The following is a 56029-nucleotide window of genomic DNA, read 5'->3' as shown; positions in this document are numbered from 1 at the left end:
ACCTCTTCAGTCAGCGTTCCTTTAAACATGGTCGCCATATCTCCCATGCCGCNAGGGTGACGGTGAGTGATGCCATTACTGATAATTTTGCGCCAAGGCTCCAGCGGCGCAATGAAAAAAGGATCATGGTTTAGCCTGTTGATGTATAAGGGGGTTACAACGGTTAACGGCAAACCTTAATCAATATTTAATATTTATTATTTAAGGGTATGAGCAGGCATACTGACTGAATCACTTTCTTCTCACCGCGACGCCAGGGGCGTTTTGCGCCTGTGGAGCCGTCTTAAGGTAACGGGATAGCTTATGATTGAACTCAGTACTGACACCTTCGCCGGCATCGACTGCCTGCATGCGACCCCCTCAGGCCAGCAGAAGCAGCCGTTACCCACCGTGATTTTTTATCATGGCTTTACCTCTTCTAAAGAGGTGTACGCGTACTTTGCCGTCGCGCTGGCGCAGGCGGGTTTTCGCGTAGTGATGCCCGATGCCTGTCAACACGGCGCGCGTTATGATGGCGACGCGCAGGCGCGGCTGGGCCATTTTTGGGATATTTTGAAAACGAACATTGATGAACTGCCCGCGCTGGAAACGGCGCTGCGCGAACAGGGGCTGATTGAAAAAGATCGCTTTGCCGTGGCGGGAGCGTCAATGGGCGGAATGACGGCGATCGGAGCCATGACGCGCTACCCGCATCTCTCCTGCGTCGCCTGCCTGATGGGGTCGGGCTATTTTATGTCACTGTCTCACCATCTGTTTCCCCCGCTGGTGGCCGATACCGAGTGGCAGAAAAGCGAAGTTGAGGCGCGAATGGCCCCGCTGGCCGCCTGTGATGTCAGCCACCAGTTAGAAAAAGTCGCCGACAGACCGCTGCTGGTATGGCACGGTGATGCTGACGATCTGGTGCCTGTTGCTGAAAGCGTCAGGCTGGCCAGCGCGCTGCGCGAAGCAAAAACAGACTGTCATCTGACATTTATTATTGAGCAGGGCGTCGGTCATCGCATCACGCCACTGGCGCTGACGGAGACGGTGGCATTTTTCCGTAGTCATTTGTAAGTTACACGGGGTTGCCGCATCCACGGAGGGGGGCATTCGCCGGCGACCGAGGCCTTTTTTATCGCCTCACCGCAGGTAATTTAACCGCTGCTGGCCTTTATCCTACGAAAACTCCCCCGCCCCTGAAAATAAGTGGCGTCCGCAGCGACTTTGCCTTGAGTTTTTCGCGGGCCGCCAGTATGATTACGCGTCAATTTTTCGGCCGCACACACATACACGTTCCTTGCTTCCATGGGCCGCGGCTGACCCTGACAGGAGGCTGAATAATCCGTAAGGAGCAAATTCGATGCGTCATTACGAAATCGTATTTATGGTTCACCCTGACCAAAGCGAACAGGTTCCTGGCATGATCGAGCGTTACACCGGTGCTATCACTGGTGCAGAAGGCACGATCCACCGTCTGGAAGACTGGGGCCGTCGTCAGCTGGCTTATCCGATCAACAAACTGCATAAAGCTCACTACGTTCTGCTGAACGTGGAAGCGCCGCAGGAAGCGATCGATGAGCTGGAAACTAACTTCCGCTTCAACGACGCCGTTATCCGCAGCATGGTTATGCGCGTTAAGCACGCGGTAACTGAAGCTTCTCCGATGGTTAAAGCGAAAGACGAGCGCCGCGAGCGTCGTGAAGATTTTGCTAACGAAACCTCTGATGATGCTGATGCTGGGGATTCTGAAGAGTAATCAACCATGACGGCTAATCAGCTGACGCTGTCTGGCACCGTGTGCAAGACGCCGATGCGAAAAGTCAGCCCGTCAGGTATTCCACACTGCCAGTTCGTGCTTGAGCACCGTTCAGAGCAGGTGGAAGCCGGTTTTACCCGGCAAGCCTGGTGTCGTATGCCGGTGGTAATCAGCGGCAAAGCCCATCAGGCCATTACTCAAAGTATAACGGTCGGTACGCATATCACCGTTTCAGGTTTCATTAGCTGCCATCAAGGGCGTAATGGACTGAACAAAACGGTGCTGCATGCCGAGCAGATTGAATTGATAGATTCTGGAGACTAGCCTAATGGCACGTTATTTCCGTCGTCGCAAGTTCTGCCGTTTCACCGCGGAAGGCGTTGTAGAGATTGATTACAAAGATATCGCTACGCTGAAAAACTACATTACCGAAAGTGGTAAAATTGTCCCGAGCCGTATCACCGGTACTCGCGCAAAATACCAGCGTCAGCTGGCTCGCTGCATCAAGCGTGCTCGCTACCTGTCCCTGTTGCCATATACCGATCGTCATCAGTAATCGGCAATCGTCTATAACGACTTTAAGAGGATAAGGTAATGCAAGTTATTCTGCTTGATAAAGTAGCAAACCTGGGCACCCTGGGCGATCAGGTTAATGTTAAAGCGGGCTACGCTCGTAACTTCCTGGTTCCACAGGGCAAAGCTGTTCCTGCGACTAAGAAAAACGTAGAGTTTTTCGAAGCTCGCCGCGCAGAACTGGAAGCCAAAATGGCTGACGTTCTGACCGCAGCTAATGCACGCGCTGAGAAAATCAACGCACTGGGCACCGTTACCCTCGCGTCTAAAGCAGGCGACGAAGGTAAACTGTTTGGTTCTGTGGGTGCTCGCGACATCGCTGACGCTGTTACTGCAGCTGGCGTTGAAGTGAACAAGAGCGAAGTTCGCCTGCCGAACGGCGTTCTGCGTACCACTGGCGACCACGAAGTGCATTTCGCTGTTCACAGCGAAGTTGTCGCTAAACTGGTTGTTAACATCGTTGCTCAAGCCTGATTGGTTTAAGTAGCGAATAAAAACGCCGGCCCTGTGCCGGCGTTTTTTTTGCCTTTTATTCAGCCGACCAGACTACTGTGCGCGCAGAAATGTGCCGTCCGGCTGGCGGGTAAACAGCACCTGTCCGCTGCTGCCGTCGACGGTCAGCCCGGTGATCACGCCCTGCGTATTCAGCCGAATCTTCACCGTTTGCCCTGTCTGTAGGTTACTCAGCGGCTTATCGTTTCCTTCCACCTGCGCCATCGCGAATACGTCGTTAACCGGCAGATTATTATCGCGGAAAAGCTGCGCCAGCGTCTGGCCTGAAGCAATCTGATAGTTGCGCCACTGCCCCTGTGAGTCTGGCGAGGCGACCGGTTGCTGGGCAGCAGGGGAGCTTTGGGCTGGCCTGTCTGTGATTTCTGCCTGTAGCGGCAGATCGGTGCCGCCTGTACTGCCGGTATTAACCGGACGCTGCTGTGGCTCCGGCGTGGGGGATGGCCAAAGAAACGCCAGCAGCACCACCGCGATGACAACAATAATGCCGCGGCGATGGAAGGGAGGGAGCGGATCCATCCAGCGTACGGAATCCGGCAGATGCCACAGCTGGCTGAAAAAATGGGGTAATCGTGTTCCTGAAGACGCTTTCGGCATGGCGTCGGCCTCCTGGCGCGAATGTCGCGCAAATAGTGAGCTTCTGGCTATCCGGTTGACAAGACCGTTTAGTGAAAGCGGCTGGCTTTTCCCTTGCCTGCGGGCAGAATAACCCATGTTAACCTCGACTCAAATATAGCTGATAACGCGTTGTGCGTGCGGAGTTTATTCCGTCATTGGGATCAAAGCATTGTTTCCTTTTCAACGGCAAAAGTCACCTTAAGAAGATGGGGTTTTACGGCGGTAGTACTGGCTGTTATGCTTCGTCTTCTGTTTTATCAATGATGAAAGGAAATTCCATGACAACCCCTTCTTTTGACAGCGTAGAAGCGCAAGCAAGCTACGGTATTGGTTTACAGGTTGGCCAGCAGCTGCTGGAGTCCGGACTACAGGGCCTGCAGCCAGAAGCCCTGCTGGCTGGTCTGCGCGACGCGCTGGAAGGGAATGCCCCGGCTGTACCTGTTGATGTTGTTCATCGTGCGCTACGTGAAGTTCATGAACGTGCCGATGCCGTTCGGACTGAACGTCAGCAGGCGATGGCGGCTGAGGGGCAAAAATTCCTCGAAGAAAATGCTCAGCGTGAAGGGGTAAGTACCACCGAATCTGGCCTGCAATTCAGCGTGCTGACCCAGGGTGAAGGCGCGATCCCTTCCCGTCAGGATCGCGTCCGCGTGCACTACACCGGTAAGCTGATTGACGGCACCGTATTTGACAGCTCCGTACAGCGCGGCGAGCCGGCTGAGTTCCCGGTCAGCGGCGTTATTCCCGGCTGGATCGAAGCACTTACGCTGATGCCGGTTGGTTCTAAATGGCAGCTGGTTATCCCACAGAACCTGGCCTACGGCGAACGCGGCGCGGGTGCAACCATCCCGCCACTCAGTACGCTGGTGTTTGAAGTGGAACTGTTAGAAATTCTGTAATCCACGTATTTTGTCCAGTCGATAATAGAAAAAGAGAGAATGATCACCTCATCCTCTCTTTTTTATCGCCTTAAAATGGGTTTACTCTGGCCATTTTCTTTAGATAATATTCTATTTACCATCAAGCGTACTCCTTGTCGCTTATATACGATTGACTCATTAACGTTGCTGTAGTTATTATCCCTCCTGCCCCAATGGTTGGGGATTATAAATATTATGGAAGATAAATAATGCGTGAACTAAATAAAAATGAAGTCTCTGCCGTATCCGGTGGTCTGATCTTTGATCGTGTTGGCGAAGCGCTGGGTAAAGCTATTGGCTCCGCAGTCAGTTCAGCTGTGACCGATGCCGCAGGTATGCTGGGTAAGGGTATTGGCTATATTTTTGAGCTGAATGTGGTCGGTGCGGTAAAAAATATGAGTCAGGGTATTCGCGGTATCGTAGACTGGGCTAAGGGGAAAACCACAAACTAAGTTAATTACTGCCCAAATAAAAGCCAGCCCTTATAGATTAATTGGGGCTGGCTTTCATTTATCTATTTACTCTCCCGTACAGGACGTTTCATTTTATCGGAATTATTCGATACCCCGCACTATTTTTGCAAATTTATTTGATAGATAGCAAAGCCAGTTTCGTCCGTTCCTTTTAACTCAACAGGATACTGGGCATGCCGCTGAATAAACTGCCCGGCCTTTTCATCCGGTGATGTCTCAAAGCGAATATCTAAGGGCGTTGGGCTCTTAATTGCGGCCAGCTTCCAGTTATTATCTGCCTGGGGTTTGACTTCCCCCTGCGCGTTAGTCTGTGCGCGGATCCAGGCGGCGAGCACGCTACGGTTTTCATCCGGTGATGCAAAGGCGATATGTGACTCACCCGTACCGGCAAATTTCCCGCTGTAGGCCCGATAGTTATTGGTCGCCACCAGGAAAGTGGCCTTAGGATCGACAGGCTTGCCCTGCCAGGTCAGATGCTGAATGCGCGAGGCTTTATCATTAATCAGCTGGCAATCGGTGTCATAACGGGCAGGCTGGGTAACGTCGATGCGGTAGTCCACTCCGTCAATCACATCAAAATTATAGGTGCGGAAATTCCAGTTGATCAGCGACTGTGGCTGGCTGCTGTGTATGTCAATCTGGTTAAACTGGCCTGCTGAGCACTCCAGCCACTCTTTTACCTCTGCGCCACTCACTTTCATTACTACCAGCGTATTGGGGTAAAGATAGAGATCGGCGGCGTTACGAAAGGTCAGTTCACCCTTCTCTACGGTGACATAGCTGCTGGGATCGTTTTTACGCCCACCCGCTTTAAAGGGGGCTGCTGCCGACAGCACCGGCAGGTTGGCCAGATCCGGGTCGCCCTGGATAAAGTGCTGCACATAATCGCGCTGAGCGTTATTAACTATCTGGACGGTCGGGTCATCCTGCACCAGCGACAGGTAGCTGTACATCACATCGGCTGATTTACCCACCGGTTTGCCAACGAAAGCGCGGGTGGCCTTATGATCCTCCTCCAGCACCTTCACCAGCGACGTATCTTCAGCCGCCAGGGATGTCTTTGAGGCATTGTCATATACCGGGCGTGCTTCAGCTTTTGCTTCGCTAACCTGCCAGCGGCCCGCATCGTTGTTTAACACCAGATCCACGACGCCGAGATGATCGCCCCACATGCCGGGCATCACGGCCGGAATACCATTCAGCGTACCTTTGCTGATATCAGCCCCCGTGATGGTCGCGAAATCTTTTCCGGGGAAGACGGCGTGAGCGTGTCCAAAAAGGATGGCATTAATACCGGGCACCTGGCTCAAATAGTAGGCGGAGTTTTCTGCCATTGCTTTGTAAGGATCGCCGGACAGGCCGGAGTGAGGGATGGCGACAATGATATCAGCGCCCTGCGCACGCATGATGGGCACCCATTTCCTGGCCGTTTCGGTAATATCATCCACTTTAACTTTGCCGCTAAGATTGGTTTTATCCCACACCATAATCTGTGGCGGGACAAAGCCAATGTAGCCGACTTTCAACGGGTGGGATTTCCCTTCCCGATCGGTCACCTGTATCTCTTTGATAAGCCAGGGCGTGAACAGGGGCTTACCGGTTTTGAGATCGATAATATTGGCGTTGATATAGGGGAACCGGGCGCCGTCGATCGCTTTATGAAGATAATCGAGTCCATAGTTAAATTCATGGTTACCCAGGTTACCCACGGTATAATCCAGCTGGTTCATCGCTTTATATACCGGGTGCACCTCCCCCTGTTTTAGCCCTCTGGCGGCAATATAGTCGCCCAGCGGGCTACCCTGGATAATGTCACCGTTATCAACCAGTACGCTATTGGTCGCCTCTTTTCGGGCGGCCTCAATGAGCGTCGCGGTACGGACCAGGCCAAATTTTTCAGTTGGCGTATCTTTGTAGTAATCAAAATCCATCATATTGCTGTGCAGATCGGTCGTCTCCAGCAGGCGGAAATCTACCGTTGCCGCATGGATAGTGGTGCTGACCAGCAGTGCTGCCAGCGTCAGGCAGGGTTTTATCATCGTTCTCTCCTTGTTTATCGCCGATACCCTCTGTTTTTCGGCTATCAACATCTCAGCTTTTAAAAGGAATGTTACCTGGTGTCTCACAGATATGTGATCTCACACAAATATTTACGTCTTATGACAGTGCGGTAATCGGATTTTATTTGTCTTAAGGGAGGGAACGACCACAAACCGCAGGTTCTGAGATGAATAATAAAGTATGCTTTTGATACCGGAAATAAGACGCAAATCAAGAGGTGAAGCATGTTAGAGAAAATTTGCCAGCTGTCGCGGGAAGCGGGAGACGCCATTATGCGGGTCTATGATGGGCAGGCACCGCTTGATATTTCTCATAAGCAGGACGACTCGCCGGTGACGGCTGCGGATATCGCCGCACACCGGGTGATCCTCGCCGGGCTTTCAGCATTATCACCGGAGATCCCGGTACTCTCTGAGGAAGATCCTCCAGCCTGGGATGTCCGCCAGGCCTGGCAGCGCTACTGGCTGGTTGATCCGCTGGATGGGACGAAAGAGTTCATCAAGCGCAACGGCGAGTTCACCGTAAACATCGCCCTTATTGAGAACGGCAGGCCGGTTATGGGCGTGGTGTATGCGCCAGTGCTGGGCGTGATGTACTCGGCAGCAGAGGGGAAAGCCTGGAAGGAAGAGGGCGGTCACCGGGAGCAGATTCAGGTGCGCGAGGCGCGGCCGCCGCTGGTCGTTGTCAGCCGTTCGCACAGCGATACCGAACTTGAGGACTATTTGAGCCAGCTGGGCGAGCACCAGACCATCGCCATTGGCTCGTCGCTTAAGTTTTGCCTGGTGGCAGAAGGGAAAGCACAGCTTTACCCCCGCTTTGGGCCGACGAATATCTGGGATACGGGGGCGGGGCATGCCGTCGCGGTAGCTGCCGGGGCGCATGTCCATGACTGGCAGGGCCGTACGCTGGATTATGCCCCACGCGAATCTTTTCTCAATCCCGGCTTTCGCGTATCAATATTCTGACCGCCTGCGCGGGGCGGCTTGCCTGTTGTCCGGACTGGCAAGCCGCGACGCTTCACTTGCCCGACTGTTCGGATAGCTGGCCCTCTGGCTATCCGACTAAACGACGCACCAGCGCGAGCACCTGTTTCACCTCATCCTGAGTCAGTGCGCCATCCTTTGCAAAGCGCACTTTCCCCTCTTTATCCAGCACGATAATGGCTGACCCCCCATCCTGCAGCTGCCAGGCTTTTTTTGCCACGCCCTGGTCGTCAACGATGAACTGCGACCAGGGATACTGTTTTTTATTGTTTTCGATGCTGCTGCTGACGAACATGCCGGTACCGGGAATAGCATCATCAGTATTGACCAGGGTGGTGGTCTGGTAGCGATCGTGCGGCAGTCCTGCGGCCTTCACCGCTTCTATCAGTGCCGCATTCTTTTCTTTGGCAGATGAACGCCCTGCAATGTGCTGAATGATGCGCACTTTCCCCACCAGGTGGGCGCTGTTCCATTTCGCGTAGCTAAATCTGTTCTGCTGGTAGACAAGTTCACCCTTATCCGCAATACCGATGGGTGATACGCGCTCTCCCAGGACAAAATCATGCGCGCCTGCCTGCACGGCGAACAGTAAAGCAACGGGAATCAAAAACGCGCGAATGGGCGACATAGAGGCTCCTGGGATCTGATCCGACCAGATGGTCATGTTATTGCAATAGTAAACGGAGATGATGCTTATGTCGCATTGGTATAACATCTTTGCAACACACTGCACAAATCCGTGCGCTTTGAAGGTTTATACTCTTTGCCCGCGTTGATATGACAGAGCGTACTGTCAGGATATGTAATAACAGTAAGAAAGTTTGATTTTAGGAATTCAGGAAGGCGATCCTGGTCTATAGTAAATCCACTTTTCGCTGCAAAGCTTCGTACCAAGCCTGGACACGACGCAGCGAGCATCATTTTCAGGAGTTGAACCACAATGAAGATCTTTCAGCGATATAACCCGCTGCAGGTTGCTAAATACGTTAAAATTCTCTTTCGTGGCAGGCTGTATATAAAAGACGTAGGCGCTTTCGAGTTCGATAAGGGGAAAATTCTTCTCCCGCGTATCAAAGACAAACAGCACTACAGCGTGATGTCAGAAGTGAACCGTCAGGTCCTGCGTATGCAGACAGAATTTAACTAATCCTCCATCCGCCTGCGCGGGGGGAAAAAGTAAGGCGCGAATTTCGCGCCTTACTTGTTTCTGCCAGACCTGAATTTCCAACAGACTGATTATTCTTCGACAGCGTCAGGCAGTACCGGAGCCGTCGGTGGGCGCGCAACGATGCGCGTAACCAGCAGCTGATCGATGCGATAGCTGTCGATATCGACCACTTCAAACTTGTAGCCGTGAAACTTAACGAAATCGGTGCGCTTGGGGATTTTACGCAGCATAAACATCATAAAGCCGCCGATGGTTTCATAGTTGCCAGACTGAGGAAACTCATCAATATCCAGTACGCGCATGACGTCATCTATCGGCGTACCGCCCTCGACCAGCCATGAGTTTTCATCGCGGGCAACAATTTGCTCTTCCATTCCCTGACCGACCAGATCGCCCATCAGCGTGGTCATCACGTCATTAAGGGTAATGATCCCCACCACCAGCGCATACTCATTCATGATCACCGCAAAGTCTTCTCCGGCGGTTTTAAAACTTTCCAGCGCTTCCGATAGCGTCAGGGTATCCGGCACGATGAGCGCAGAGCGGATCTGTACGCCGCTGTTAAGCGCCATGCTCTGGTGCCCCAGTACGCGCAGCAGCAGCTCTTTAGAGTCCACATAGCCTACGATATGGTCGATATCCTGATTACATACGAGGAACTTGGAGTGGGGATGGTTGGCGATTTTTTTCTTCAGGCTCTCTTCGTCTTCGTGCAGATCAAACCACACCACATTTTCACGCGAGGTCATCGACGAGGGAACGGTGCGTGACTCCAGTTCGAACACGTTTTCAATCAGTTCATGTTCCTGCTTACGCAGCACGCCCGCCAGCGCACCGGCTTCCACCACCGCGTAAATATCGTCAGAGGTGATGTCGTCTTTACGCACCAGCGGGATTTTAAACAGGCGAAAAATAATGTTGGCTCCGCCGTTAAAAAACCACACCAGCGGGCGGAAAATAAACAGGCACAGCCGCATTGGGTTGATGATTTTGAGGGCAATGACCTCGGGGGCAATCATGCCCAAACGCTTAGGGAACAGATCGGCAAACAGAATAAACAGGCTGGTCACCAGGGTGAAGGAGCACACAAAGCTCAGCTGCTCGGCGCGCTCGGGGCTGACAATGCGCAGAAAAAGCGAGCGAAAGGCCGGAGAAAAGGCCGAGTCACCGACGATACCGCCGAGGATAGCAACCGCATTCAACCCAATCTGCACCACGGTAAAGAACATCCCCGGGGTTTCCTGCATTTTTAGCACATGCTGGGCATTCACATTGCCGTCGTTAGCCAGCAGTTTCAGTTTGATTTTGCGTGCCGCCGCCAGCGAGATTTCTGAAAGAGAGAAAAATGAACTGACCGCAATCAGCAGTAAGATGACAAGCAAGCTGTCTAACATAGAACATCCATAATATGGCACGATTCAGTAGCAATCAGAGTGAAGCGCCTGAAACCTGGCCTTGGGTTAATCACCTGTCATTTTTGGCCTGGGCAGCGCATAAGGATCTGCGAACGTGAGATCCCGTTCAGTCAGGGTCGGCTGTCCGTGCCAAAAATGTCTGCACCGGGTAATAACGCCGGGGCAGAATTGTATCGACGGTCCGCATTGCGGTCCGTGCTGGGGATTATAGCCGTGGTGGCGAGTGCTTACAATTGCGGCGCTCGACAGACCCGCTTTCGTCCCTGCCGCGATCGCGTACGGCGAGCTTTACGAAGTGAGCGCTTCTTTGGTGAGCATCTCCCTTCCATAGCCGTCCGATTTACATTCAATCACGATCATATGTTGTATCATGTCAATTCTTTACGCACAATAAGTCAAAATTTTAGCTTTATCGGTTAAATAAGGGTGAAATCAGGCAAAACTTTGCCATGATTAACACCACCCTGAACATCAGGACGAGTTACCAGAAGACGTCATGCCCATCTGGACCAGGGGACGGCTATAAAACCAGGAGTAAGCGTGCCACGAATTCATCTTTACTGCATGATCTGTCTGATCGCTGCCGCACCCGCTGTAGAGGCAGCGACCGTGCGATTGCAGGTGACAGGGTTATCCGGGGAATTACAGAAAAACGTGCGGGCGAGGCTTTCGACCATCTCCAGCGATGAAATCTCCGCCGATGGGCGTTTTCGCGCGCGCGTAAGCGAGGCGGTCAAAGAGGGCCTGAAGGCGCTGGGCTACTATGAGCCTACCATCGAGTTTAGCCTGCTCCCGCCGCCGGCAGGCGGTAAAAGACCGCTGCTGGTGGCCAACGTCAAGCCGGGTAAGCCCGTTAAGCTGGCGGGCGAAACGGTCATTATTCGCGGTGAAGGCCGCACCGACGCTGACTATCAGGCTCTGGTGCAGGGCGGCAAAAGCAAAATTGGCAGCGTGCTCAATCACGGTGAATACGACAAATTCAAAAGCTCGCTCAGCAATATGGCCCTGCGCAAAGGGTACTTCGACGGCGACTTTACCAAAAGCCAGCTTGGCGTGTCGGTCGATCGTCACGAGGCGTTCTGGGATATTGATTATGACAGCGGCCAGCGGTATCGCTTTGGCAGCGTCAGCTTTGAAGGCTCACAGATCCGGGAAGAGTACCTGCAGAATCTGGTGCCCTTTAAGAAAGGCGACTACTACAGCTCGCGCGATCTGGCCGAACTGAACCGCAGACTTTCTGCTACCGGCTGGTTTAACTCGGTCGTGGTAGCACCTGAATTCGACAAATCCCGTAAGACCAAAGTACTGCCGCTGCAGGGCGTGGTCACCCCGCGGACCGAAAATACCATTGAAACCGGCGTGGGCTATTCTACCGACGTGGGCCCGCGCGTTAAGGCGACGTGGAAAAGGCCCTGGGTTAACTCTTACGGCCATAGCTTTACCACCAGCGCAAACATCTCCGCACCCGAACAGCAGCTGGATTTCAGCTACAAGATCCCGCTGCTGAAAAGCCCGATCGAACAGTATTACCTGTTGCAGGGCGGACTCAAGCGTACCGATCTGAATGACACCAAAGCAGACTCCTCGACCCTTGCGGCATCGCGCTACTGGGAGTCTTCCTCCGGCTGGCAGCGGGCCATAAACCTGCGCTGGAGCCTGGATCACTTTACCCAGGGTAACGTCACCAATACCACCATGCTTATCTACCCCGGCGTGAGCATCAACCGTACCCGTTCGCGCGGCGGGCTGATGCCGGTCTGGGGCGATTCCCAGCGCTACTCCCTGGACGTCTCCGATACCACATGGGGTTCGGATGTTGATTTCGCCGTGGTGCAGGCGCAGAACGTCTGGATCCGTACCCTGGGAGAAAAAAACCGCTTTGTCGTGCGTGGCAACCTTGGCTGGATTGAAACCAGCGATTTTGAGCGTGTTCCGCCCGATCTGCGCTTTTTTGCCGGGGGCGATCGCAGCATCCGTGGATACAAATACAAAGGCATCTCCCCGCGCGATGACGACGGTAAGCTAACCGGTGCCTCAAAGCTGGCAACCGGATCGCTGGAGTATCAGTACAACGTCACCGGCAAGTGGTGGGGCGCGGTGTTTATTGATTCCGGTGAAGCGGTAAACGACATCAAACAGAGTAACGTGAAAACGGGCGCGGGCTTTGGCGTGCGCTGGCAGTCACCGGTGGGGCCAATCAAGCTGGATATCGCCCGCCCGGTGGGTGATGACGAAGATCGTGACATACAGTTTTATATCGGACTGGGGCCTGAACTATGAGTCGCTGGAAAAAGGTCCTGATCGGCATTCTGATTTTCATTATGCTGCTGCTGGGCACAATCGCCTTCCTGGTGGGCACTACAACCGGCCTGCATCTGGTGCTGAACGGCGCATCGCGCTGGGTGCCGGGATTGCAGATTAAACAGATCGACGGCGGCTGGCGAAACCTGACCCTCAAAGGCGTGCAGTATCAGATGCCGGGCGTGACGGTTAACGCCGGGGAAGTTCACCTGGCCTTGCAGCTGGGCTGTCTGAGGCACAGCGCATTCTGCGTTAACGACTTCTCCCTGAAAGACGTTAACGTGGCGGTTGATAGCAAAAAAATGACGCCCGCAGCAGAGACGCAGGATAAAGATACGTCGACGGGCGATCTGAGTACGCCTTACCCGATTACGCTTCGCCGCCTGGCGCTGCACAATATCACCGTTAAGGTGGATGATACGGCAATTTCGCTGGCCGACTTCACCTCGGGTATGCACTGGCAGCAGCGGGCACTGACCCTGATGCCGACCCATATTCAGGGGCTGCTGATTGCGCTGCCTAAGGCCGCGCAGGTGGCCGATAAGCAGGTGGTTCAGCCAAAGGTACAGCAGCCGAAAGCGGATGAGCAGCCGCTGGGTGAGACGCTAAAGGCGATGTTTGCTAAGCCTCTGCTGCCGGAGTTGCCCGACTTCAAAATGCCGCTGGACGTCGACGTACAGCAGCTGCTGGGCGAACAGCTGCGTATTACTGGCGATACCGACATTGCCATTAACCGCCTGCTGGTGAAGGCCAAAACCCAGGATCGCCAGCTACAGCTGGAGACGCTGGCGGTGGATTCGCCTCAGGGACGCCTCAACGCACAGGGAGAGGCTACGCTGGCGGGTAACTGGCCGGTCAGCTTCACGCTCAACAGCGCGCTGAATTTTGATCCGGTCAAAGGTGAGAAGATCAAAATGACCGTCAGCGGCGGCCTGCGCGAGCAGCTAAACCTGGCGCTCAACCTTTCCGGCCCGCTGCGGGCGCAGCTGGATGCCGGTGCCAGGCTGGCCGAGGCCGGGCTGCCTCTGTCGCTTGCGCTACAAAGCGCGCAGCTGCGCTGGCCGCTGAACGGGGAAACCCAGTACCAGGCGGATAACCTGAACTTCAGCTTTAAGGGTAAGGCGACGGATTACGTGATGTCGCTCAGGACCGCCCTGAAAGGGCAGGGCATTCCCCCCGCGACGCTCACCCTGAACGGCAAAGGCGACGTTGAACACTTCTCGCTGGACAAACTCAGGCTGGCGGCGCTGGAGGGTAATACCGATCTGACGGCGCTGGTGGACTGGAGCAAAGCTATCAGCTGGCGCAGTGAGCTGACGCTCTCCGGGATTAATACTGCGAAGCAGTATCCGGACTGGCCGGCGAAGCTGGAAGGGAAAATCACCACCCGTGGCAGCCTCTATGGCGGCAGCTGGCAGGTGCGCGTGCCGGAGCTGAAGCTGCGCGGCAACGTGAAGCAGAATGCGGTGACCGCCGACGGCTCCCTGTATGGCAACAGCTACAACCAGTGGGATATACCCGGCCTGAAGCTGGTGTTGGGGCGTAATAATCTTGATGTTAAGGGTTCCCTCGGCGACAAGCTGGCGCTGGATGCCAATATAGATGCCGCACACCTCGATAACGCGCTTCCCGGTCTGGGCGGCGTGGTGAAAGGGACGATTAAAGCGCGTGGCGATCTGAAGGCGCCGCAGCTGCTGGCCGACGTGACTGGCGCCGGGCTGCGCTGGCAGGCGCTGAGTATTGCCCGGGCGACGCTAAAAGGCGACGTTAGCTCAGGGGATGAGATTAAAGGTAAGCTGGCGCTGCGCGTCGAGCGGATCAAACAGGATGCGCTCAACCTCTCTCTGGTTACGCTGGATGCCAGCGGCGATGAGAAGCAGCATCAGCTGAAGCTTAATATCAGCGGGCAGCCGGTTTCCGGACAGCTGGCGCTAAACGGCAGTTTTGATCGTCAGGCACAGCGCTGGACCGGGACGCTGAACAATACGCGCTTCGATACGCCGGTAGGGGAATGGCGCCTGACCCGCGCCATCGCACTGGATTATCTGAACGCGAAGCAGACGGTGAGCATTGGGCCGCACTGCTGGCAAAATCCGAATGCGCAGATCTGCGTCCCGCAAACCATTGAGGCAGGTCCATCCGGCCATGCCAAAGTGGTGCTGAACCGCTTCGATCTGGCGATGGCGAAACCCTTCCTCGGCGAAGAGACCGCACTCAGCGGCGTATTCACCGGTGATGCCGACGTCACCTGGAAAGCTGACGGCGGTCTGCCACAGGGGCGCGTGACGCTGAAAGGTAACGGGGTGAAGGTGGTGCAGGACGTGCAGGGCAATAAACTGCCCATTGCGTTCGACCAGCTAAACCTTAACGCCGGGCTGCACGACGGTCGTGCTCAGCTCGACTGGCTGATCCGCATCGCGAACAACGGCCAGCTTAACGGCAACGTGCAGATTGCCGACCCGCAGGGTAAGCGCACCCTCTCCGGCAACGTTAATATTGCCAGCCTGTCGCTGGCGATGCTGAATCCGGCACTGATGAAGGGTGAGAAGATCGCGGGCCTGCTTAACAGCAACCTGCGACTGGGCGGAAACCTGCAACAGCCCCAGGTATTTGGTCAGCTGGGCTTGAAGGACGTTGATGTACAGGGCAGCTTTATGCCGGTCGAACTGACCTCAGCCAGCCTGAACATGGTCTTTAACGGCATGAGCTCAACGCTGGAAGGGCTGATTAAGACCTCCCACGGACAGATTGCGCTTAACGGTGATGCCGACTGGCAGCAGCTGGACGCCTGGCGTGCACGCGTGGCGGCGAAGGGCGAAAAGGTCCGGGTTACCGTGCCGCCGATGGTGCGGATGGATGTCTCTCCGGATCTGGTATTTGAAGCGACGCCGCAGATGTTCAATCTTGACGGGCGCGTGGATATTCCCTGGGCGCGTATCACCGTGCAGGAGGTTCCCGAAAGTGCGGTAGGCGTATCATCAGACGAAGTGCTGCTGGATAAAGACCTGAAGCCGGTGGCCCCGAAAACCGCGGCGATCCCGATTAACAGTAATCTGGTTATTCACGTCGGAGATGACGTGCGGCTCAGCGCATTCGGCCTGAAGGCCAGCCTGAACGGTGACCTGAAGCTGGTGCAGGATAAGCGCGGTCTGGGGTTGAACGGTCAGATCAATATTCCATCTGGCCGTTTTCACGCCTATGGACAGGATCTTATCGTGCGTAAGGGCGAGCTACAGTTTGCCGGACCGCCGGATCAGCCTTATCTGAACATCGAGGCAATCCGTAATCCGGAGGCCACGGAAGACGACGTGACCGCAGGCGTTCGCGTAACCGGGCTGGCAGATGAGCCGAAGGCCGAAGTCTTCGCTGACCCCACCATGTCACAGCAGGAAGCGCTCTCTTATCTGCTTCGCGGACAGGGACTGGATGCGAGCGGTAGCGATAGCAGTGCAATAACCTCAGCGCTGGTAGGATTGGGGCTTGCACAAAGTGGTCAGGTTGTGGGTAAAATCGGGGAGACCTTCGGCGTGAGTAATCTGGCGCTGGATACGGCTGGCGTCGGTGACAGTCAGCAGGTCCAGGTTAGCGGCTATGTACTGCCGGGTCTGCAGGTAAAATACGGTGTTGGCATATTTGATTCACTGGCGACGCTAACCCTGCGTTATCGCCTGATGCCTAAACTCTATTTGGAAGCGGTGTCTGGTATCGATCAGGCGCTGGATTTACTTTATCAGTTTGAGTTTTAGCAATGCGAATAATTGTCTACGGCAGCTTAAGACGTAAGCAAGGTAACAGTCACTGGATGACTAACGGCCAGTGGCTGGGCGATCACCAGATTAGCGGCTATGCGCTATACAATCTTGGGCACTACCCCGGCGTAGTGGTGGGAGAGGGTCAGGTGTACTGCGAAGTCTACCGCATTGATGCCTCCACGCTGGGCGAGCTGGATGCGCTACGCACCCAGGGGGGAGAGTATAAGCGGGCGCTGGTGCAGACGCCTTACGGCAGCGCCTGGCTGTACGTCTATCAGCGATCGGTGATGGGAAAACAGCGTATCGACAGCGGCGACTGGCTGCTGCGCGATGCGCAAGGGCAGGCCTGATGGGCTGATAAACAAAAACACCGCTCAGTGAGCGGTGTTTTTTTTGCCCTGAAGAGGATTACTTCTTCGCGGCGCGTTCGAAAGAGGTGATGATTTCAGCTTTTGCTGCTGCTGCATTATCCCAGCCTTCAACTTTAACCCACTTGCCTTTTTCCAGCGCTTTATACTGCTCGAAGAAGTGGGTGATCTGCGCACGCAGCAGCTCAGGAAGGTCGTTCACATCTTTGATGTGATCGTACTCTTTGGTCAGCTTGGTGTGCGGGACAGCAACCACTTTGGCATCTTCGCCAGACTCGTCGGTCATTTTCAGGACGCCCACCGGACGGCAGCGGATCACTGAGCCAGGCTGCAATGGATGCGGCGTTGGCACCAGCACGTCAACCGGGTCGCCGTCCAGAGACAGGGTGTGGTTGATGTAGCCGTAGTTGCACGGGTAGAACATGGCGGTAGACATGAAGCGGTCAACAAACAGCGCGCCGGAGTCTTTATCAACTTCGTATTTGATTGGATCGGCGTTCGCCGGGATCTCAATAACCACATAAATATCTTCTGGCAGATCTTTACCTGCTGGAACCAGGTTCAAACTCATGGTCAATTCCTTCATTCAGTCTTAAATCATGTGTCGCTCATTATAGCCAACTGAATATGAAAGTATCCCCCCTTTTTGGCCTTTCAGAATGCTCCAGTTATGGCGTGATACGTTGGCAGACGTCAGGCAAAAGGTGGGCCAGTAAAGGGCTGCCTGAATGGCTGCCGGGTCAGGTGATAACGCCGCATGCAAATCGCGAGCGCTAAGTGTTGCCGCAGCGCCAGATGCGGCATATAGCCTGTGCCGACCTCACTCCTCTTTGTCTGAACGAAAGAGTGCGTGATTTTGCTTAAAATCAAAGTTCATTTTTACTGTTATATAGGCGGATTTTTGGTGGGATTAACTGCTTAACAGGCTTAGTTCTGTATGAAATCACTGTGAAATTGCGTCAGGAGTGAAGATTTATTCCGCTATCGGCATGTACGGCATTCTGCGCTTACGCGCCGTCATCACCGTTGAAAATCCCTGAATCCCCTGTTAATTAACTACTTATAACGAATGGATGCCTCCTCTCTCTTCAGCGGGGGAAAAAGTGATCCCTGTCAAAGCTGACGCTCTGTTTACGTCTCCTTTCATCATCTTTTCTAAAGAATGCCCCCCCGGCTGCCGATACCTTAATCTCTTTTTGGCTTTCAGGCATACCGTCTAATTAAAGGTCATTCAAACCATGCTAAGAAAAATTTCAATACGCACCGGCCTGATCGTGCTTCTCGCCCTGATGACGCTAATGCTGCTTAGCGTTAGCGTGATGGGTATTTTTGCCATTAATAAAGGGAATCGTTCGCTTGATGTGGTTAACCGCATTCAGGGAGTGGAACTTAACAGCCTGTTTCTGGCTAATAACAGCCTGCTGCGCGCCAGAGCGAGTGCCGCGCTGGCGACCCGGAAAATGGAAATCGGTATGTTAGACGAATCCAGTGCCATCACCCTGCTGGTAAAAAATAATGTTGCTAACTCGCACGTTGAAATAAAGCGTTTCGTCGACGCCGGGACCGTCACCACTCACGGTAAGGCGCTGGCGGACGCCCTGATTGCCCGCTATAACCAGTATCTGAGCGAAGGGATCGTCCCGATGCAGCAAGCCCTGGAGAAACAGGATCCTGACGGCTATTACACCCTGCTTGAGGAGAAGCTGGGCTCGCTAAATATTGCCTTTGCTAAAGCGGTGGACGATTTCAGTCTCTATGCCAACCAGGTCACCCAGGCTCAGCTGATGGAGGCGAAAAAAAATGAACGCATCCTCACCGTGCTGATCCTGTTCTGCGGCGTATTGACGATCATTCTGCTGGCGGCGGCCTGGATGCTGCTACGCGCTATCCTGCTCAGACCGCTGAATACCGCCATTGCGCATCTTGAGTTTGTGGCTGCGGGTGACCTGACCCGCAGGCTACCTGAAAGCGGGGAGAATGAGTTGGGACGTCTGAATGCGGCCCTGACGGCGATGCAGTCTTCGCTCCAGCTTTCGGTCAGCCGCGTACGGGATGCCAGCCTGCAAATTGACGTGGGCAGCCGCGAACTGGCCTCTGGGAACCTGAATCTCTCACAGCGTACCGAAGAGTCTGCCGCATCGCTGGAGCAGACCGCCGCCAGCATGGAGCAGCTGACCGCCACGGTGAAGCTCAATGCCGACAATGCCAGCCAGGCGCATCAGCTGGCACGCTCAGTCTCAGACAGCGCCGATCGCGGTAGCGAGGTCGTTAGCTACGTGATGGAGAAGATGCAGCAGATTACCCACAGTTCAAAGCGTATCGGCGATATTCTTGGGGTGATCGACGATATCGCCTTCCAGACGAATATTCTGGCGCTGAATGCGGCCGTAGAGGCGGCGCGGGCTGGCGAGCAGGGGCGGGGGTTTGCGGTGGTAGCCGGAGAAGTTCGCAACCTGGCGCAGCGCAGCGCGACCTCCGCCACGGAGATCCGCTCGCTGATTACTGAATCTCAGAGCCGCGTCAGTGAAGGGGCGCAGATGGCGACCAGAGCGGGGGAAACCATGGACGAGATAGCCACAGAGGTGATGCGCGTCACGGAGCTGATGAAAGAGATCTCCAGCGCGTCGCAGGAGCAGAGTCGGGGAATTGAACAGGTTAATCTGGCAGTGACGCAGATGGATGAAGTCGCCCAGCAGAACGCGGCTCTGGTAGAGCAGGCGACGGCGGCAACGCAGTCACTCGAAGAGCAGTCACAGCAGCTGGTTCAGTCGATGGCGGCATTCCGGGTGAGTCCGGCCTGATGTTACCCCGTTATCCTCTTTAGCCACGGTGGTAAAATCCCGCCAGCGGACAGCGGCGGGCGATAACCACGGAATAAAAAAACAGGGCGATCGTAAGATCGCCCTGTTTTTGACAGCTTTCGGCTGCAATGGCCAGGTTTACTGACGCATTCTCATCTGGCTTCTGTCACCAGGTTTACTGACGCATTATCCGCTGGCTTCTGTCACCAGGTTTGCTGACGCATTATCCGCTGGCTTCTGTCACCAGGCTAGCTGAGGCATTATCCGCTGACTGCAACCGCCGGAATTGCTGGCGTTAGGCCAGGTGCTCAGGCGTCAGGATACTCGCGCAGGAAGCGTTCGGTGTCTTCAACCATATCGGTATTGCCGACAAAGAACGGCGAGCGCTGGTGCAGGGTTTCCGGCACCAGGTCCAGAATACGCTGTGCGCCATCGCTGGCTTTACCACCGGCCTGCTCGGCAAGGAACGCCATCGGATTACACTCATACAGCAGCCGCAGTTTACCTTTCGGGTGGCTGGCGGTGCTCGGATAGAGGTAAATACCGCCTTTCAGCAGGTTACGATGGAAGTCTGCAACCAGTGATCCAATATAGCGGGAGGTATACGGACGATGGGTGGGCTGATCTTCTTCCTGACAGAACTTCAGGTATTTTTTCACGCCTTTCGGGAAACGAATATAGTTTCCTTCATTGATCGAATAGGTATAACCCTTTTCCGGGAACGCCATTTTTTCCGCACTGAGGCAGAACACACCCAGTGAGGGATCGTAGGTAAAGGCATGTACGCCACAGCCGGTGGTGTAGACCAGCATGGTAGAAGAACCATACACCACGTAGCCAGCCGCAACCTGCTGACTACCGGGCTGCAGGAAGTCCTCTTCCGTCACCGGCGTACCTGGCGGGGTAATGCGGCGATAGATTGAGAAAATCGTACCGACCGAAACGTTAACGTCAATATTCGACGAGCCGTCCAGCGGGTCCATCAGAACGACGTATTTACCGTTCTCGACGCCTTCAAAGATGACAATCTCGTCTTCTTCTTCCGAAGCAATACCGGCCACAATGCCGCGCGCCTTCAGGGCCGCTTTGAGTTTTTCATTAGCAAACAGATCGAGCTTCATCTGCTGTTCGCCCTGAATATTTTCGGCACCGCTGGCGCCCAGAATATCGACCAGTCCGGCTTTATTGATATCGCGGTGAATGATTTTTGCGCCCAGCTTGATGGCGGAAATCAGTGCCGTCAGTTCACCTGTGGCGTGAGGAAAGTCGTGTTGCTTCTCGACGATGAATTCGCCTAACGTTTTCATAACACAATCCCTGAATCTGCGGTTGAGCAGCAGCCTGATTTACAAACTGCCAACGTATGCGTACGCAGTTTAGCCGAATGAAGACGAAAGAACATAGGGCAAATCCGTTTATTCCGTACGGTGAGGGCGTTACACTGTGCGCCGAACTTTCCTGTAAACGGACCTGTTATGCGCATTCATATCCTCGGTATCTGTGGCACTTTCATGGGGGGCCTGGCGACGCTTGCCCGGGCGCTCGGGCATGAAGTGACGGGCTCAGATGCCAACGTCTATCCGCCAATGAGCACGCTTTTAGAAAAGCAAGGCATTGATTTAATTCAGGGTTATGATGTTTCCCAGCTCGATCCCGCTCCCGACCTGGTAATTATTGGCAACGCCATGACGCGGGGCAATGCCTGCGTGGAGGCGGTGCTGGAACGCAATATTCCTTACCTCTCAGGCCCGCAGTGGCTGCATGATTTTGTCCTGCGCGATCGCTGGGTGATTGCGGTGGCCGGAACGCACGGTAAAACCACCACGGCAGGCATGGCAGCGTGGATTTTACAGGCCTGCGGGCTGGAACCGGGCTTTGTTATCGGCGGCGTACCCGGAAATTTCGATGTATCCGCCACTTTAGGAAAAAGCCCATTCTTCGTCATTGAAGCGGATGAGTACGATTGCGCTTTCTTTGATAAGCGCTCTAAGTTTGTTCACTACTGTCCACGCACGCTGATTCTCAACAATCTTGAGTTCGATCACGCCGATATTTTTGACGATCTGCGCGCTATTCAGCGTCAGTTCCATCATCTGGTGCGCATCGTGCCGGGCCAGGGAAAAATCCTGCTGCCAGAGCAGGACCACAACCTGAAACAGGTAATCGCCATGGGCTGCTGGAGCGAGCAGGAGAGCCTGGGCGATGGCGGGCGCTGGCAGGCTAAAAAGCGCGTGCCTGATGCCTCCCAGTGGGAAATCTGGCTGGATGGCGAATGTGTGGGGGAGGTTAACTGGGCGCTGGTCGGCGAGCATAATATGCATAATGGGCTGATGGCGGTCGCCGCCGCGCGTCACGTTGGCATCAGGCCGGAGGATGCCGGACGGGCGCTGAATGACTTTATCAATGCGCGTCGACGCCTTGAACTGCGCGGTGAAGCGAATGGCATTAAGGTCTACGATGATTTTGCTCATCACCCAACGGCCATTCTCGCGACGCTGACCGCGCTGCGCAGCAAGGTCGGCGGTACGGCGCGTATTCTGGCCGTACTGGAACCCCGCTCCAACACCATGAAAATGGGGGTCAGTAAGGACGACCTGGCTCCGGCGCTGGCCCGTGCTGATGAAGTCTTCCTGCTGCAGCCGCACCATATTCCCTGGCAGGTTTCAGACGTTGCTGAGGCGTGCGTGCAGCCGGCGCACTGGAGTGCGGAGGTGGATACGCTGGTGGAAATGATCGTTAAAACTGCGCAGCCCGGCGATACCATCCTGGTGATGAGTAATGGGGGATTTGGCGGGATTCATCAGAAGCTGCTGGAAAAGCTGGCGCGCTGAATCAGCGGGCTGAACCGGAGCGACCTTTCCGGTGGGCAAAGCAGTTAAAGGGCGGAGGCGACTCCGCCCTTTTTGTATTGGCGAGCGGGCTGGTTAGCGGGACTCGGCAAGCTCGCGCAGATACTGGAAGATCTGGCGGCTGGACTTTGGCGGCTTCTCAGACGCTTTCTCTTTCTGCGCGTTGCGGATCATTGAGCGCAGCTGCTGGCGATCGGCATGCGGGTAAAGCGTCAGCACGTCCGGGATCGCTTCGTCACCCTGTTCAATCAGGCGGTCACGCAGCATCTCCAGCTTGTGGAAAAGCGCAACCTGCTGGTTGTGGCGATTCTTCAGCTTATCCAGCGCCAGGCGGATCGGCTCTTCGTCGCGCGAACGCAGCATCTTGCCAATCAGCTGGATCTGGCGGCGGTAGCCCTCTTTTTTGATCTTCTTCGCCAGCTCAATGGCCGCACGAAGATCTTCATCCAGCGGGATCTTATCCAGCGAGTTTTTACTTAACTCGACCAGCTCTGAGCCCAGGCGCTTTAGCTCCTCGGCGTCACGTTTAATTTCACTTTTACTGACCCAGATAATCTCGTCGTCTTCTTCTTCTTCATTATCCGGTACATCATCGAGCCAGTCGTCGGGCTGTTTAGTCATGGGAGGCTCCCTAAAAAAGAGGCTAATGCTATCAGGTTAAGCGGCTACTGCGAAATTGTTCTCCGAGTCTGTTAGACTGAAATGAACCTTAATCACCAAAGAGTCTGGAAATCTGGCGCTTTTACGCGGTCAGAAAGCCCTCTGTTAATTATATGGTAGGTCGATGAAATTACTCTCCCAAGTTGCAGAACAGCGTAAAACCCTCGAACAGGCGGTAGCGACAGCACTCGAACTGGCGAAGGCCAGCACCGATGGGGCGGAAGTCGCCGTGACCAAAACCACCGGTATTGGCGTCAGTACGCGCTACGGTGAGGTGGAAAATGTAGAATTTAACAGCGATGGCGCCCTGGGTATCACCGTCTATCATCAGAACCGTAAAGGCAGCGCGTCATCGACCGATCTTAGCCCGGACGCGATCAAACGCACCGTGCAGGCAGCCATCGATATTGCCCGCTACACCTCGCCGGATCCTTACGCGGGCCCAGCCGATCGCGAGCTGCTAGCCTTTGATGCACCGGATCTCGATCTTTTTCACCCTTCCGATCTCGATCCGGACCGGGCGATCGAACTGGCTGCCCGCGCTGAGCAGGCGGCGCTAAAAAGCGATACGCGCATCACCAATACCGAGGGTGGCAGTTTTAACAGCCATGTCGGCATGAAGGTGTTTGGCAACAGTCACGGTATGATCCAGGGTTACAGCTCCAGCCGCCACTCGATCTCCTGTAGCGTGATAGCAGGCGCGGGCAGCGATATGGAGCGTGACTACGCCTACACCATCGGCCGCGCGATGGAGGATTTACAGTCGCCGGAGTGGGTGGGCGAAGAGTGCGCCCGTCGCACCCTGTCGCGTCTTTCACCGCGTAAGCTGTCGACCATGAAAGCCCCGGTCATTTTTGCCGCCGAAGTGGCGACCGGCCTGTTTGGCCACCTGGTGGGGGCCATCAGCGGTGGAAGCGTTTACCGTAAATCCACCTTCCTGCTGGATTCGATGGGCCAGCAGATCCTGCCTGAGTGGCTGACCATTCAGGAGCGGCCACACCTGTTGAAAGGTCTGGCTTCCACGCCGTTTGACAGTGAAGGCGTGCAGACCCGCGATCGCGACATTATTAAGGATGGCGTTCTCCAGACCTGGCTGATGACCAACTATTCGGCCCGCAAACTTGGCCTTAAGAGCACCGGCCACGCGGGCGGTATTCATAACTGGCGTATTAACGGCCAGGGCGACAGCTTCGATCAGCTGCTGAAGAAGATGGGCACTGGCCTGGTGGTCACCGAATTGATGGGACAGGGCGTCAGCGGTATTACCGGCGACTATTCGCGCGGTGCGGCGGGATTCTGGGTGGAAAACGGTGAAATTCAGTATCCGGTCAGTGAAGTGACCATCGCCGGAAACCTGAAGGATATGTGGCGTAATATGGTCACCGTCGGTAGCGATATCGAAACTCGCAGCAATATTCAGTGTGGTTCCGTGCTGCTGCCAGAAATGAAAATAGCCGGGCAGTAATTTCCGGCTGCGGCAATTTCTCAGTTATTGCGTACTATTATCAGGGTGGCCTTAGGGTCACCCTTTTTGCTGTTCTCTTTAAATAAAAATAAGGAATTGAGCAATGCGTAAAAGTTTACTGGCCCTGTTAACCGTGACCCTGATGGGTTCCAGCCTCTCTGCTCTGGCGAGTCTGGAAGAGGATATGGATACGCTGAATGCGGGTCTGCGCACCGTGACCAAAACGGACGACGCGACGGAAATGAAACAGGCGCTGACCAAAATGCGGGCGGCGGCCGGTGATGCCAAAACCCAGACGCCTGATAAACTCAAAGGCCAGTCCGCCGATAGCGCACAAATGAAGGATTTCCGTGCCGGGCTGGAGACGCTAACCCGCCAGATTGATAGCAGCATTAAACTTGTTGATGCGGGCGACCTGGCGGGTGCTAAGGCGGAGGCCAAAAAATTTGCCGTCACCCGTGATGCCAATCACAAAAAATTTCGCTAAAACGGCAAGGCTCTGCGGAGCCTTTTTTAGTGGCTGTTAAAAGGGATGCTTTTTTTCGGGCCATAATTATTAATTAAATAACGCTTCTATTTTTTATTTAACCTGGCACTAAAAATAAAATTCTAAAAAATAACATTATCTCAATGGCGGAAAATGGCCTTATATTTTATATTATGGTCATTACCCCTTATCATCGTTAGCGCCTATTATTTCCATAAAAGCATCCATAATTCGAGAACGATAAGTTTTTCCTCTGGATACATGCGCACCCTTTGCGCTTAACATCCTGTTTTGAATGATAATTAACGATTTTAGAAAAATTTCGAGCAGACTGTGATATTCCTCCGGCTGTTTCCACCGATCGTGCACGAATTAGCGCTTTTGCGTACTCGATCGTATTTCGGCAGCGTATTTCCACTTTGAAACGGAAAAAGTCGTTCTACACACCAGCAGGCAAGGGCGCTATTTTACGGACATCACAAATTCACCAAATTTCCTGGCCGGGAAGAAACGGAAAAAGAGGGACGTAAATTGGACAATGCAGCGGTATCGATTAATACGGCTAATGAAGATCGGGCTATTCAGGCGCTGGCGGAGAAGGTCATGGCGCAGATAGCAGATATTTTTACCGCCAAAAATATATATCCCAACCCGGTTCAGCAGCAAATGTTGACCTCACACGTGCGGGCAATGGCATTGCGTTCGATTACCGGTGAGCCGCTGCCTGAAGTAGAAGCCGATCTGTTTGAAGATATCTCCGCTACATCAATGGCACTGGCACAGCAGGTTGTTGATCTGTTCGGTAACCTGCCCGTGGAGGAAGCCTGGATGCTGTCGGTCCATTTTGAAGTGGCGAAAGAGAATACGGGTCCGGAGTGAAACTGGGGGATGACGGCGTCTTGATGGACGCCCAAACCGCTGCGTGGTCGCCACCCCGTCACGCATTTTGTAATTGATAACGACATCATTCATTGAATCAAGGAGCAGGCATGTCACAGGTAATCGTGGTCATTGGTGACCGTTTAGGTAAAGGCCAGAAAGTTGCGGCAGGCGTTGAGAAAGCGGGGGGGAAAGCTATCGTCATCCCCGGTGTCGCGGCCGATATGAAGCTGGGCGACGTAATGAAAGCGGAAGGGGCGTCCTTTGGCATCTCGTTCTGCGGCAGCGGCGGCGCAGGGTCGATCACCGCACAGAATAAACACGGCTATAAGGCAAAGTACGGGATGCGTTCCGTCGATGAAGGCGTTACCGCTATCAACGAAGGCGCCGTCGCGCTGGGTTTTGGCTTTATGGATAAAGAAGAATTGGGCGAACGTCTGGTTCAGGCATGGACAAAAAAACACGGTGGCTGACCGATGAAGGAGCAATTCACCACGACGGTAAACGTAAGCGGCAAAGGGGACAGCAAGTCCCGCGCCTTTGCTGACGCGTTAAGCCGGGTACAGAACACGCTACTTAAATCGACCAGCAAGGTACTGCTGCGTATTGAACCCCAGGATGTCAGGGTGGTCCGTGCACAGCAGAGCGTCAGAAAGGAGAAATTTTTGTTTTTCTTTCTGGCGAGAGAACGACGGAGTTACAGCGTTGAGCTGGATATTACCGTTAGCGTGACCGTCATCGACGCCGATAAGGTCGATTTCGTCACGAAATAAAGCACTGCCCCTGAGGCAGCAATAATCATGATTTAAAAACGTTGGCGCAAGCCTGAAAGGAAAGACTGATGTTTTTAATAATCTTATTTAAGTCACTCATCATCGGCGGTCTGGTTGGTGTCGGCGTAGGCGCAGGTGCTGCGCGTATGTTCCACGCCCCCACCACGCAGGGAATGGGTGCATTTCGTACACTGGGTGAACTTAACTCCTGTGAAGGCGATCCGGCCTCTCACTTCTCTTTTGGTCTGGGTTTTTTCTTTAATGCCTGGGCCTCTTCCGTGGCGGCCGGTTCCTTCACTCAGGATGTCGATCACCGCATTATTCCCCACTGGGGTGCCGCTGCGCTGATGGTGAAAAACCGTAACGTCGCTGAAACCCTCCACGATCCGAAAAAAATGGCGATTGCCTGCGGCATCATCGGCATGATCGTGGTTGCCTTCCTTAATTCAACCGCCTCCGCCGTTCCGGCTGCGCTACAGGTCACCGCCGTTAAGGTACTGGTGCCTGCTGCGAATCTGCTGGTGAATACCGTGATGCCGGTGATCTTCTGGCTGGCTGCGATTGATGCCGGTAAGAAGTCAGGATTCTGGGCCACGATTTTCGGCGGTCTTGCGCAACTGATGATGGGGAATGCCGTACCGGGTCTGGTGCTGGGCATCCTGATTGGTAAAGGCGTTGAAGAGAGCGGCTGGAATAAAGTCACTAAGGTGATGATGGCTGCCATCGTTCTGCTTTTCGTGCTCAGCGGCTTCTTCCGCGGTTTTGACATGAAAATGCTGCAATCCTTCCAGCTGGGCGTGCCGGGCTGGCTGGAAATGATCCATAACGCCATGAGCGGTAAATAAGAGGACGATGACGATGGAAGAGTCAAAAAACGGTTTCTGGTATGCAGACTGGTCCTTTCCGATTTTTGTCGGCCTGCTGTCTGCCGGAGTATTCGCCGGGACGCACATGTACTACGTCTACGGGCTCGGCGCATTCAATGAAGTCGCCTTTGTCTCCATGCTGCGGTCGGGAATGGAAACCGGCGTCTACGGCGCGGTTGCAGCCTTTGGCGCCAGCTTTCTGTTTGCCCGCATCATTGAAGGCTCACTGGTCGGTATCCTGGATATTGGCGGCGCGATTCAGACCGGTATCGGGCTGGGCGTACCGGCGCTGCTGCTGGGGGCCGGAATTATCTACCCGGTGGCGAACTTTGCGGCCTCGCTGGTGACCGGACTGGTGCTGGGGGTTGCGGTGGGTTACGTGATTATTCTGGCGCGCAGGTTCACCATCAATAACAGCGACTCCACCTACGGTGCAGACGTGATGATGGGGGCAGGGAACACATCTGGTCGCTTTCTGGGGCCGTTGATTATTCTCTCTGCGATGACGGCTTCAATACCGATTGGCTTAGGCTCGCTGCTGGGGTCGCTGCTGTTCTATATGTGGAATAAGCCCATTACCGGCGGAGCCATTCTGGGGGCGATGTTACTGGGGGCGATTTTCCCGGTAGCCCTCTGATGTCACGACGGTTTGCCTGGAATGGGCAAACCGCGTTGTGGATGCTGCGGCATCCGGTATTAAAGGAGTCAGTCATGTTTGATCTTGTTATCCGCCGTGCGCGTCTGCCTGATGGCAGCCTGACCGACATCGCCATAAGCGACGGTAAAATTGCTGCACTCGGCGAAGTGCGCGGGGAAGCGGCCACTGAGAAGGATCTTGCCGGGCAGTGCTGGCTTAGCGCGGGCTGGATCGATTCGCACGTCCATTGCTACCCCAAATCGCCCATCTATCATGATGAGGCCGATCGTATCGGCGTGGCAACGGGCGTCACCACCGTCGTGGATGCAGGCAGTACCGGCGCGGACGATATCGACGATTTTTATCAGATCACCCGCGAGGCAGATACGCGGGTTCATGCTCTGCTCAATATTGCCCGCACCGGCATCGTGACGCAAAACGAGCTGGCGGATATGAGTCAGATCGACAGGGTGGGCATTCGCGATGCCATTAAGCGGCTACCAGGTTTTATTCTCGGTATTAAGGCGCGAATGAGCAGCAGCGTGGTGGGTGCAAACGGCATTCAGCCGCTGGTGCGAGCCAAAGAGATCCAGCAGGAAAATGGCAATCTGCCGCTGATGGTGCATATCGGTAATAATCCGCCGGACCTTGACGAAATCACCGACCTGCTCGGCAGCGGCGATATCATTACTCACTGCTATAACGGTAAGCCTAACCGTATTCTGACGCCCGCCGGAGAGCTTCGCGCCTCGGTTAAACGGGCCCTGGATCGTGGGGTACGCCTGGATGTGGGGCACGGCAGCGCCAGCTTTAGCTTTGAGGTCGCCCGCGTGGCCATCGCACAGGGCATTCTGCCGCACACCATCAGTTCAGATATCTACTGCCGCAACCGCATTAACGGCCCGGTACATTCGCTGGCTCACGTAATGTCGAAATTCTTCAGTGTGGGTATGACGCTGCCGCAGATTATTGACTGTGTGACGCTTCACGCTGCCCAGGGCCTGCGTTTGCACGACAGAGGACGGCTTGAAGTGGGACTTGACGCCGACCTGACCCTTTTTGATCTCAAAGAAGAACCCTGCCTGTTTATCGACTCCGAAGGGCAGTCGGTTGCCGGTGAGAAACAGCTGATACCTCTGGCCGCCGTTGTGGGTGGCGAGTGGTTTATTACCGATGAAGGGAAAAAGCATCATGTCGTCAATTTATGAAAAATATGGCCTGAAGCAGGTCATTAACGCCTCAGGCCGCATGACCATTCTGGGCGTATCGACGCCGGGTGAAGAGGTGGTTGATACGGTCAAATACGGGCTGAATCACTACTTTGAGATGAAAGACCTGGTTAATAAGACCGGTGCGTATATCGCCGGGCTGCTCGGGGCGGAAGATGCGGTGGTGGTCTCCTGCGCGTCTGCGGGTATCGCTCAGGCCGTAGCCGGGGTGATTGTGAAGGATAACGACTGGCTGCTGGAAAACCTCCACGCCGCGCCGCTAACCGTGCCACACGATATTGTTGTCCCTAAAGGCCATAACGTGAATTACGGCGCGCCGGTCGGAACGATGGTCGCCCTGGGCGGAGGACGTCTGGTAGAAGCGGGCTACGCTAACGAGTGCTCAGCCGATCAGCTCTCCGCGGCTATCACGCCGCAGACCGCGGCCATTCTCTATATTAAATCGCACCACTGCGTACAGAAAAGCCACCTCAACGTTGAGCAGGCGGCCACGGTAGCCCGCAAACACGGTGTCCCGCTGATCGTGGATGCCGCCGCAGAAGAAGATCTTAAGTGCTACTACCAGTACGGCGCAGACCTGGTGATTTACAGCGGTGCCAAAGCGCTGGAAGGCCCTACCAGTGGCCTGGTCATGGGACGCAGGCAGCCTGTTGAGTGGGTAAAGCGGCAGTCAATGGGTATTGGTCGCGCCATGAAAGTGGGCAAAGAGGGCATTCTGGGGCTGACCCAGGCGATTGAAAGCTATCTGACCCAGGAGAAGGTCACTGGCGTGCAGATGGTTGAAAAAATGACTCCGTTTATCAGCAATCTGAACGGCCTGAATGGCATTACCGCCCGCGTGGTGTGGGACTCGGCGGGGCGCGACATTGCGCGAGCCGAGATAAAGCTGGATGAAACGGCAATAGGTTATACCACCGGCGATGTGGTGCAGGCGCTGAAAACCGGTGAAATCGCCATCTACTTCCGCGGCTATAAAGCTAACGAAAGTATTATTGAGGTCGACGTGCGCAGCGTGTCGGTCGGGCAGTTAGATACCATCTATGCATGTATTAACGCGTTGTTAGCAGGAGAGAAAAAAGCATGATGCTGAACCCTAAATTTTATCAAGACCGCGTGTGTCTCAACGTGCTGGCTGGCTCAAAAGAGAATGCCCGTGAGATCTGGCAGGCCGCTGAAGGCCATGTGCTGGTGGGCGTCCTGTCGAAAAACTATGATAGCGTAGCGAGCGCCGTTGCCGACATGCGTGAATACGCTGCGCTTATCGACAATGCGCTCTCCGTCGGCCTTGGCGCAGGCGACCCTAACCAGTCGGCGATGGTGAGCGCCATCTCCGCTGAAATTCAGCCGCAGCACGTTAATCAGGTCTTTACCGGCGTGGCAACCAGCCGTGCGCTGCTGGGGCAGAACCAAACCGTCGTAAACGGTCTGATTTCGCCTACCGGCACGCCCGGCCTGGTAAAAATCTCCACCGGCCCGTTGAGCTCAAGGGCAGCTGATGCCATTGTGCCGGTAGCAACCGCTATTGCTATGCTGAAAGATATGGGTGGCAGTTCGGTGAAGTATTTCCCAATGGGCGGTCTGAAAGCCATTGATGAGTTCACCGCCGTGGCGAAGGCCTGTGCGGAGCAGGACTTCTGGCTTGAGCCAACCGGCGGAATCGATCTGGAAAACTATGAGGCGATTCTGCGAATTGCGCTGGATGCTGGCGTAAGCAAAATCATCCCGCATATCTACAGCTCCATCATTGATAAAGCCTCGGGTAATACGCGCCCTGCCGATGTCAGTGCGCTGCTGGCAATGACCAAAAAATGGGTTAAATAAGCCCGCCCGACCAGCCTGAGACCGAGGCTGGTCGGCCTCTTTTCTGAATGAGGATCACCATGCGCAACGGCCCGTTAATTACCGTCCTCTCATTATCCCTGATAGCCGCCACTTCGCTGGCGGCCCATGCACAGTATGCTTATGTCGGTACTTATAATCCCAACGGTGAGGGCGTCTACCGCTTCCAGGTTAGCCCGCACGATGGCGCACTGAGTGATAAAACGCTGGTAAGTCATCAGGCAAATGCGGCGCAGCTTACCCTTGATGCCAAAGGGAAAACGCTCTACGTTGCCAGTGAGAGCGAGAAAGGGACGGTGGCTGCCTATACCATCAATGGGGATGGCAGCCTGACAAAGCTGAATGAGGTCAGTTCGCAGGGGGCCGGACCGGTATACCTTTCTCTGACCCCGGACGGCAGGTATTTGCTGGTTGCTAACTACGTTAGTGGGAGTAAAGCGGTTCTGCCGGTGCAGGCCGATGGCCGCCTGGGAGAAGCCAGCGATACGCAGCAGGACAGTGGGCCAGCCGGTGCCAGCCACCCAGCGGCGGCGGTCGAAGGGAGTTTTGCGGCAAGCGACCATAACGGTCCGCATGCGCATATGATCGCCAGCGATCCCAGCGGAAAATTTGTCTTCTCGACCGATTTGGGGCTGGATCGCATCTATCAGTATCGCCTGAACAACGCGGGCCAGCTACAGCCTAATACGCCCGCATGGATCCCGGCATCTTCTGCGGGCGCAGGCCCACGGCATTTCGTTTTCCAACCGGACGGCAGCGCGCTGTATCTGATCAATGAAGAGGCTTCAACGTTAACTCGCTATCGGCTTAACGCGAAAACCGGCGTCCTGACTGAGGGGGCTACGGTTTCTGCATTGCCCGACGGCTATAAAGGCACCAGCTTTGCCGCCGGGCTGGTCATTGATAAAGCGGGTAAGAATCTCTACGTGGCGAACCGGCTGCACAATAGCATTGCGCATTTTGCTATTGGAACCAGTGGTGCGCTGAGCCATAAAGATGACGTCTGGACGCGAGGTGACTACACGCGCACCCTTACGCTCTCTCACGATGGTAAGACGCTTTACGCCATCAATCAGCGCAGCGATAACATCACGCGCTTCCGGGTGGATAGCAGCGGCGCGCTCTCTTTTACCCAGGACTATACGGCCGTTGGCGCACCCTCACAGCTGGTGCTCACGCCTTAGCATTTTGTAACCCGAGTCGGACGCGCTGACCGGCTCAATAAAGACGGGAGAAATCGTGAGATTTCCTAACCAACGCCTTGCTCAGCTGTATGACCTGCTCCAAAACGAGACGTTGCCTCAGGATGAACTGGCACGCCGCTTCAACGTTTCGACGCGCACCGTGCGCACCGATGTGACAGCCCTCAACGGGATGCTGGTGGATCACGGCGCGCGCTTTGTACTGAATCGCGGAGAAGGCTATCAGCTTAAGATCGACGATGCCGTCCGCTATAGCCTGCTACAGCAGCAGTCTCCTTCCCATCTGCGGGTTCCGCGTACCTCTGCCGCACGGGTACACTACCTGCTGACCCGTTTTCTCACCTCTGCTTTTTCCCTTAAGCTGGAGGACCTGGCGGACGAATGGTTTGTCAGCCGCGCCACGCTACAGAGCGATATGGCTGAGGTAAGAGAGTGGCTGGGACGCTACAAACTGTCGGTTGAAACCAAGCCGCGCTATGGAATGAAGCTGTTCGGCAGTGAAGTGGCGATTCGCACCTGTCTGACCGATTTGCTCTACCAGATTGCGCTGGAAGACAGCGATAACCCGCTGCTCAATATCGAGGCGCTGAACAGCGGTATTCTCGACCAGCTACAGCCTTTATTACAGCAGTGCTTCAGCCGCTTCCATATTCGTATGACTGACGACAGCGAGTTTTATCTGCGCCTCTACTGTGCGGTAGCGGTAAGGCGCATCAGCGAAGGTCACCCGCTCTCTGACTTTAGCGCGGAAGATGTGGATGAAGACGTACGGGATGCGGCCCGCCATATCGTCAACCTGCTGCGGCCTGTTACCGGTAAGGATATCTCGCCCTCCGAGGAGGCTTATCTGCGGGTGAACATTGCCGCAAGGCGAATTGAGGAGATTGCTCCCAGCGCCATCAGCCCGGACGATGGCGAATCGCTGGTTAACTACATTCTTAGCTATATCAATACCCAGTACAATTTCAATCTGCAAAACGATCCACAGCTTCGTGCAGACCTGCTGACGCATATCAAAACGATGATTACGCGGATGCGCTACCAGATTAATATTCCTAATCCGTTGCTGACCAATATCAAGCAGCACTACCCGCTGGCGTACGACGTGACGCTGGCGGCGGTATCAAGCTGGGGGAAATACACCCCCTATGTGATTAGCGAAAACGAAATTGGCTTTCTGGTTCTGCATATCGGCGTGGGGCTGGAACGGCATTACAACGTAGGCTATCAGCGGCATCCGCAGGTTTTGCTGGTATGCGATACGGGTAACTCCACCGTGCGGATGATCCAGGCCATGCTGATGCGGAAATATCCGCAGATCGTGGTCAGTAATATTGTTTCGCTTCGACAGTATGAGCAGCAGGGTAGCGTTGAGGAGGATTTTGTTATCTCCACAGCCCGCCTGAGCGAAAAGGACAAGCCCGTCGTGGTGATGTCGCCTTTTCCCACCGACTATCAGCTGGAGCAGATTGGCAAGCTGGTGCTGGTCGATCGCACCCGGCCTTATATGCTGGAGAAGTTTTTTGACGCCAGCCACTTCCGCATCATCGACAGACCCATGACCCAGTCCGAACTGTTCAGAACGCTCTGCGATGAGCTGGAACAGGAAGGCGTGGTGGATGCAGCGTTCTTCCCCTCGGTGGAGGAGCGTGAGGCCATCGTCAGCACCATGCTGGGCGAGGGGATCGCCCTGCCGCACGCGTTAGGACTGTTAGCCAAGAAAACGGTGGTTTACACCGTGCTGGCTCCGCAGGGAATTAGCTGGGGGGATGAAACGGCCTGCGTCATTTTTCTGCTGGCGATCAGCAAGACGGAATATGAAGAGGCGATGGCCATATACGATCTGTTTGTGACGTTTATGCGCGAAAGGGCGATGGTGCGGCTGCGGGACAGCACGGATTTTGACAGTTTCAAGGCGGTGGCAATGGACTGTTTGAGTCGGTTATAAAGCGCAGCGGCAGCGTGGCCGCCCGTGTAAAACGCTACACGGGCGGCTGTCAGGCTATTTAAGAATTGTAAAAGCCGTCGTGACGTGTTTCACGCCGCCAACGCGGCTGGCAATATCTGCTGCCGCTTTGGCTTCACTCTCTGTTACCAGACCCAGCAGGAAAACTTCGCCATTTTCGGTGGTCACCTTAACGTTAGAAGACTTCACCTGATCGCTCGACAGCAGCTGCGAACGCACTTTGGTGGTTATCCACGTATCCGAAGAGGCGGTGCCGAAGGTGGCTTTATCGCCGGTACGGATCTCATTATAGACCTCCGTTGCTCCATCTACGCCCATGGCGATCTGTTTGGCTCGGCTGGCAACGTCAGCAGTGGGTGCCTGCCCGCTGAGGAGAACCTTGCCCTGGTATGCGGTAGCGGAAATATGCGCATCGTTTTTGATCTGCTGATCTTTGGACAGCGCGTTGCTTACGCGCAACTCTAAGGTGCCGTCATCCACCTGGGTGCCCACGGTGCGGGGATCGGTTGCGGTTTTAGTTGCAACCGCTGCGCTGCCTACTACGGCGGCCACGCAGCCCTGAAGCATCAGCGCGGTAAGAATAATGGCAAGTGCAGAGAATGCCTTCATTTAAGCTCCTTTAAACGTCCTGCTGGGGAAAAAGCGTGTTATCGATTAAATCACACAGGCAATTTACGGTTAACATATGCATTTCCTGGATCCTCGCGCTTCTGTGCGAGGGAATACGAATTTCTACATCCTGTGGCCCCAGTAATCCGGCCAGCTCGCCGCCGTCATAGCCGGTAAGCGCCACTATTGTCATATCCCGCGTGACGGCGGCCTCTACGGCTTTCACAATATCACGGCCGTTGCCGCGCGTTGAAATAGCCAGCAGGATATCGCCAGTGTGGCCCAACGCCCGAACCTGCTTGGCGTAAACTTCATCGTGCAGACGATCGTTACCGATAGCCGTCAGCAGGATATTATCAGCACTGAGTGCAATCGCAGGCAGGCTTGGACGTTCGGTTTCAAAACGGTTAATCATGCTGGCGGCAAAGTGCTGGGCGTTTGCGCTTGAGGTGCCATTGCCGCAGCTCAAAATTTTGTTGCCATTTAACAGCGACTGAACGATAGCCATAGCCGCGTGGGAGATCGCATCCGGCAGCGCTTCTGCTGCAGCAATCTGTGTTTGAATACTCTCGGTAAAACAGACTTTTATTCTTTCCAGCACTTCTTTCACCTGGCTCGTATTGGCGGACAGCTACGCTGCCGTAAATGCATTGGGCAACCACTCGACCTGTGTCCCGGTCATCGCCACCACGTCAAAGCGGCAGTCAGTGGTATCGAGGCTGGCTCCATGCCCGCGTAGCCACAGCGCGGCAGTGCGCAGCAGCTTTTGCTGTTTGCTTCGCGTCACGCTTGCCGCTGCGCCGCCATACAGCGCGTTGCGACGGTAGCGTACTTCCACAAAAACCCACGTATGCGCATCCCGCATGATCAGGTCAATTTCCCCGCAGCGAAAGCGAACGTTGGCTGAAACAAACGTTAATCCTGCATTCTCCAGCAGGCGGCGGGCCTGTTGTTCAAAGCCCGCCCCTGTCTGCTGGCGACTCAGGATGCCGGAACGATTTGCCCCTGGCGATACTGGTTCCATATCAACTTCCTGTTGATCACGCAGTCCTGTGACGCGTTCAGGCTACCGGTTTCTCCTTTGATCTGGAAGCCGGGCAGCTGACGCATCTCATTAAAATGGTTAGCCAGCGTCCAGGCATCAACGCCCATGGCATACAGGCGAACCAGCGAGTAGTCATTGTTAAATGTTTTCGCTGCCTGCTGCATTAGCGCCGGATTGCTGCCTGAAAGCAGCGGCGCGTCGCTAAACTGCACACCCTCCATTTCAAGACGATAGTCCGGACCGGCACCGGCCTGGTTGCTGCGTGAGCTGGCATAGAGCTGTACCATGCTGCGGCTGCTGGTGCGCATTGAAATCATCGGCTTGATCAGCGCCATCTCCCCCTGCGTCGCGACGATATATACCGAGTCTACGCTGCCGCCGTCGGCAGAAGAGGGCGAAGTATCCTGCACCGGGGCGGGAATGGTCAGACCGGCAATGGTCACGCCCTGCGGCTGCTGCGGCTGAGTCGTAATCGGCGTACCGCTCAGGCGCAGGCCTGCTCCGCTGTTAATGCCCTGCTTCAGTTCTCCCGTTGAACCAAATTGCTGTTGCAGAACGGTGTTCCCGCCCAGCTTCTGCCATTCAGTTGCGAAGGCTTTGCTTACGCGGTCACCCAGCGAGCTGCGTGGCACCATCAATAGCGGAGCACGTTTGCCCTGGTCCCACATATGATGGGCGGCATCGCGGGCTTCGTCTTCAGGAGAAAGCGCAAAGTAACAGAGATTCGGATGGTTCTGGACAGACTCAGGTTCGTTCAGGGCGAGAATGTTCAGTGGAGTCTGCACGTTAGCTAACTGCTCTACGTTGCTTTTCAGCAGCGGACCGACCACCAGCGTTGCGCCATCCTGCTGGGCTTTTGCCAGCACCTGGTCAATGGGCTGAGAACTGGTGTCGTAAACCTGAACCTGCGTCGCGCTGGAAGGCGGAGCGGTCTGTGCGGCAAGGCTGCTCTGCTGAGCAGGCTGGCCCTGAGCAGCAGCATTGTCTGCATTTCCGGCTGGCGTCTGAACCGACGCACCCGACGGGTTGGCGGCTGGCTGATTAGCCTGAGCGGCAGAAGTACTGACAGCAGCCTGATTGGCTGGCGCTGATGTACCTGCGGCTGTCTGTACGGCAGGGGTATTGGCTGGCGCAGAGGAGGCTGACGGTGCCGCTGGCTGCGCTGAGGATTGAGCAGGTGCCTGTGACTGCGACAGTACACCATTTTTCGCGTCGTTAAAGCCGCGCTGAATGGCATTAGCGAACACCTGTGCCTGCCCGCTCAGCGGCAGGAGCAGGGCGATTTTACCGGTAGACGACTGCTGGAAATTCTGCACCTGGCTCAGGGGCGATGGTAGCATTTTAGCCGCCGGGTTATAGGGGTAGCGCTTCTGCCAGTCGCTGATACCCGCTTTGAGCATATCCGGGTTGCTGCCGTTAGTCCGGTAGACGCTCAGCAGATCCAACCACCCCTGAAGGATATTTTCGTTAGCATTGATCACCATGTTGCTGAGCTGTTCTGGCGTGAGCTGAACCAGCGCCTGCCAGGTTGCATCAATATTTTTTTGCCTGTCGGCATTTGTCAGCAGCGGCTCCTGCGCGATTAAGGCGCGCAGCAGATCCAGCGATGGATGCCCCTGGGCCGCGGCAATTTGCAGTTGGTAGTAGCGAACCTGCTGGTCTTTTGACAATGAGCCCGCGTCAATCTGCTTCAGCAGCGCGCTGGCGCCGTTGGCGTCCTGCTGGGTTATTTGCAGTTCTGCCTGAAGCAGCAGGCTCTCCTGACGCTGCTTATCGCTGAGCTTTTGCGGCAGCTGGCCAATCTGGTCCTTAGCCTGGGGCAGCTTCCCTTCTTTCAACAACGCCCTGATTGCGAGTAATTGCCAGTCAACCTTGTTATCATCTGAGCTTTGCTGCATCTGCTGAAGGTAGTAGTCGGACGTGCCCTGGGCGCTGCCCTGCACGTTTGCCGTCGGTGATTGCGGCGCCTGACCGGTACATCCGGCAAAAATCAGGGCGGCCAGCAGAACAGGCATGCAGCGTCCTGCTTTGTTATGAATGACTTTCGAAGGAAGCATACTGTATCCAGTGATGTTTTTTTCAAGATGCTCAATATTAAATCGGCAATTCGGATCTCACAATGAAACAACACGATCGGGCAGATATTTCTGCCAGCACGCTCTATATTGTTCCCACACCGATCGGTAACCTGGGTGACATTACCCAGCGTGCCCTGATGGTACTCGCGGGCGTCGATCTGATCGCAGCGGAAGATACACGTCATACCGGGCTGTTGCTACAACATTTCGCCATCAATGCGCGCCTGTTCGCATTGCACGATCATAATGAACAGCACAAAGCAGAATCGCTGCTGGCTAAGCTGCGGGAAGGGCAGAGCATTGCGCTGGTTTCCGACGCGGGTACGCCACTCATCAACGATCCGGGTTATCACCTGGTTCGCCTGTGCCGTGAAGCAGGCATTCGTGTTGTACCCCTGCCGGGTGCCTGCGCAGCCATTACAGCATTAAGCGCGGCCGGACTTCCGTCCGATCGATTCTGTTACGAGGGGTTTCTGCCCGCCAAAAGCAAAGGGCGCTGCGATACGCTTCGTGCTCTTGAGCAGGAGCCGCGCACGCTGATTTTTTACGAATCCACCCACCGCCTGCTGGAGAGTCTACAGGATATGGTGACGGTATGGGGAATGGATCGCTATGTGGTGCTGGCCCGTGAAATTACTAAAACATGGGAAAGCATTCACGGCGCGCCGGTAGGAGAACTGCTGGCGTGGGTGCGCGAGGATGAGAACCGGCGTAAGGGCGAGATGGTGCTGATCGTGGAAGGTTTTCACGCTGAAGAGGATGCGCTACCGCCTGAAGCGCTCCGCACGCTGGGCCTGCTGCAAAAAGAGCTGCCGCTGAAAAAAGCCGCGCAGCTGACCGCCGAAATTCACGGTGTTAAAAAGAATGCGCTCTATAAGTACGCACTGGATCAGCAAGAGGGGTGACAAACCGCGCCGAATGCCCTATTATCCGCGCCGAAGCTGACCAGACAGTCGCCGCTTTGTTGCCGTCCTCCTTCGGGGGAGACAGACAGAGGGGAGGAAAGTCCGGGCTCCATAGGGCAGGGTGCCAGGTAACGCCTGGGGGGCGCAAGCCCACGACCAGTGCAACAGAGAGCAAACCGCCGATGGCCCCCCCGGCAGATTTCAGGATGCAGCAATAGCCGCAGCTTGAAAGACAACGGGGATATGGGATCAGGTAAGGGTGAAAGGGTGCGGTAAGAGCGCACCGCGCGGCTGGCAACAGTTCGCGGCACGGTAAACTCCACCCGGAGCAAGGCCAAATAGGGGTTCACCAGGTACGGCCCGTACTGAACCCGGGTAGGCTGCTTGAGCCAGTGAGCGATTGCTGGCCTAGATGAATGACTGTCCACGACAGAACCCGGCTTACCGGTCAGCTTCAACTCATTCAGAAACAAGGCGCTGGTGTATTTCCGTCGCTCACATTAAATGTGAGGCTGGTGACGGGATGCATCAGCGGCTGTCTTTTACTTCCGCACATCGCTTTACGTTAGCCACTTCGACTTAAGACAGCCACCTCGACTTGCGATAGCCACTTCCGCTTACGTTAGCCACCTCGACTTGCGATAGCCACATCGGCTGGCACTCGGGGCATCACGCTTTACCCTCCAACGCTCCACACGTTCAATACGCTTTATTCACTCGGGTTTTGCTCCCCACGCTTTGGCAAAGCCATTGAGAAAGTAACGGATAGCGTAGGCGGAGACTGGAAGAGCAGTCAACGCTGTGGATGGCTGGAGCGGGGGTGATTCAGGCGTCAGTTATGACAAATGCAGGGGAGGCGATCTTTTACTCAAATTTCAGGCAAAAAAAAACCGCACAGGGCGGTTTTTTTATCACTAAATTTCAACTGCTCAGGCAGATGCCGTCATCGCTATCGTAATTTTTAGTGTGTTTCGCGAATTATAACGCGACAACGTTTACAGCTGATGGACCTTTAGCGCCGTTCTCGATAGAGAACTCAACTTTCTGGCCTTCATCTAAGGTTTTGAAATCGCTGCTCTGGATTGCAGAGAAATGTACGAATACATCTTTGCTGCCATCTTCTGGAGAGATGAAGCCGAAACCTTTATCAGCGTTAAACCATTTTACTAAACCAGTCATTTTGTTAGACATAGATATTTCCTATCATTTTTTGAGCCACTTACTGTGGCGAAGATGGTCTGCTTAGCAGAATTAAACTTATTGGGCACTTAGGAGGAGGCTCACGATGAAGGGTATCTAAGATAACACTTGAACTGAGGACTGCTTTACTAAAACTGCTTTCATAAGGTCTGTGTACCAAACCGATGACCAGATACTAGCCCCAATCGGGTTGATTAAGCAAGGGTTAATTTTTTTTATTTTTCGAGCGGGAAAGCACGTAACGGAAGGTTGCTATAAAGGTAGCTATAAAGGGAGGAAAACGATCGGGTCGCGCAACGGCCGGGTCAGGTACGCCACAATGATAAAAGCCCTGACAGAAACGGTCAGGGCTTTTAAGGTACTACAGAATCAAACTTTAACATTAATGGGCTTAATTACGTTTTTACTGCTATTGGTACTACTCTAAATGCACATGTTTATTAAAGATAATATTAGGGATTAAGAAATCCAGTGGAACCTCCCATATATTTACCGGTTAATAATAGCCTGCTAACCTTTTGAACCATGAGTCACGGCAGGTTAAACAAGTACACTCCCCTCGCGATATAGACTCTTTGATGCGTGGCTGTACTTTCATTGCAAAACAGGTAAAGATAAAACACTGTTAGCAAAGATATTTACTTGGTAAATCATAGCCTTACATCATCGCGCTTATTTACACCCGTTGCGATTGGTGATGCTCACTGCATGGCCTGAAAGCATTGTCCTGTGAATGAAAAACAAATGTCCACAGCGACTAACCCATACAACAAACTTCGTGGCCTTTATCGCAATATATTCAAAAATCCAACTTATTAACTCTTTCAACTTAACGGGCGAGAACTTCTCTCGTGCCGTTGAAATCCACTTTACGCATTATAAAATAAGAGTCAATACTGTTTTTAATGCCATGTGAATATTATCAGTATCGCGGTGATGACGATATGCCACAATATAAGGTGCGTGATTATTCACAATTGAATTTTGCAAGCGGATGACGAAGATACGCCCGCCAGACGCCAGACGCCAGACGCCAGACGCCAGACGCCAGACGCCAGACGCCAGACGCCAGACGCCAGACGCCAGACGCACGCCAGTGGGCTAACCAGTTGGTATGGCACAGTCAGTCGTCGGCATGACATCCAGCCAGCAGGCACTGTCGCCAGCATCTGTGCTGAACCCCTGGGTTTTTCATTTTTAAACGCGCTAAGATATAGCTTGATGATTTTGCTACATGCCACAGGAGACCGCAGCATGGAAAACGGACCGCTCTCAGAAGACGATCTGGAATGGCTGGATGATATCCTGCTTAAGTATGGCAATGACGCCTCTGTATTGGACGTCTCTGAACTGGACGGCATGACGACGGCCCTTCTTTCCGGCCCTGATGTCATCATGCCTTCCCAATGGATGCCAATGATATGGGGCGGTAAGGAACACCTTCCCGAGTGGGCGTCTGAACAGGAGTTCACGCGCTTTACCGAGCTAACTTTCCAGCATATGAACGACATTGGAGAGCGGCTGCGCCATGCGCCCGAGCAGTTCGATCCCCTGTTTGGCTTCAATGAAATTGAGGGGAAGGAGTATCTCGTTGTGGAGGAGTGGTGTATCGGCTATCTGCGTGGAGTCGCGCTGGGTGACTGGTCCGCACTGCCTGAAAGCCTGCAACCCGCGCTGGACGCCATTGCCCTGCACGGTGAGGACGATAATCTTTCGGTACTGGAGCAGATGACGCAGGAGGCGTATGACCACAGTCAGGCTGCCATCGGTCCCGCTGCGCTTCGTCTTTTTCAATACTGGTTTGCACAGCGAACGGACACATTACACTAACCTGTTCCGTTCCGGGCCCTGTGCCCGGTTCAGACCGGTAGATCAATGACCAGCGCCCGCAGCGGCGTGGCGGCGGTAAGCGTCACGCTCCCTTCCTGATGTATAAAGGCACCATCGCCACAAACCAGGTCTTCTCTGGCCCGCGAGCCCGTATCGGCATGCAGCGCGCCGTGAATGGACTGCAAATAGGCGCGGGGACCATTAAGCCGGACGGTGTGCGTTTCACCCGGTGCCAGATCCAGATGATGTATCCAGACCTGCTGACGAAGCTGAAGACTGCCCTCAGCGCCGTCCGGTGAGGCAAGCAGCTGCGTGCAGTCACCGTCGGAGAGGCTTAGGCGCTGAATCGGCGAAATCTCCCGGGACGGGCAGGCATCCAGCCAGAGCTGCATGCGCGTCAGCGCCGCCTCTTTACTGACGTTATGTTCGCTGTAGCTGATATGAGGCTGGGTCGCGAGCAGTAAGGCTTCCCCCGCTCGCGCGCGATGATGATTCCCCTCGCTATCACGATATTCCGCTTCACCCTGTAGGATCAGGTTTAAAACATCGACTTTCGGATAGGTTCTGGGCTGAAAAGCGGCCCCGGGCGTCAGCACCTCCTGATTAAGCACGCGTAGCGATGCGTATCCCAGCAGATCAGGATCGAAGTAGTGACCAAAAGAAAAGCTGTAGCGCGCCTGTAGCCAACCGTAATCTGCTTTGCCACAGGCTTTCGCTATGCGACGGGTAATCATGTGACTCTCCTCAACAGTCGGTCTGCTGCCCCGACAATGCTGCTATGGTAAGTTTCTGGACGCCGGATTGTTAGCCAGTTAATCTGCTTACTACATTCAAAATTCCTGACAGAGAATTGAGATGGCTAAAGATCGCGCTCTGACGCTGGAAGCGTTACGAGTCATGGATGCTATCGATCGCCGGGGCAGTTTTGCGGCGGCGGCGGATGAGCTGGGCCGGGTGCCTTCTGCGCTCAGCTACACCATGCAAAAGCTGGAGGAGGAGCTGGACGTGGTCCTGTTTGACCGCTCCGGACACCGCACAAAATTCACCAACGTTGGCCGCATGCTGCTGGAACGAGGGCGGGTCTTGCTGGAGGCGGCCGATAAGCTTACCACCGATGCAGAGGCGCTGGCGCGAGGGTGGGAAACGCATCTGACTATTGTCAATGAGGCGCTGGTTCCCTGTGAATCACTCTTTCCCCTGATCGATAAGCTCGCCGCGAAAGCGAATACCCAAATATCGCTGATAACAGAAGTGCTGGCGGGGGCCTGGGAGCGGCTGGAGCAGGGCAGGGCAGACATCGTCATCGCGCCGGATATGCACTTTCGTGCCTCGTCGGAAATTAATACCCGCAAACTGTACAGCATGATTAGCGTGATTGTTGCCAGTCCCGACCACCCTATTCATGACGAGCCTGAACCGCTCTCTGAGGTGACGCGGGTGAAGTATCGCGGTATCGCCGTGGCGGATACTGCCCGCGAGCGTCCGGTGCTCACCGTACAGCTGCTGGACAAGCAGCAGCGGCTGACCGTCAGCTCAATTGCGGATAAACACCGGGCGCTGCTGGCCGGGCTGGGCGTGGCTTCAATGCCTTATCCCCTGGTGGAAAAGGATATTGCCGAAGGACGCCTGCGGGTGGTCAGCCCGGAATATACCCGGGAGGTGGACATTATTATGGCATGGCGTCGCGACAGCATGGGCGAAGCAAAAGCCTGGTGCCTGCGGGAAATCCCTAAGCTGCTGGCGAAGCGGCAGGGATAACTGGTCTGGGGAGCTGCGCATGTTAGCGATTAACGAAAGCGCTCATCACGTCCGTGCGGTTCATCCCAGTCAAATGCCGGCCCCAGTGAAATGATCCCGCTGGGGTTGATGGTCTTGTGGCTGCAATAGTAATGATGACGAATGTGCGCCAGGTCTACCGTCTCGTCCAGGCCGGGCATCTGATAGATCTCACGCAGGAACCCATTCAGATTCAGATAGTCGCTGATGCGATACTTATCGCATTTGAAATGGGTAACATAGACGGGATCGAAGCGCACCAGGGTGGTCCACAGGCGCAGATCGGCCTCGGTCAGGCGCTCGCCCGTCAGATAACGGTGCTGCCCCAGCATCTGTTCAAGCCTCTCGAGGGAATTAAACAGAGCCGTTACGGCTTCGTCATAGGCGTCCTGCGTGGTGGCGAAGCCAGATTTATAAACGCCATTATTGACCGTGTCGTAAATCCAGCCGTTAACCTGGTTAATTTTATCCCGCAGATCCGCTGGATAATAGTCTCCCGCCCGTGCACCAGCGGCGTCAAAAGCGCTGTTTAACATCCGCAGAATATCGGCTGACTCATTGCTGACCAGGGTGTTTTGCTGTTTGTCCCACAGAACCGGGACGGTGACTCGTCCGGTGTAGGATTGATCGGCCTGGAGATAAAGCTGGTAGAGATAGTCGTGCTGGTAAAGATCATCGCCCGTGGCACCCGGAAAGGACTTATCAAAGGTCCAGCCGTTCTCCAGCATCAGAGGGTGAACAACAGAGACGGAAATCAGCGACTCCAGGCCTTTCAGCTTACGCATAATCAGGGTGCGGTGCGCCCAGGGGCAGGCAAGGGAAACATAGAGATGATAGCGGCCCGCTTCGGCGCGAAATCCTCCCTTCCCGGTTGGCCCGGCGTCACCGCTGGCGGTCACCCAGTTGCGAAAGGCAGACTCAGAGCGGCGAAAACGACCGCCTGTGGATGCCGTGTCATACCAGTTATCGTGCCAGACGCCATCTATCAGTTGGCCCATCGTGTCATCCCCCTTGCTGTAAATGCCTAAGAGTATAGCGCCTTACTGCGTGTCGGATCGTTATCTGCCCCTGCACTCGGGCGTCAGAGGCAGACAACGTTTTTACCACTTTTTGTTGAGCAGACGATCGAGGCTGTACGCGCCCGGACCGGTAATAAACAGCAGCAGATAGCCGCCGGATATAGACAGGTTTTTCATAAAGTTGATAGAACTGCCCGCCACTGACGCATCGCTATGGAAAATCAGCGCGGTAATAATCGCGAAGATGGCGGTAATGATTGCGGTAAAACGGGTCAGGAAACCAAACAGAATGGCCAGGCCACCCCCGAACTCCAGAAGGATAGTGAGCGGCAGCAGAAAGCCGGGTACGTGCATATGTTCCATATATTGCTGCGTGGCGGAGTAGCCGTTAATTTTGCCCCAGCCCGCCACGATAAACAGCACTGGCATCAGGATCCGTGCCAGCAGAAAGCCAAAGTCTTCTAATTTTTTCATCAATCACCCCAACAGGAATTATCTCAACGAACACCGGTTCGCCGCATTAAGTTCAGGCCTGTCAGGAGATTAGCCCTGACCCACCTTTGTCACTGAAGATAATATTCGCCAGGCGAAACTATTGTAAGCGAGATAAATTGTCGGAGTTTATCAGTAAAATTGAATGTGACGCAGGCCCAGTGATTACTGGGCCACAGACGTCAAAACGGCAGGATGAATCAGGTTGAAAGCGCAGACTCAGCGATTAGGAAGATAATTGCGTACGACGCGCCAGGTGCTCCATAAGCCCAGGCCGCGCTTTGCCCAGCGGGTAATGCGGCGGGGATGGCGTACGGACCAGATGGCCATCAGGCCACTGCCGACTACGGCAAAGCGACGCAGGCTGACCAGCTTAAGCCAGCCACGGTCGTAGCGAGCGGTGGCTTCCAGAAACAGCTTTTTTTCAGCGCTTAAATCGAGCCGCTGTTGCTGTACCAGACGCAGCAGCTCCGCTTTATGTTCGGCACGTTCCCGGCTGCTGCTCATTTTTCTTCCTCCAGCAGCTTACGATCGGATTTCAGCTCTTTACGAGTGGCATTCAGCAGTGTCGAGCGGCGTGATTTGGCCAGCGTCCACAGGCCGAAAATAACCGCCAGTCCAAATAGCACGCCAGTGGTGATCGCCACAGCCATCAGTCGATACTGCGGGCTCACCGCCCAGATAATGAGGATCATCAGGCTCATCAGGCCAAATGCGGTAAAAAGCATGGTCAGGCCGGTCATCAGGAGCATTTGAATGAGATTCGCTTTCTCTTCTTCAAGCTCGACGACCGCCAGCCGGACGCGCGTTTCTACGAGGCCTACCAGCGTGGTGACCAGACGCTGGCCAATGTTAATGACCCCTTTGCCGGGGCCCTGGCTTTGCTGAAGATTCGCCATCTTAACGACGCGTCAGCAGGACACCGAGTACCACACCAATTGCGGCACCGATACCCACGCTGGTCCATGGATTTTCACGCACGTAAACGTCGGCCTGGTCGGCTACTTCACGTGAGGTTTGTGCAATACGCTCGCCGGAGTCGCCAAGACGTGCACGCGTATCTTTTAGCGCGCTCTGCGCTTTGCTGCGAAGCTTATCCAGTTCGGATTTTGATTTTTCGCCAGTGTGGCTCAGGACTTCTTCCAGCGTATCCGCCAGGGTTTTCAGTTCCGCACGCAGATGCTCAGATGTGGTGTCTTTAGACATAACAAACTCCTTTAAATTTTGTTGTGAGAGTCATGCAGCGCTTAATAGCGAGCCGCCTGAACTTCCTTTAATTCGCGCTTTGCTTCTGCCAGTTTCTGTTCACGCCGGGTGATTTTTTTACGGTCATCGCCATCCGCCTTTTCCTTATCCAGCTCTTTCTGCCGCTCTTCCACTTTCTGCTGATGTTCTTTGATCTTCTCCTGATGGAGCGATTTCAGTTTCTCATCCGTGCAGCCAGCGCGGGCTTCAGTCAGAGCCCGTTCCAGTCCGTTAACGCGACGTTGATTGTCATGCTGGCGGGCCAGATCGATCTCATGCTGAATGGCCTGCTCTTTTTGCTGGCAAAGGGAAGCAGCCGCATGGGAGAAAGTGGTCAGAGTTAACAGGCTTAAGCCGAGAATCGTGCGGTATTTCATATCAGATTTTCCTTTCTAATTTTGGGGCCGCAGGAACGACACCCATGATCCTGTCATGGCTATCCGGGTTAGTCTGGCTTACTAAGCATAGTCAGAAATCCTGAAAAGCTCAAAAAGAGAGAATATTCTTAGAGATAGCCTGCAAAAATTGCCGGAGACAGGGCGTAAATGTTAGCCAACGGCCTGTTTATTCTGGCTGAGGCGGTGCATCCACTCAATCGTGCCTGGCACGTCTGGTCGGCCAATACTGAAACCATAGGGTAACAGCTCATGAAGCACCTTTTCCGCAGCGTTGCTCTGCTCAACGGAGTCAAACTTTATCAATAACGCGTTGTTATCCGGGGTAATACTTTTGATATGTATGCCCTCCGCATTGAGCCGTTGATAAACGTAGAAACCATCGGGCAGCGAGATGCCCTGGCGTGAAGCGCGAATTTGCAGCGCACTTTCGCTGTGAAACAGCGTGGGCAGAAAAAAGATCGCCACCAGCGCAGCCGCGCCCAGTAATAGTATCGAAAATATCCGCGTAGTAGCGCAGGACCTGAGAAATTTGCGCATCCGGATTATCCCTTATTAGCATCAGAGCTATTTTTTTTCCGCCACAGTACGTACAGCGATCCCGCCAGTCCGAAAACCAGCAGCACCAGGGGCAGCAGCATCAGACAGAACATCAGCTGATCTTCGTATTTGAGAAAAAGTGGCGTTTTGCCGAGCGCGAAGCCCATAACGGTGAGGATTAAGACCCATAGCAGCCCGCTCATCCAGTTAAATAACTGAAAGCGCGCATTGCTCAGGCCGGACAGGCCGGCAATGGTGGGCAGCAGCGTACGGACAAAGGCAATAAAGCGACCCACCAGCAGCGCGGAAAGACCGTGGCGATGAAACAGGCTGTGCGCGCGCTGATGGTACTGAGCGGGAAGATGCGACAGCCACTTTTGTACGGTCGCCGTATTGCCCAGCCACCGGCCCTGAATATAGCTTACCCAGCACCCCAGACTGGCGGCAGTGGTCAGAATAAACAGCGTCATGGGGAAGGTCATGGTGCCCTTGGCGATCAGCACCCCGACCAGAATCAGCAGGCTGTCGCCCGGCAGGAATGCCGCGGGGAGCAGACCATTTTCGAGGAATAAAATCATAAACAGCACGGCGTAAATCGCCCATACCAGCGTCGGATCGGCCAGGGAATCATAATCCTGCTGCCAGAGAGCCTGTATCAGTGCTTTAAAAATATCCATAAGGTATTCCTGAACATCATTGTTAGCCGTGTTCGGGCGGTGTCCGTCACAACGAGTTTATTATTATAATATTGAGTGCAGAACTGCGCTGAACAAAGGCGTTAATCTCCGAAATCTGGCAAGGGGATGAGGTATTGCGTTCCTGCCTGACGGTAAGAAAATGCCGCTAAATGTAACAAAATCCCGACAGGTGAGACAGCAGAAACTCTCTGCCAGAATGTTTTACAGGGGTGGGCGGTGAGCGGAAAGGCGCTTTACACAGACTGACACTTAAGAAGAGTCTCTTACGTGGCTGCTGCTACGTTGACGCGAAAGAGGTGAAGCGGTCGGGACAGATACCCGACCGCGCTGGCGAGATTAAAGGCTCTTTTGCTGTTCCCGACGATCTTCTGCCATACAGGCGGCGGCGGTAAACAGAATATCGGCGGAGGAGTTCAGCGCCGTTTCGGCAGAATCCTGTAGCACGCCAATAATGAAGCCAACGGCCACCACCTGCATGGCGACATCATTAGGAATACCGAACATATTGCAGGCCACCGGGATCAGCAGCAGAGACCCCCCCGCCACGCCAGATGCGCCACAGGCACAAATCGACGCGACCAGGCTAAGCAGAATGGCCGTTCCGCTATCAACGTGGATCCCCAGCGTATGGACCGCTGCCAGCGTCAGCACGGTAATGGTGATGGAGGCGCCAGCCATGCTGATATTCGCCCCTATGGGAATAGAAACGGAATAGGTGTCCTCATCCAGCTGTAGCCTTTTCGCCAGGGCCATATTCACCGGAATATTGGCCGCCGAGCTGCGGGTGAAGAATGCGGTCACCCCGCTTTCGCGCAGGCAGGTAAATACCAGAGGATAAGGATTGCGCCGGATTTTCCACCATACCAGGAGCGGATTAAACACCAGCGCCATCAGTACCATACAGCCCAACAGCAGCGCCAGCAGGTGGGCATAATCCCACAGTGCGGCAAAGCCGGTCGAGGCAAGGATTGAGGCCACCAGGCCAAAAATCCCCAGCGGCGCAAAACGGATAACGATACGTACCAGCCCGGTAACCGCTTCTGACGCATCGTTAAGAAAGGCGCGCGTGGTATCGCTGCTGTGGCGAAAGGCAAAGCCCAGACCGATGGCCCAGACCAGAATGCCGATATAGTTAGCGTGCATAAGTGCATCAATGGGATTAGCCACCATGCTCATCAGCAGGCTGTGCAGCACGGCAAGAATGCCGGAAGGCGGGGCGATGGTCTGTCCCTGGTCAGCCAGCGTGAGCGTCTGTGGAAACAGATGGCTAAAGACGACCGCCACGACGGCGGCGAAGAAAGTGCTCAGCAGATAAAGCACAATAATGGGGCGGATATTGGTTTTTTGCCCCTGCTGATGGTTCGCAATCGAGGCGATCACCAGCACCATCACCAGGATGGGGGCGACGGCCTTGAGTGCGCTAACGAACAGCTCGCCAAACAGACCCACGGCCAGCGCATTCTCCTTCGAAAACCACGCCAGCGCCATTCCAGCGAACAGGCCAATCATAATCTGTGTAACCAGGCTTCCCTGCATCAGGCGCTGGAGTAACCCCGCGCGTTCTTTTCCCATATTCATATTCAACAACCAGCTTAGTAGTGTGATCCTGATGCGCGTCAGCGTCGTCTGCGCTGAACATAGCGGCATTCTCGTGTTTGCGCTGAGGAGTATAAGGAAATGTCATGGCAGGGGAAGTGAAAAGTGATCCTGCCACGCCGGGTGATTATCCAGCTTTGCGACGGTTGCGCTGGTTAACCCAGGCGTTGATCAGCAGCGTCACCGCCAGAATCCCGCCAACCGTCGCCAGCGAGGCCGCCACCGGAATGTGGTAGAAATCGACGATCAGCATTTTGATACCGATAAATATCAGCACCACCGCCAGGCCATACTTCAGCATGGAAAAGCGCTCCGCCACGCTTGCGAGCAGGAAATACATAGCGCGGAGGCCCAGAATGGCGAAAAGGTTGGAGGTCAGCACGATAAAGGGGTCGGTGGTGACCGCGAAAATGGCCGGAATGCTGTCTGCGGCGAAGATCACATCGCTAATCTCAACCATGATTAATGCCAGCAGCAGCGGTGTGGCAAACAGTAATCCATTGCGACGAATAAAGAACTTCTCGCCCTCCAGCCCCTCCGTCATGCGCAGGTGGCCACGCAGCCAGCGAATCAGCGGCTTGTCTCCCGCCGGTTTTTCGTCCTCTCCCCCCGGAATAGCCATCTTAACCCCGGTAAACAGCAGGAAGACGCCGAAGAGATAAAGCACCCAGCTAAACTCGGTCACCAGCCAGCTTCCGGCGAAAATCAGCAGGGTGCGCAGGACGATCGCGCCAAGCACCCCGTAAATCAACACTCGCCGCTGCAATGCGGGGGGAATGGCGAAATAGCTGAAAAGCATCAGCCAGACGAAGACGTTATCCACGGCCAGCGCTTTTTCCAGCACGTAGCCGGTGAGAAAAGCCAGGGTCTGGCGATGTGCCACCTCAGGTCCTGCGGTGGCCTGCAGGTAGGCCCAAAGCGCAGCGCTGAATAACAGCGATACGGTCACCCAGATAAGTGACCAGACGGCTGCCTGTTTGAAGGTCATGGTTTGTGCGCCGCGTCGGCCCTGGAGGAACAGGTCGATGGCAAGCATAATCAATACGATGGCGGCAAAGCAGCCCCAGAGAAGCGGTGTACCCGTGGTGTGCATAGCGCGGTATCCTGTACAAAATAAAATGGCCAACGTTGGACGACGTCAGCCACAGTATTTTTGCTGTATGCAAACCTCGCCTTACGGCAAGGTCTCACTTACAACACAGGATGGGATCCTGGATGCCCGGTAACCGGGTGCTTACGCACCGTATTGACGATTAGCCGGCAATGAAGTTACTCCCCTTTGCTGAGGCAGACGATAAGGAAGCGCGACCGAAAGGTCAATACTCTTCAGTCATATTTAGACATATTTACAGAGCCAACGGCGGCGCTGGCAGGCGCAGCGATCCGATGAGAGTTTGATTTTTGCCGCCACCTCTCCCACGATAAGGGCTGAAAGCGGAGCCGGGGATAAACGAGACTCATGACGACGGGCAGCAGACATGCACTTAAGACGGGCAACAGACACGCTCTGAACTGGACCAGTATTCTGGTCGCCATCCCGGTGGGTTTTGCCGCCACGCTGGTGACGCTGGGCTTCAGGCTGGTCATTGAAATCATTAACTCGCTGCTGTTTGGCAGTAAACAGGATGTCACCCAGGCGATTGCCGTGTATCCGGCTTACTTCTGGCCGCTGATTGTGGGCGGCGGCGGCCTGATAGCCGGGTTCTTCCTGCGCTACGCCACGGCCATTGAGAAAAAAGAAACGGTGCGCACCGATTACCTGGAAGTGATCAATGCCAGGCTGGATGCCGTACCCACGAAAACGTCGCTGTTCCGCGCGCTCTCCTCGATAGCCAGCATCGGCAGCGGCGCCTCCATCGGTAAAGAGGGGCCGATGGTCCAGCTCTCGGCGCTTATTGGCAGCCTGATGGGGCGCTTCTGCTTTCCGCGTCTGGCGTTAAGAAACAGTGACGTTGTGGCGATGGCCGCCGCCGCTGGCCTCTCTTCGGTTTATCATGCGCCGCTGGCGTCGGCTATTTTCGTGGCGGAGATCGCGTTTGGCATCTCGGCGCTACAGCGGCTTATCCCGCTGATCATCTCCTCAGGCGTGGCGGTACTCACGCTCTGGGCGCTGGGCTATCGCTCCGCCATCTATCCTTTCTCCCACGCTCAGTTTGACCTGACGCCGGGGAATATGCTGCTGACCGTCGCGGTAGGCTTGCTGGCCGGGCTGGTGGGCGGCGGGATGATCTGGCTCATCCAGCAGAGTCGACAGCGCTTCAGTCGTGTGACAAGCCTGCCGCTGCGGCTGGGGCTGGGCGGGCTGATTGTTGGGGCGATGGCGATAGCCACCCCGGCCATTCTCGGTAATGGCTATGAAGTGATTGTGGCGATCATGGCCGGTGGCTTTATGATCAAGGGGCTGGTGATTTTGCTGGTGCTGAAGATGCTCGCAACTGCCATATCGGTCGGGTCTAACGCCGTGGGCGGTCTGTTTACCCCGTCGCTGTTAACGGGCGCGGTGCTTGGCGTGCTGGTGGCGATGCTGGCGCGTCTGGCGGGTTTTCCGGTCAGCGATCCGGTGGTCTTTGCCGCCGTCGGCATGGGGGCGGTGCTGGCCTCAGTGAGTCAGGCTCCTCTGATGGCGATGCTGATGGTGCTGGAGATGACCCTCAACAGCAGCCTGCTGTTCCCGACGATGATCGCCTGTGTGCTGGCGACCATGACGGCTTACCGGCTACAGGTTAATAGCACCTATCCGGTGGTTAAGAACCACTTCAGCCGTTCGGATGCGAAGTTCGATTTCGACAACGGGATTATCTCGCAGTTTATCGTCTCCGGCGCGGCGCTAAAGCCTGGAGATTCGGTGGGCAAAGCGCTGGCAGTCAGCACGCTAAAGCGTGAGCGATTTGTCTATGTTATCAATGACAGCGGGCAATTTATGGGGGCCGTCTCTATTCACGATATTTCCCATAAGGTTCTGGATAAAGAGATCACGCTGGAGTCACCGGTTAGCTGCGTAGTGGATGCCAGCTTTCCTACCGTTTATGAAAACCAGACCATTACCCAGGGATGGGAGGCGTTTGCCAGAGTGACGCTGGAACGGCTGCCGGTGCTGAATAATCCACAGGAACGGAAATACCTCGGTGCGCTGACCAAAACCAGCCTGATCCAGAAGGCTGAGGCGTTTCTTTAGGCCTGCTGATAACCGGCGGGCAGGGGATCGCTGTGGGCTGTCACAGGGAATTTGGCTCCTTTTTATTGCTTAAACAATCAACAGGGTTCTCGCACATCCGTGAAACAGGCTAAACTTTGCTGAAAAGAATGATCGCGCTCTCTTTCGGGAGGTGAATTTTTATCGTTACTTCATAAGCAGTTGAAGGATACATCACTCCTGTACGCTCCGCCGTTTCCTGCATCGCTATAAAAAGAGGCTCTTCTTATGGGCGGTTTTGATTGTGTTTATGACGGCACTCTGGCGGTTGGCTATGCCAATGCGCTTTATTCACAACGGGGATATGAACTGTGCCATTCTCCCGATTTAACAGAAATGAGAAAGAAATTCCTGCAGGAAAAAATCGGATACTGTAAAAATAAAATATCGGAAATGGAAACGCTGTTTAATGACTTTATCGAAAATCATAATGAAATAGGCGGTCGGCAATCAGCGCCTCATTACGATACTATGGTGATATTAGGCACGCTAAAATCACGTCTCGACTCAAGGCTTAATACGGCCATGGAATATGCCGAAAATAATAAGTTCTCACGGATAGTGATTACCGGTGGGTTTAACGGCAGCTTTTCAGAGAGTGGCTATATGGAAGAAAAACTTCTGGAAAGAGGTATTTCACCCTCACTCATCGTCGCGGAAAGCAGGGCGAGAGATACCCTGGGCAATGCGATCTTCTCCGCGGATATCTTCGCAGACCACAGCCACTCTGTTCTGGTTGTGACCTCTTGTTATCATGCTCCGCGCGCGCACTGTCTGTTTCGTAAGGTGCTTCCTCAGCATATTGGCCTCACCACTGCCATGAGCAAAAAACCTGAGGAGATGCGCTATCTCGAGCAAAACAGGAGGTCAGTGATCAACGATGAGATGCGTGCCCTTAACAAAGCGATTCGCAACATTGTTGGCTACTCTGAGCCTGGCGGAATGACACTGCAGCACTTCCACCGTAAACTGTTGAGAGAGCATGATTTATATAAAGAATAAGCCGTTCGGACGCATAACGATGCATATCCGTTGCGGCAGGCTTAATGCTTACGCCTGCTTTATCGAATCAGGGCCGATGCCAGGCAAAGGCCCTGCGTCCATACAGCGGCTTATTTTTTAGCTTCAACGCCCGGTGCGGCTGAGCGAACCATAAACTGTTCGGTCACGTCCGGCAGATGCTTAAGTGCCCAGTCGGCCATGGCGACTTCTTCCTCGCGAATTTGTGCAAAAATACGTGCGCCTTCGCGATCGCCAACCAGTTCGGCCGCCGCAATGAGCGAGGTATAGCTGGCTATCTCAAGATTTTCAAAAACATAGCCGCTGATCGCGCCCTTTACCACTTCATCATCGGCCAGCATGCCGCCCATTGCCTGGCCGAATGCCGACAGCTTCCCGACCGCATCCTTAAGCGTCGAGTGGGAGGTGTCAAAGCGATCAATAACCGACTGCACCAGCACCTGCTGCTGCCGCGTCTCCTCAATATGCTGTTTAATGCGTGCCTTTAAATCCGGGTAGTGCTCCAGTCGTCCGGCCATTTTTTCAAGCATGCTTTCTGCCTGCTTTTCCATTGCATGGGCGTCTTTAACCCAGGCCAGGTAGTTTTCCTGATGTGTCATCTTGGACCTCTTAATGTGTCATGGCGCGCCAGAACGTACGATTGCCATAGATGCGTTTTAAAAAAAACCTTTCAGAGAAAAACGACTTTAAATATCTATTTAAAGGGTAGGCCATAACTGGAGCGTGCAGGGAAGAAATAAAAATAAATGCGATATTGAGACGACTTCTGTCGGCGTGAGTCAACAACAGGGGTAACCGTGCTTCTAAATAGCGCTACAGATTCGAGCCATGTGTTATGCAGACCGTCGCACACGTGGCTGCACGTAGCGAGGCGAAGGGATAAATTTATACCCTGTATGCGTGACGTGGCCTCCGGCTACAACGAATTGTAAGTAAAGGTTTGAATTCTGCTGAATATAAACAGGAACGGCACCGCTTCGCTATTTTTTACTACGATCATTTTCCGCTGTGAATACAAAAAGTCCGTATGACTCCCTGAAAACAGGAGTTATTCACAGCGTGATGATGAATTAAACGAAAATATCGTTCAGTGGTTTATTAAAGACTGGCACTATGCCGGTTGCAGAGGAGAAAAGTATGTCTGGAACAGATCGCCCTCAACCCCTCTACCAGAACAGCAGCAGTCATGGCCTGGCAGTACAAACAAGATGCAGCCCCGGCCCGACCATGGTGAAGAGTCTTACAAAGGCTCTGGCCTGCTGGCCGGGAAGAAAGCCACCATCACCGGCTACGCTGTTAATTCTATGACAGAACATCCTGACCAGAGCATACGGGCCCTGGCGTGCATGGCCTGAAGCAGGTCGTCAGGAAGAGACAGAAGGGGCCGGACACCTTATTCCCACCCAGAAGCCACAGGAGCTGGCAAAACGCATGTTGAAATTTTGCTGCGGCTTTATAAAGGCAGGGCAGGTTGTGGGCAGGGAACGCCCGCGGAAGCAAGGAGAGTGGGAGGGGAGTATAATGCGTAACGGTGCGCGCTCCCAGACGGAAGCTGCGCACCGCGTTCATAAGTCTTCACTTCCCCGCAACGGACGCGGGGAGAGGCTGCTTAGAACTTCTTATCAACGGGCGGGGTGTTAAGACGCGTTTCTTTATCGTGCTCAACTTCCACTTCCTGACGACGCACGCTGTCCTTAACGGTTTCGGTACGGGCAGTTTCTTCACCGCGAAGACCGACTTCCTCTTTCACACGCGTGGTCTTCTCGATGGTTGGGATCTCATGAGACTCTTCAACCTCGATGGTTTTATCGGACCAGTCAACGTCGTTCAGGTAGGCAGGTTCATCGACTGCGCGACG

Annotated in this window: 57 protein-coding genes, 1 other RNA gene and 1 pseudogene (2 of these 59 only partly in view); 33 read left to right on the top strand and 26 right to left on the bottom strand. The window is 54.6% G+C overall.

Features of this window, described 5'->3' with window-relative positions; genetic code table 11:
* Positions 1-47: the start of a methyl-accepting chemotaxis protein gene (locus A1830_RS07830; RefSeq protein ID WP_082804119.1), read on the bottom strand. The gene continues 1720 nt to the left of window position 1, outside the view; only the first 47 of its 1767 coding nucleotides appear in the window; the start codon lies at positions 45-47; the stop codon falls past the left edge of the window.
* A 256-nt stretch (positions 48-303) separates the two neighbouring features.
* On the opposite strand from A1830_RS07830, the gene yjfP reads away from it, so the two are divergent.
* The 5 genes from yjfP (at position 304) to rplI (ending at position 2782) form a co-directional block, all read left to right on the top strand.
* Positions 304-1053: an esterase gene (gene yjfP, locus A1830_RS07825; RefSeq protein WP_067704136.1), complete on the top strand. Its 750-nt coding sequence runs from the start codon at positions 304-306 to the stop codon at positions 1051-1053.
* A 286-nt stretch (positions 1054-1339) separates the two neighbouring features.
* Entirely contained in the window at positions 1340-1735 is a 396-nt protein-coding gene (gene rpsF, locus A1830_RS07820) for a 30S ribosomal protein S6 (RefSeq protein ID WP_067704133.1), read from the top strand.
* A gap of 6 nt (positions 1736-1741) precedes the next feature.
* Complete coding sequence (gene priB / locus A1830_RS07815; RefSeq protein ID WP_067704130.1) at positions 1742-2059, top strand: primosomal replication protein N; 318 nt, start codon at positions 1742-1744, stop codon at positions 2057-2059.
* A gap of 4 nt (positions 2060-2063) precedes the next feature.
* Entirely contained in the window at positions 2064-2291 is a 228-nt protein-coding gene (gene rpsR, locus A1830_RS07810) for a 30S ribosomal protein S18 (RefSeq protein ID WP_002210155.1), read from the top strand.
* Positions 2292-2329: 38 nt separating this feature from the next.
* Positions 2330-2782 carry a 50S ribosomal protein L9 gene (gene rplI, locus A1830_RS07805; protein WP_067704128.1) on the top strand — a complete coding sequence of 151 codons (453 nt, stop codon included), beginning with the start codon at positions 2330-2332 and terminating at the stop codon, positions 2780-2782.
* Positions 2783-2854: 72 nt separating this feature from the next.
* On the opposite strand, the gene A1830_RS07800 is transcribed toward rplI, so the two are convergent.
* Complete coding sequence (locus A1830_RS07800; RefSeq protein ID WP_067704126.1) at positions 2855-3415, bottom strand: OapA family protein; 561 nt, start codon at positions 3413-3415, stop codon at positions 2855-2857.
* A gap of 299 nt (positions 3416-3714) precedes the next feature.
* On the opposite strand from A1830_RS07800, the gene fklB reads away from it, so the two are divergent.
* A complete protein-coding gene (gene fklB, locus A1830_RS07795; protein ID WP_067704123.1) occupies positions 3715-4335 on the top strand; it encodes an FKBP-type peptidyl-prolyl cis-trans isomerase in 621 nt (206 codons plus the stop codon).
* A gap of 230 nt (positions 4336-4565) precedes the next feature.
* The gene (locus tag A1830_RS07790; RefSeq protein ID WP_067704120.1) at positions 4566-4808 is read left to right on the top strand and encodes a hypothetical protein; all 243 of its coding nucleotides are present in this window, start codon (positions 4566-4568) and stop codon (positions 4806-4808) included.
* 119 nt (positions 4809-4927) lie between these two features.
* Here A1830_RS07790 and A1830_RS07785 read toward each other — a convergent pair whose 3' ends face one another.
* Positions 4928-6868, bottom strand: a complete 1941-nt coding sequence (locus A1830_RS07785) for a bifunctional 2',3'-cyclic-nucleotide 2'-phosphodiesterase/3'-nucleotidase (protein WP_067704118.1) — start codon at positions 6866-6868, stop codon at positions 4928-4930.
* A 246-nt stretch (positions 6869-7114) separates the two neighbouring features.
* Between A1830_RS07785 and cysQ the strand changes: the two genes are divergently transcribed.
* Positions 7115-7855 (top strand): 3'(2'),5'-bisphosphate nucleotidase CysQ, encoded by a 741-nt coding sequence (cysQ, locus tag A1830_RS07780; protein ID WP_067704115.1) that lies wholly within the window; start codon positions 7115-7117, stop codon positions 7853-7855.
* Between the two features lie 88 nt (positions 7856-7943).
* Here the strand turns inward: cysQ and A1830_RS07775 are convergent, their stop codons facing one another.
* Complete coding sequence (locus tag A1830_RS07775; protein ID WP_067704112.1) at positions 7944-8501, bottom strand: YtfJ family protein; 558 nt, start codon at positions 8499-8501, stop codon at positions 7944-7946.
* A gap of 312 nt (positions 8502-8813) precedes the next feature.
* Between A1830_RS07775 and A1830_RS07770 the strand changes: the two genes are divergently transcribed.
* The gene (locus A1830_RS07770) at positions 8814-9020 is read left to right on the top strand and encodes a DUF1107 domain-containing protein (RefSeq protein ID WP_067704109.1); all 207 of its coding nucleotides are present in this window, start codon (positions 8814-8816) and stop codon (positions 9018-9020) included.
* Between the two features lie 89 nt (positions 9021-9109).
* Here the strand turns inward: A1830_RS07770 and A1830_RS07765 are convergent, their stop codons facing one another.
* Positions 9110-10435: a polyamine export protein PaeA gene (locus A1830_RS07765; RefSeq protein ID WP_067704106.1), complete on the bottom strand. Its 1326-nt coding sequence runs from the start codon at positions 10433-10435 to the stop codon at positions 9110-9112.
* A 585-nt stretch (positions 10436-11020) separates the two neighbouring features.
* On the opposite strand from A1830_RS07765, the gene A1830_RS07760 reads away from it, so the two are divergent.
* From A1830_RS07760 to A1830_RS07750, 3 genes are read left to right on the top strand one after another with little or no spacing between them, the layout of a single operon-like run.
* Complete coding sequence (locus A1830_RS07760) at positions 11021-12736, top strand: autotransporter assembly complex protein TamA (RefSeq protein ID WP_197473306.1); 1716 nt, start codon at positions 11021-11023, stop codon at positions 12734-12736.
* Complete coding sequence (locus A1830_RS07755) at positions 12733-16503, top strand: autotransporter assembly complex protein TamB (RefSeq protein ID WP_067704101.1); 3771 nt, start codon at positions 12733-12735, stop codon at positions 16501-16503. Before A1830_RS07760 ends, A1830_RS07755 begins: the two co-directional genes overlap by 4 nt.
* Before the next feature lie 2 nt (positions 16504-16505).
* Positions 16506-16859 (top strand): gamma-glutamylcyclotransferase family protein, encoded by a 354-nt coding sequence (locus A1830_RS07750; protein WP_067704098.1) that lies wholly within the window; start codon positions 16506-16508, stop codon positions 16857-16859.
* 58 nt (positions 16860-16917) lie between these two features.
* Here the strand turns inward: A1830_RS07750 and ppa are convergent, their stop codons facing one another.
* Positions 16918-17448, bottom strand: coding sequence for an inorganic diphosphatase (ppa, locus tag A1830_RS07745; RefSeq protein WP_067704096.1), 531 nt, complete (start codon positions 17446-17448; stop codon positions 16918-16920).
* 667 nt (positions 17449-18115) lie between these two features.
* On the opposite strand from ppa, the gene A1830_RS07740 reads away from it, so the two are divergent.
* The gene (locus A1830_RS07740) at positions 18116-19678 is read left to right on the top strand and encodes a methyl-accepting chemotaxis protein (RefSeq protein WP_067704094.1); all 1563 of its coding nucleotides are present in this window, start codon (positions 18116-18118) and stop codon (positions 19676-19678) included.
* Between the two features lie 308 nt (positions 19679-19986).
* Here the strand turns inward: A1830_RS07740 and fbp are convergent, their stop codons facing one another.
* Positions 19987-20985 (bottom strand): class 1 fructose-bisphosphatase, encoded by a 999-nt coding sequence (gene fbp, locus A1830_RS07735; RefSeq protein WP_067704091.1) that lies wholly within the window; start codon positions 20983-20985, stop codon positions 19987-19989.
* 168 nt (positions 20986-21153) lie between these two features.
* Between fbp and mpl the strand changes: the two genes are divergently transcribed.
* A complete protein-coding gene (gene mpl / locus A1830_RS07730) occupies positions 21154-22509 on the top strand; it encodes a UDP-N-acetylmuramate:L-alanyl-gamma-D-glutamyl-meso-diaminopimelate ligase (RefSeq protein ID WP_067704088.1) in 1356 nt (451 codons plus the stop codon).
* Between the two features lie 93 nt (positions 22510-22602).
* Here mpl and yjgA read toward each other — a convergent pair whose 3' ends face one another.
* Positions 22603-23148 (bottom strand): ribosome biogenesis factor YjgA, encoded by a 546-nt coding sequence (yjgA, locus tag A1830_RS07725; protein WP_067704085.1) that lies wholly within the window; start codon positions 23146-23148, stop codon positions 22603-22605.
* Between the two features lie 163 nt (positions 23149-23311).
* Here yjgA and pmbA point away from each other — a divergent pair, with 163 nt between their 5' ends.
* The 12 genes from pmbA to A1830_RS07665 all read left to right on the top strand — a co-directional run bounded on the left by pmbA (position 23312) and on the right by A1830_RS07665 (position 34512).
* A complete protein-coding gene (gene pmbA / locus A1830_RS07720; RefSeq protein WP_067704082.1) occupies positions 23312-24652 on the top strand; it encodes a metalloprotease PmbA in 1341 nt (446 codons plus the stop codon).
* A gap of 103 nt (positions 24653-24755) precedes the next feature.
* Positions 24756-25139 (top strand): cytochrome b562, encoded by a 384-nt coding sequence (gene cybC / locus A1830_RS07715; RefSeq protein ID WP_067704079.1) that lies wholly within the window; start codon positions 24756-24758, stop codon positions 25137-25139.
* Positions 25140-25670: 531 nt separating this feature from the next.
* Positions 25671-26018 carry a glycine dehydrogenase gene (locus A1830_RS07710; RefSeq protein ID WP_067704076.1) on the top strand — a complete coding sequence of 116 codons (348 nt, stop codon included), beginning with the start codon at positions 25671-25673 and terminating at the stop codon, positions 26016-26018.
* Positions 26019-26128: 110 nt separating this feature from the next.
* Positions 26129-26491, top strand: a complete 363-nt coding sequence (locus tag A1830_RS07705) for an SFCGS family glycine-rich protein (RefSeq protein WP_067704073.1) — start codon at positions 26129-26131, stop codon at positions 26489-26491.
* A gap of 3 nt (positions 26492-26494) precedes the next feature.
* Positions 26495-26791, top strand: a complete 297-nt coding sequence (locus A1830_RS07700; protein WP_067704070.1) for a DUF4312 family protein — start codon at positions 26495-26497, stop codon at positions 26789-26791.
* Between the two features lie 68 nt (positions 26792-26859).
* The gene (locus A1830_RS07695; protein ID WP_067704067.1) at positions 26860-27636 is read left to right on the top strand and encodes a DUF4311 domain-containing protein; all 777 of its coding nucleotides are present in this window, start codon (positions 26860-26862) and stop codon (positions 27634-27636) included.
* Between the two features lie 13 nt (positions 27637-27649).
* Positions 27650-28294, top strand: a complete 645-nt coding sequence (locus tag A1830_RS07690) for a DUF4310 family protein (protein WP_067704064.1) — start codon at positions 27650-27652, stop codon at positions 28292-28294.
* Positions 28295-28368: 74 nt separating this feature from the next.
* Positions 28369-29502, top strand: a complete 1134-nt coding sequence (locus A1830_RS07685; protein ID WP_067704061.1) for an amidohydrolase/deacetylase family metallohydrolase — start codon at positions 28369-28371, stop codon at positions 29500-29502.
* A complete protein-coding gene (locus tag A1830_RS07680) occupies positions 29486-30607 on the top strand; it encodes a DgaE family pyridoxal phosphate-dependent ammonia lyase (RefSeq protein ID WP_067704058.1) in 1122 nt (373 codons plus the stop codon). The genes A1830_RS07685 and A1830_RS07680 overlap by 17 nt, the downstream gene beginning before the upstream one ends.
* Positions 30604-31344 carry a 2-dehydro-3-deoxy-phosphogluconate aldolase gene (locus A1830_RS07675; RefSeq protein ID WP_067704056.1) on the top strand — a complete coding sequence of 247 codons (741 nt, stop codon included), beginning with the start codon at positions 30604-30606 and terminating at the stop codon, positions 31342-31344. Before A1830_RS07680 ends, A1830_RS07675 begins: the two co-directional genes overlap by 4 nt.
* 59 nt (positions 31345-31403) lie before the next feature.
* Positions 31404-32546: a lactonase family protein gene (locus A1830_RS07670; RefSeq protein WP_067704053.1), complete on the top strand. Its 1143-nt coding sequence runs from the start codon at positions 31404-31406 to the stop codon at positions 32544-32546.
* A 55-nt stretch (positions 32547-32601) separates the two neighbouring features.
* Positions 32602-34512, top strand: a complete 1911-nt coding sequence (locus A1830_RS07665; protein ID WP_067704049.1) for a BglG family transcription antiterminator — start codon at positions 32602-32604, stop codon at positions 34510-34512.
* 54 nt (positions 34513-34566) lie between these two features.
* On the opposite strand, the gene dolP is transcribed toward A1830_RS07665, so the two are convergent.
* Genes dolP through A1830_RS07645 form a run of 4 tightly spaced genes read right to left on the bottom strand, consistent with a single transcriptional unit; the run spans position 34567 to position 38241 of the window.
* A complete protein-coding gene (gene dolP / locus A1830_RS07660) occupies positions 34567-35139 on the bottom strand; it encodes a division/outer membrane stress-associated lipid-binding lipoprotein (protein WP_067704046.1) in 573 nt (190 codons plus the stop codon).
* Between the two features lie 10 nt (positions 35140-35149).
* Positions 35150-35740: a DnaA initiator-associating protein DiaA gene (gene diaA / locus A1830_RS07655; protein WP_067704043.1), complete on the bottom strand. Its 591-nt coding sequence runs from the start codon at positions 35738-35740 to the stop codon at positions 35150-35152.
* A gap of 30 nt (positions 35741-35770) precedes the next feature.
* Positions 35771-36163 (bottom strand): YraN family protein, encoded by a 393-nt coding sequence (locus A1830_RS07650; RefSeq protein ID WP_067704041.1) that lies wholly within the window; start codon positions 36161-36163, stop codon positions 35771-35773.
* On the bottom strand, positions 36121-38241 hold the full coding sequence (locus A1830_RS07645) for a penicillin-binding protein activator (RefSeq protein ID WP_067704038.1): 2121 nt from the start codon (positions 38239-38241) through the stop codon (positions 36121-36123). The genes A1830_RS07650 and A1830_RS07645 overlap by 43 nt, the downstream gene beginning before the upstream one ends.
* Before the next feature lie 62 nt (positions 38242-38303).
* On the opposite strand from A1830_RS07645, the gene rsmI reads away from it, so the two are divergent.
* Together rsmI and rnpB are read left to right on the top strand one after the other, a co-directional pair.
* A complete protein-coding gene (rsmI, locus tag A1830_RS07640) occupies positions 38304-39167 on the top strand; it encodes a 16S rRNA (cytidine(1402)-2'-O)-methyltransferase (RefSeq protein ID WP_067704036.1) in 864 nt (287 codons plus the stop codon).
* Between the two features lie 32 nt (positions 39168-39199).
* Positions 39200-39627: RNase P RNA component class A (gene rnpB / locus A1830_RS07635), an RNA gene on the top strand.
* A gap of 518 nt (positions 39628-40145) precedes the next feature.
* On the opposite strand, the gene cspA is transcribed toward rnpB, so the two are convergent.
* On the bottom strand, positions 40146-40358 hold the full coding sequence (cspA, locus tag A1830_RS07630) for a transcription antiterminator/RNA stability regulator CspE (protein WP_067704033.1): 213 nt from the start codon (positions 40356-40358) through the stop codon (positions 40146-40148).
* 1263 nt (positions 40359-41621) lie between these two features.
* Between cspA and A1830_RS07615 the strand changes: the two genes are divergently transcribed.
* Positions 41622-42197 (top strand): YecA/YgfB family protein, encoded by a 576-nt coding sequence (locus tag A1830_RS07615; protein WP_067704026.1) that lies wholly within the window; start codon positions 41622-41624, stop codon positions 42195-42197.
* A gap of 29 nt (positions 42198-42226) precedes the next feature.
* Here the strand turns inward: A1830_RS07615 and A1830_RS07610 are convergent, their stop codons facing one another.
* The gene (locus A1830_RS07610) at positions 42227-42931 is read right to left on the bottom strand and encodes a pirin family protein (RefSeq protein ID WP_067704024.1); all 705 of its coding nucleotides are present in this window, start codon (positions 42929-42931) and stop codon (positions 42227-42229) included.
* 121 nt (positions 42932-43052) lie between these two features.
* Between A1830_RS07610 and A1830_RS07605 the strand changes: the two genes are divergently transcribed.
* Entirely contained in the window at positions 43053-43955 is a 903-nt protein-coding gene (locus A1830_RS07605; RefSeq protein ID WP_067704021.1) for a LysR family transcriptional regulator, read from the top strand.
* A gap of 29 nt (positions 43956-43984) precedes the next feature.
* Here the strand turns inward: A1830_RS07605 and A1830_RS07600 are convergent, their stop codons facing one another.
* The 10 genes from A1830_RS07600 to A1830_RS07555 all read right to left on the bottom strand — a co-directional run bounded on the left by A1830_RS07600 (position 43985) and on the right by A1830_RS07555 (position 51051).
* The gene (locus A1830_RS07600) at positions 43985-44971 is read right to left on the bottom strand and encodes a glutathione S-transferase family protein (protein WP_067704018.1); all 987 of its coding nucleotides are present in this window, start codon (positions 44969-44971) and stop codon (positions 43985-43987) included.
* Between the two features lie 102 nt (positions 44972-45073).
* Positions 45074-45466 carry a DoxX family protein gene (locus tag A1830_RS07595; RefSeq protein WP_067704015.1) on the bottom strand — a complete coding sequence of 131 codons (393 nt, stop codon included), beginning with the start codon at positions 45464-45466 and terminating at the stop codon, positions 45074-45076.
* A gap of 237 nt (positions 45467-45703) precedes the next feature.
* Positions 45704-45991 (bottom strand): YqjK-like family protein, encoded by a 288-nt coding sequence (locus A1830_RS07590; protein WP_067704012.1) that lies wholly within the window; start codon positions 45989-45991, stop codon positions 45704-45706.
* Positions 45988-46383: a phage holin family protein gene (locus A1830_RS07585; protein WP_067704009.1), complete on the bottom strand. Its 396-nt coding sequence runs from the start codon at positions 46381-46383 to the stop codon at positions 45988-45990. Before A1830_RS07585 ends, A1830_RS07590 begins: the two co-directional genes overlap by 4 nt.
* A gap of 1 nt (position 46384) precedes the next feature.
* Complete coding sequence (locus A1830_RS07580) at positions 46385-46690, bottom strand: ElaB/YgaM/YqjD family protein (RefSeq protein WP_067704006.1); 306 nt, start codon at positions 46688-46690, stop codon at positions 46385-46387.
* 41 nt (positions 46691-46731) lie between these two features.
* Positions 46732-47106, bottom strand: a complete 375-nt coding sequence (locus A1830_RS07575) for a DUF1090 domain-containing protein (protein ID WP_067704003.1) — start codon at positions 47104-47106, stop codon at positions 46732-46734.
* A 171-nt stretch (positions 47107-47277) separates the two neighbouring features.
* The gene (gene mzrA, locus A1830_RS07570; RefSeq protein WP_067704000.1) at positions 47278-47664 is read right to left on the bottom strand and encodes an EnvZ/OmpR regulon moderator MzrA; all 387 of its coding nucleotides are present in this window, start codon (positions 47662-47664) and stop codon (positions 47278-47280) included.
* 5 nt (positions 47665-47669) lie between these two features.
* On the bottom strand, positions 47670-48341 hold the full coding sequence (locus A1830_RS07565; protein ID WP_067703999.1) for a DedA family protein: 672 nt from the start codon (positions 48339-48341) through the stop codon (positions 47670-47672).
* Between the two features lie 357 nt (positions 48342-48698).
* Positions 48699-49934, bottom strand: coding sequence for a serine/threonine transporter SstT (sstT, locus tag A1830_RS07560; RefSeq protein WP_067704639.1), 1236 nt, complete (start codon positions 49932-49934; stop codon positions 48699-48701).
* Between the two features lie 151 nt (positions 49935-50085).
* Positions 50086-51051 carry a TerC family protein gene (locus A1830_RS07555; RefSeq protein ID WP_067703995.1) on the bottom strand — a complete coding sequence of 322 codons (966 nt, stop codon included), beginning with the start codon at positions 51049-51051 and terminating at the stop codon, positions 50086-50088.
* A gap of 366 nt (positions 51052-51417) precedes the next feature.
* Between A1830_RS07555 and A1830_RS07550 the strand changes: the two genes are divergently transcribed.
* Together A1830_RS07550 and A1830_RS07545 are read left to right on the top strand one after the other, a co-directional pair.
* Complete coding sequence (locus A1830_RS07550) at positions 51418-53133, top strand: chloride channel protein (protein ID WP_067703992.1); 1716 nt, start codon at positions 51418-51420, stop codon at positions 53131-53133.
* A 246-nt stretch (positions 53134-53379) separates the two neighbouring features.
* The gene (locus tag A1830_RS07545) at positions 53380-54153 is read left to right on the top strand and encodes a YdcF family protein (protein WP_067703989.1); all 774 of its coding nucleotides are present in this window, start codon (positions 53380-53382) and stop codon (positions 54151-54153) included.
* Between the two features lie 110 nt (positions 54154-54263).
* On the opposite strand, the gene A1830_RS07540 is transcribed toward A1830_RS07545, so the two are convergent.
* The gene (locus A1830_RS07540) at positions 54264-54770 is read right to left on the bottom strand and encodes a ferritin-like domain-containing protein (protein ID WP_067703986.1); all 507 of its coding nucleotides are present in this window, start codon (positions 54768-54770) and stop codon (positions 54264-54266) included.
* A gap of 498 nt (positions 54771-55268) precedes the next feature.
* On the opposite strand from A1830_RS07540, the pseudogene A1830_RS23245 reads away from it, so the two are divergent.
* Positions 55269-55460, top strand: a pseudogene (locus A1830_RS23245) (NAD(P)-dependent dehydrogenase); the annotation flags it as partial.
* 320 nt (positions 55461-55780) lie between these two features.
* Here A1830_RS23245 and A1830_RS07535 read toward each other — a convergent pair.
* Positions 55781-56029 carry the 3' end of a YsnF/AvaK domain-containing protein gene (locus A1830_RS07535; RefSeq protein ID WP_067703983.1) on the bottom strand. It continues 600 nt past the right edge of the window, so the window shows 249 of its 849 coding nt (coding positions 601-849); its start codon lies off the right edge, out of view — the gene reads right to left on this strand; the stop codon is at positions 55781-55783.

Origin of the sequence: Erwinia sp. ErVv1, from assembly GCF_900068895.1 — a bacterium.
Classification (GTDB): Bacteria; Pseudomonadota; Gammaproteobacteria; order Enterobacterales; family Enterobacteriaceae; genus Erwinia.
This window is presented reverse-complemented; position numbering and strand designations above follow the sequence as displayed.

Excerpts from the sequence above, each read along its gene's own strand:
- yjfP (WP_067704136.1), top strand. The coding sequence starts at position 304 with ATGATTGAACTCAGTACTGACACCTTCGCCGGCATCGACTGCCTGCAT.
- rpsF (WP_067704133.1), top strand. The coding sequence starts at position 1,340 with ATGCGTCATTACGAAATCGTATTTATGGTTCACCCTGACCAAAGCGAA.
- priB (WP_067704130.1), top strand. The coding sequence starts at position 1,742 with ATGACGGCTAATCAGCTGACGCTGTCTGGCACCGTGTGCAAGACGCCG.
- rpsR (WP_002210155.1), top strand. The coding sequence starts at position 2,064 with ATGGCACGTTATTTCCGTCGTCGCAAGTTCTGCCGTTTCACCGCGGAA.
- rplI (WP_067704128.1), top strand. The coding sequence starts at position 2,330 with ATGCAAGTTATTCTGCTTGATAAAGTAGCAAACCTGGGCACCCTGGGC.
- A1830_RS07800 (WP_067704126.1), bottom strand. The coding sequence starts at position 3,415 with ATGCCGAAAGCGTCTTCAGGAACACGATTACCCCATTTTTTCAGCCAG.
- fklB (WP_067704123.1), top strand. The coding sequence starts at position 3,715 with ATGACAACCCCTTCTTTTGACAGCGTAGAAGCGCAAGCAAGCTACGGT.
- A1830_RS07790 (WP_067704120.1), top strand. The coding sequence starts at position 4,566 with ATGCGTGAACTAAATAAAAATGAAGTCTCTGCCGTATCCGGTGGTCTG.
- A1830_RS07785 (WP_067704118.1), bottom strand. The coding sequence starts at position 6,868 with ATGATAAAACCCTGCCTGACGCTGGCAGCACTGCTGGTCAGCACCACT.
- cysQ (WP_067704115.1), top strand. The coding sequence starts at position 7,115 with ATGTTAGAGAAAATTTGCCAGCTGTCGCGGGAAGCGGGAGACGCCATT.
- A1830_RS07775 (WP_067704112.1), bottom strand. The coding sequence starts at position 8,501 with ATGTCGCCCATTCGCGCGTTTTTGATTCCCGTTGCTTTACTGTTCGCC.
- A1830_RS07770 (WP_067704109.1), top strand. The coding sequence starts at position 8,814 with ATGAAGATCTTTCAGCGATATAACCCGCTGCAGGTTGCTAAATACGTT.
- A1830_RS07765 (WP_067704106.1), bottom strand. The coding sequence starts at position 10,435 with ATGTTAGACAGCTTGCTTGTCATCTTACTGCTGATTGCGGTCAGTTCA.
- A1830_RS07760 (WP_197473306.1), top strand. The coding sequence starts at position 11,021 with ATGATCTGTCTGATCGCTGCCGCACCCGCTGTAGAGGCAGCGACCGTG.
- A1830_RS07755 (WP_067704101.1), top strand. The coding sequence starts at position 12,733 with ATGAGTCGCTGGAAAAAGGTCCTGATCGGCATTCTGATTTTCATTATG.
- A1830_RS07750 (WP_067704098.1), top strand. The coding sequence starts at position 16,506 with ATGCGAATAATTGTCTACGGCAGCTTAAGACGTAAGCAAGGTAACAGT.
- ppa (WP_067704096.1), bottom strand. The coding sequence starts at position 17,448 with ATGAGTTTGAACCTGGTTCCAGCAGGTAAAGATCTGCCAGAAGATATT.
- A1830_RS07740 (WP_067704094.1), top strand. The coding sequence starts at position 18,116 with ATGCTAAGAAAAATTTCAATACGCACCGGCCTGATCGTGCTTCTCGCC.
- fbp (WP_067704091.1), bottom strand. The coding sequence starts at position 20,985 with ATGAAAACGTTAGGCGAATTCATCGTCGAGAAGCAACACGACTTTCCT.
- mpl (WP_067704088.1), top strand. The coding sequence starts at position 21,154 with ATGCGCATTCATATCCTCGGTATCTGTGGCACTTTCATGGGGGGCCTG.
- yjgA (WP_067704085.1), bottom strand. The coding sequence starts at position 23,148 with ATGACTAAACAGCCCGACGACTGGCTCGATGATGTACCGGATAATGAA.
- pmbA (WP_067704082.1), top strand. The coding sequence starts at position 23,312 with ATGAAATTACTCTCCCAAGTTGCAGAACAGCGTAAAACCCTCGAACAG.
- cybC (WP_067704079.1), top strand. The coding sequence starts at position 24,756 with ATGCGTAAAAGTTTACTGGCCCTGTTAACCGTGACCCTGATGGGTTCC.
- A1830_RS07705 (WP_067704073.1), top strand. The coding sequence starts at position 26,129 with ATGTCACAGGTAATCGTGGTCATTGGTGACCGTTTAGGTAAAGGCCAG.
- A1830_RS07700 (WP_067704070.1), top strand. The coding sequence starts at position 26,495 with ATGAAGGAGCAATTCACCACGACGGTAAACGTAAGCGGCAAAGGGGAC.
- A1830_RS07695 (WP_067704067.1), top strand. The coding sequence starts at position 26,860 with ATGTTTTTAATAATCTTATTTAAGTCACTCATCATCGGCGGTCTGGTT.
- A1830_RS07690 (WP_067704064.1), top strand. The coding sequence starts at position 27,650 with ATGGAAGAGTCAAAAAACGGTTTCTGGTATGCAGACTGGTCCTTTCCG.
- A1830_RS07685 (WP_067704061.1), top strand. The coding sequence starts at position 28,369 with ATGTTTGATCTTGTTATCCGCCGTGCGCGTCTGCCTGATGGCAGCCTG.
- A1830_RS07680 (WP_067704058.1), top strand. The coding sequence starts at position 29,486 with ATGTCGTCAATTTATGAAAAATATGGCCTGAAGCAGGTCATTAACGCC.
- A1830_RS07675 (WP_067704056.1), top strand. The coding sequence starts at position 30,604 with ATGATGCTGAACCCTAAATTTTATCAAGACCGCGTGTGTCTCAACGTG.
- A1830_RS07670 (WP_067704053.1), top strand. The coding sequence starts at position 31,404 with ATGCGCAACGGCCCGTTAATTACCGTCCTCTCATTATCCCTGATAGCC.
- dolP (WP_067704046.1), bottom strand. The coding sequence starts at position 35,139 with ATGAAGGCATTCTCTGCACTTGCCATTATTCTTACCGCGCTGATGCTT.
- A1830_RS07650 (WP_067704041.1), bottom strand. The coding sequence starts at position 36,163 with ATGGAACCAGTATCGCCAGGGGCAAATCGTTCCGGCATCCTGAGTCGC.
- A1830_RS07645 (WP_067704038.1), bottom strand. The coding sequence starts at position 38,241 with ATGCTTCCTTCGAAAGTCATTCATAACAAAGCAGGACGCTGCATGCCT.
- rsmI (WP_067704036.1), top strand. The coding sequence starts at position 38,304 with ATGAAACAACACGATCGGGCAGATATTTCTGCCAGCACGCTCTATATT.
- cspA (WP_067704033.1), bottom strand. The coding sequence starts at position 40,358 with ATGTCTAACAAAATGACTGGTTTAGTAAAATGGTTTAACGCTGATAAA.
- A1830_RS07615 (WP_067704026.1), top strand. The coding sequence starts at position 41,622 with ATGGAAAACGGACCGCTCTCAGAAGACGATCTGGAATGGCTGGATGAT.
- A1830_RS07610 (WP_067704024.1), bottom strand. The coding sequence starts at position 42,931 with ATGATTACCCGTCGCATAGCGAAAGCCTGTGGCAAAGCAGATTACGGT.
- A1830_RS07605 (WP_067704021.1), top strand. The coding sequence starts at position 43,053 with ATGGCTAAAGATCGCGCTCTGACGCTGGAAGCGTTACGAGTCATGGAT.
- A1830_RS07600 (WP_067704018.1), bottom strand. The coding sequence starts at position 44,971 with ATGGGCCAACTGATAGATGGCGTCTGGCACGATAACTGGTATGACACG.
- A1830_RS07595 (WP_067704015.1), bottom strand. The coding sequence starts at position 45,466 with ATGAAAAAATTAGAAGACTTTGGCTTTCTGCTGGCACGGATCCTGATG.
- A1830_RS07590 (WP_067704012.1), bottom strand. The coding sequence starts at position 45,991 with ATGAGCAGCAGCCGGGAACGTGCCGAACATAAAGCGGAGCTGCTGCGT.
- A1830_RS07585 (WP_067704009.1), bottom strand. The coding sequence starts at position 46,383 with ATGGCGAATCTTCAGCAAAGCCAGGGCCCCGGCAAAGGGGTCATTAAC.
- A1830_RS07580 (WP_067704006.1), bottom strand. The coding sequence starts at position 46,690 with ATGTCTAAAGACACCACATCTGAGCATCTGCGTGCGGAACTGAAAACC.
- A1830_RS07575 (WP_067704003.1), bottom strand. The coding sequence starts at position 47,106 with ATGAAATACCGCACGATTCTCGGCTTAAGCCTGTTAACTCTGACCACT.
- mzrA (WP_067704000.1), bottom strand. The coding sequence starts at position 47,664 with ATGCGCAAATTTCTCAGGTCCTGCGCTACTACGCGGATATTTTCGATA.
- A1830_RS07565 (WP_067703999.1), bottom strand. The coding sequence starts at position 48,341 with ATGGATATTTTTAAAGCACTGATACAGGCTCTCTGGCAGCAGGATTAT.
- sstT (WP_067704639.1), bottom strand. The coding sequence starts at position 49,934 with ATGGGAAAAGAACGCGCGGGGTTACTCCAGCGCCTGATGCAGGGAAGC.
- A1830_RS07555 (WP_067703995.1), bottom strand. The coding sequence starts at position 51,051 with ATGCACACCACGGGTACACCGCTTCTCTGGGGCTGCTTTGCCGCCATC.
- A1830_RS07550 (WP_067703992.1), top strand. The coding sequence starts at position 51,418 with ATGACGACGGGCAGCAGACATGCACTTAAGACGGGCAACAGACACGCT.
- A1830_RS07545 (WP_067703989.1), top strand. The coding sequence starts at position 53,380 with ATGGGCGGTTTTGATTGTGTTTATGACGGCACTCTGGCGGTTGGCTAT.
- A1830_RS07540 (WP_067703986.1), bottom strand. The coding sequence starts at position 54,770 with ATGACACATCAGGAAAACTACCTGGCCTGGGTTAAAGACGCCCATGCA.